Genomic DNA, 55,858 nt, shown 5'->3' with positions numbered 1-55,858 from the left:
TGGAAGCCCGCGTCGGCGGGGATGGCCAGGCCCAGGTGCATGCCGATGTCGATGATCACCCGGATGGTGCGCAGCATCTGCTCGTCGAGGAAGCCGAGGCGGTGGGCGGGGTCGGTGAGGAAGCCCAGGTCGTCCATGAGGCGTTCGGCGTACAGGGCCCAGCCTTCGATGTTGGCGCTGACCGTGCCCAGCGTGGTCTGGTAACGGCTCAGCTGGTCGGCGAGGGCGACCCACTGGGCGAGTTGCAGGTGGTGGCCGGGGACACCCTCGTGGTACCAAGTGGTGACGAGCTGCCAGGTCGGGAACGCGTCCCGGCCGAGAGCGGGCAGGTACGTGCGCCCGGGGCGACTGAAGTCCAGGCTGGGGCCGGAGTAGTACGGTGCCGCGGCGCTTCCGGCGGGGGCGATCCGGGACTCCACCTTTCGCACCGGTCCGGAGATGTCGAAGTGGGTGCCGTCGAGGGCCTCGATCGCCTCGTCCATGATCTGCTGCAGCCAGTCACGGATCCCCTCCTCGCCCTTGACCGCGTGACCGTGCCGCTCCAGGTGGTGCATGGCGCCCCGGACTCCCGCTCCGGGCAGCACGCGTTCGGCCTCCGTACGCATCTCGGCCGCCGTCCGGTGGAACTCGCTCCAGGCCCAGGTGTAGGCCTCGTCCAGGTCGAGGTCGGCGCCCGTGTGGTGGCGTACGGCGAGCCGGTAGCGCTCCCGGCCGACCGCGTCCGGGGTGTCGGCGGTGGCCGGGGCGTAGGTGTCGCGCAGCCAGTCGCGGAATTCGGCGACGGCGGCGGTGGCTTCGAGGGCGGCGGCGCCCAGTTCGCCGCGCAGCTGCTCGGGGCCGGGGGCGACGAAGTCGGCGAACCACCCCGTGCTGTCGGTGCCCTCGCCGGTCCAGGCGGTGAGCTGGTCGGTGACCGCGGCTGCCTGGCGGGGCGCTGCGAGCAGGCCCTGGGAGATTCCCTCGGTGAGCGTCGCGCGGTACCCGTCGAGCGCGGCGGGCAGGTTGCGCAGTCGCCCGGCCACCGCTGCCCAGTCGTCGTCGGTGGCGGTCGGCATGAGGGTGAAGATGTCCCGCACGTGGTGGACGTGTGCGCCGATGTTGCGGAGCTGACGGAAGTTCTCGCCGGTGTCGTGCATGGCGAGTTCGGTGGTGAGGCGCTCCCGGAGCAGCCGGGCGCAGGCCCGGTCGGTGGGGTCGTCCGCGGCGGGGGCGGCGTCGAGCGCGGTGAGGGTGTGTCGGGCGATGTCGGCGAGCGCCTCGAAACCTTCCGGGGAGAGGTCTGGCTGCCGGTCGTCGCCCGGGTGCAGACCCAGCCAGGCGGCCTCCAGCGGGTCGTGTGCAGCCACCTGGTCGAGGTGGCGGTCGGCGATGGTGCGTGGGGTGATCGTTTCATCGGCCATGCCGCCATCCTGGCGCACCCTCCGGATGACGTGACGAGCGGCCGACACCGGCCAGTGCTTCCACCGGCCCGTTGCCGATCTCGGAGGCGAGCCTGCCATCCTCGCCCCTCGACAGCCACAGCGCTCAGGCTTCGGTGAGACGAACCTACCGGTAACCAAGATCCGGTGAGAATGCGCAGCCTTCGCTGAGACGAGACAACGCGGAGTGTGACGGGTGGGGCGGAGGGTGTGGACTTGAATCTTTACGAACGAATGTTCGATCCTGGGGTTGTGCCCCTTTTCGAATCTGTTTTCGAATCCATCGCCGAGCGGCCGACGCTCCGGCCGGTGGCGTCGACGGCCGTGCCGGAAAGCGCCCCGGAGAAGGGGGCGGGGCCGGAGGCGGCCGGGCGGGGCGTGGTGCCGGTGGTGCCGGCGTTGCGGGAGGTGCTGCCGGACGGCGGGCTGCGGCGGGGGACGGCGGTGTCGGTGGCGGGCGGGGACACCGGGCTGCTGCTGGCGCTGGCGGCCGGGGTGAAGGAGACCGAAGGGGGCTGGGCGGCGGCCGTCGGGTTGCCGGATCTGGGGCTGGCCGCGGCCGAGGGGTACGGGCTGGACCTGCGGCGGCTGCTGGTCGCGGACGACCCGGGGCCGCACTGGGCCGAGGTGGTGTCGGTGCTGGCCGGCGCGGTCGAGCTGGTCATGCTGCGCCCGGACGGCCCGGTGCCGCCGAAGCTGGCCGCCCGGCTGGCGGCGGTGCTGCGGCGCAGCGGCTGTGTGCTGCTGGTGGCCGGACCGTGGCCGGGTGCGACCCTGCGGCTGGGGGTGCGGTCCGGGCGCTGGTTCGGACTGGGGGACGGCCACGGCCAGCTCGCCGGGCGGCAGGTGGAGGTGGTGGCCGAGGGGCGCGGCTCGGCGGTGCGCGGGCGGACCGCCCGGCTCTGGCTGCCGGACGAGCACGGCGCGGTACGGCCGGTCCTGGAGCGGCCGGTCCTGGAACGGGCCGCCCTGGAGAGGGCCGGGGCCGTCGAGCAGCCGCTCGAACAGGTAGCGGTGGTGTGAGCGATGGCGGACGACAGAACGCCGCGGGTGCTGGTGGTCTGGTGCCCGGACTGGCCGGTGGCGGCCGTCACCGGCGACGGCCCGGTGGCGGTGACCGAGGGCGGGCGGATCCTCGCCTGCTCGGCGGGTGCCCGGGCGGCCGGGGTGCGGCAGGGGCAGCGGCTCAAGCTGGCCCAGCGGCTCTGCCCGGCGCTGGAGCTGCGCGACCGCGACCCGGAGGCGGAGACCCGCCGCTTCGAGCCGGTGGTTGCGGCGGTGGAGGCGTTCACCCCGAGGGTGGAGGTGATCCGCCCGGGCCTGTGCGCGATTCCGGTGAAGGGGCCGGGGCGCTACTTCGGCGGTGAGGAGGCGCTGGCGGCCATGGTCCGGACGGCGGTGGTGGACGCGCTGGCGCGGGAGCCGGTGCCGGATGCCGTCCCCGGCGCGGCCCCTGTCCCCGGCACGGACACTGCGCTCGCCACCCCCGCCACTCCCGCCACGACGGAACGCCCCCCGCACGCCCAGGTCGGCGTCGCCGACGGCCTGTTCGCCGCCGTGCTCGCCGCCCGCGCCGGGGTGCTGGTGCCGGCCGGGCGGACGGCGGAGTTCCTCGCGCCGTACCCGGTGAGCGCGCTCGGCGACGAGGCGCTGGCGGAGCTGCTGGGGCGGCTCGGCCTGCCGACCGTCGGGGCGTTCGCCGCACTGCCGCCCGAGGCGGTCGCGGACCGCTTCGGCCCGGCCGGGACGGTGGCGCACCGGCTGGCCCGGGGATTGCAGCCGCGCCCGCTGGTGCCGCGCGACCAGGAGCCGGACCTCGCCGTCGAGCAGCGCTTCGACCCGCCCGAGCGGCTGGCGGAGCCGCTGGTGTTCGTCGCCCGCACGCTGGCCGAGCGGCTGCACCAGCGGCTGGCCGGGGCCGGGCTGACCTGCCGCCGGGTGGCCGTCGAGGTGGCCTGCGCGGACGGGCGGACGGCCTCGCGGCTGTGGCGGCACGAGGGCCGGCTGTCGGCGACGGCGTTGGCCGAGCGGGTCCGCTGGCAGCTCCAGGCCTGGCAGGGCGCGGGCACCTTCACCCCGCCCGCCGGAAGCACCGCCCCTGACGACCCGGACCGCCTCGCCGACCCGGACCGACCTGCCGGCCCCGCCGACCCGGACCGCCTCGCCGACCCGGACCGACCTGCCGGCCCCGCCGACCCCGACGCCGGCTTCACCCTGCTGCGCCTGGCCCCCGACGGCCTCTCCCCGGACCAGGGGCGCCAACTGGCGCTGTGGGGACAGGCGGTGGCGGACGACCGGGTGGAGCGTGCGGTAGCCCGAGTGCAGGCGGTGCTCGGACACGCCGGGCTGCGCCGGATCGAGCCGGCCGGCGGGCGCGGCCCGGGCGAGCAGGCGGTCAAGGTGCCGTGGGGCGAGCCGTACGAGGCGGCGGCGCCGGCCGACGCGCCCTGGCCCGGTCGGCTGCCGGACGTCTGGCCGGCGGTGGTGCTGCGGGAGCCGGCGCCGGTGCGGGTGCTGGACGGGGCCGGGCAGCCGGTCACGGTGGACGGCCGGGCGGGGGTGTCGGCCCGGCCGGCCCTGGTGGTGTTCCAGGGGCGGCGGGAGCGGGTGGACGGCTGGACCGGCCCCTGGCCGGCGGTCGAGTACTGGTGGGACCAGTCGCTGGCCCGCCGCCGGGCGCGGTTCCAGGTCGTGGTGGGCGGTGGCCGGGCGCTGCTGCTCACCGTGGAGGGGGGTGCGTGGTACCTGGAGGCCGGCTACGACTGACGGCCGCCGGCCACCACCCCAGGGGCAGCGGGAAACGGGAGACAGCAGGAAGCAGGAGACAGCGGGAAACCGGAGGCAGCAGGAACCAAGGGGGAGCAGTAAGCAGGGGGGCAGGAAGCGCGAGAACGAAGGCACCCCCGATGGGCTTCACCAGCCACCCCACCCTCCCCTGGAGCGAGCTGCACCGCCGCCTGACCGGCGCCGCGCCGGACCGTACGGTCGTCCCCCTGCGCCGCCCCGCCCGGGAGAGCCCCGCCCCCAGGGACGACGGCGGTGAGCCCTGGGCCGAGCTGCACGTCCACTCCGCCTTCAGCTTCCTGGACGGCGCCAGCGACCCGGAGGACCTGGTCGCCGAGGCCGCCCGGCTGGGCGTGGAGACGCTGGCGATCACCGATCACGACGGCCTGTACGGCGCGGTCCGGCTGGCCGAGGCGGCCCGGGGGACGGGCGTGGCCACCGTGTTCGGCGCCGAACTGACGATCCGTCACGAAGCGGCCGAGGCCGAGCACCTGCTGGTGCTGGCCCGCGACCCGGCCGGCTACCGCCGCCTGTCCACGGCGATAGCCGCCGCCCAACTGGCCGGTGGCGCGAAGGGCCGCCCGGTGTACGACCTCGCGGCGCTGGCGGAGGCGCACGGCGGCCACTGGGCGGTGCTCACCGGCTGCCGCCTCGGCCGGGTCCCCGCAGGCCTGAAGGACGGCAGCGCCGAGCACCGGCTCCGTACCCTGGTCGAGGCGTTCGGCCGCGACAACGTCCACGTCGAGCTGATCGACCAGTGGCTTCCCGGCGACGACCGGCGCAACGACGCGCTCGCCGCGCTCGCCGCCGCCCACGGACTGGCCGCCGTCGCCTCCACCAACGCCCACCACGCAGGCCCGGCCCAGGGCCGGCTGGCGCAGAGCCTGGCTGCGCTGCGCGAGCGCCGCACCCTGCAGGACGCGGTCGGCTGGACGCGGGCCGCCGGCACCGCGCACCTGCGCTCGGGCCGGGAGATGGCCGCCCGGCTGGCCCGCTTCCCGGGGGTGCGGCAGGCCACCGCCGAACTCGGCCGCTCCTGCGCCTTCGACTTCACCAGGCTGGATCCGGAGCTCCCGGGCTTTCCCGTCCCCGAGGGCGAGAGTGAGACCAGTCATCTGCGCGCCCTGGTCGCGGCCGGCGGCCCGGCCCGCTTCGGCCCCGGCAACGCGGCGGCCCGGCGCCAGCTCGCCAAGGAGCTGGACGTGATCGAGGACCTCGACCTGGCCGGCTACTTCCTGATCGTCCACGACATCGTGGACTTCTGCCGGGGCCAGGACATCTGGTGCCAGGGCCGCGGCTCGGCCGCCAACTCGGCGGTCTGCTACGCCCTCGGGATCACCGCCGTCGACCCGATCCACTACAAGCTGCTCTTCGAACGCTTCCTCTCCACCGCCCGGGACGGGCCGCCCGACATCGACCTGGACATCGAGAACCGCCGCCGCGAGGAGGTCATCCAGTACGTCTACCGTCGTTACGGTCGCGAGCACGCCGCGCAGGTCGCCAACGTGATCACCTACCGGCCCCGGCTGGCGATCCGCGACGCGGCCCGGGTGCTCGGCTACCCGCAGGGACAGGTGGACGCGTTCAGCCGGCAGACCGACTTCCGCTCCGCGCCCGGCGCGGACGCCGTCATCCCCGCCGACGTGCTCTCGCTCGCCGCCCAACTCCACGGCCTGCCGCGCCACTTGGGCATCCACTCGGGCGGCATGGTGCTCACCAGGGAGCCGATCGGCGAGATCTGCCCGACCGAGTGGGCCCGGATGCCCGGGCGCTCCGTCCTCCAGTGGGACAAGGAGTCCACCGCCGGCGCCGGGCTGGTGAAGATCGACCTGCTCGGCCTCGGCATGCTCGCCGCGCTGCACGACGCCTGCGACCTGGTCGCCGAGCACCACGGCCTGCGCTACGACCTGGCCACCATCCCGGACGCCGACGCGGGCGTGTACGCGATGCTGCGCCGGGCGGACACCGTCGGCGTGTTCCAGGTCGAGTCGCGGGCGCAGATGGCGACACTGCCCCGGCTCAAGCCGGACCACTTCTACGACCTGGTGGTCGAGGTCGCGCTGATCCGGCCCGGCCCGATCCAGGGCGGATCCGTCCACCCGTACCTGCGCCGCCGGGCGGGGGTCGAACCGGCCGACTGCCCGCACCCGCTGATGGAGAACGCGCTCGGCAAGACCCTCGGGGTGCCGTTGTTCCAGGAGCAGATGATGCAACTCGCCATCGACTGCGCCGGGTTCACGCCCGCCGAGGCGGACCGGCTGCGGCAGGCGATGGGGGCCAAGCGCTCGCACGAGCGGGTCGCCCGGTTGCGCGAGCGGCTGCTGGTCGGAATGGCCGAGCGCGGCATCCCCGAGGAGGTCGCCGAGGACGTCTACGGCAAGATCGAGGCGTTCTCCAACTACGGCTTCCCGGAGAGCCACGCGATCAGCTTCGCCTACCTGGTGTACGCCAGCGCCTGGCTCAAGTACCACTTCCCGGCGGCCTTCACCTGCGCGCTGCTGGCCAACCAGCCGATGGGCTTCTACTCGCCGCTGAGCCTGGTCGCGGACGCCCGGCGGCACGGGGTGCGGGTGCGCGGGGTGGACGTCAACGCCAGCGCGCCGCGCCCCACCCTGGAGCCGTACCGGGGGCCGACTCCGAAGCCGCCGCTGACCGCGGGCCGCCCGCAGCCGGCGATCCGGCTCGGCCTGGAGACGGTGCGCGGCATCGGCGCCCCGCAGGCCGCGGCGATCGCGGCCGGCCGACCGTACGCGGATCTGGAGGACTTCGCCCGGCGCACCGGCCTGCCCGCACCGGCGCTGGAGTCGCTGGCGACGGCGGGCGCCTTCGACTGCTTCGGCCTGACGAGACGTCAGGCGCTGTGGATGGCAGGGGCGTTCGCCGGAATGTCGGCCGAGCTGATCCCGGGCACCACGCCCGGGACGGAGGCGCCGCCACTGCCCGGCATGAGCCCGGTCGAGGAGACCATCGCCGACCTGTGGGCCACCGGGACCTCCGCCACCAGCCACCCGCTCCAGCATCTGCGCGCCCACCTGGAGCGCGGCGGCGCCCTGTCCGCCGTCCAGTTGCCGGACGTGGCACCGGGAACGGCGGTGGTGGTCGGCGGTCTGGTCACCCACCGGCAGCGGCCGCCGACGGCCGGCGGGGTGCTCTTCCTCAGCCTGGAGGACGAGACCGGCCTGATCAACGTGATCTGCAACCGCCCGGTCTGGGAGTCCCAGCGCCGCACCGCCCTCGACCGGGCCGGCCTGCTGGTCCACGGCACCATCGAGCGCGACCGCGGCGCCACCAACCTGATCGCCACCCGGCTCACCCCGCTGCGGATCGGCCTCTGAGCCCGATCCGCAGCGGCCTCGGGCCCGGCGTGCGGTCGTGCGATGATCGCCGGATGAACGCGACGCGGCCGCAGACGAACCACCGGACACGGGCGCTCCGCCGGGCGCTCCCGCTGCTCGCCGCGGGCGCCCTGCTGGTCGGCTGCGGCAGCACGCACGTGACCGCCGCCGGCGGCGGCCCGGGGCCCACAGGCGCAGGGAGCCCGGGGGTCATCGGCCCGGCGCCCACCACTCGGGCGCGCACCACCCCGGCCCCCACCGGCCCGGTGCCCACCCGCCCCATGTCCGACACCCTCACCGGCATCCCCCTTCCCGCCCCCACTCCGACGCCCACGCCGGTCTGCTCCCCGGAGGGCGTCATGATGGCCGCCGGGGAGGTGGAGGCCGCGATGGGCCTGCGGGCGATGACGGTCCGGCTCACCAACTGCGGCACCCGCCCCTACCGCCTGAACGGCCACCCGGGCGTGCGCGTCCTCGGCGCCGAGCGTGCCCCGCTCGACATCGGCGTGCGGCAGGGTGCGGCCGGCATCGCGACCGTCGAGGGCTTCGACGCCCCCGGGTCGCCGCTGACGCTCCAGCCGCAGGAGGCCGCCGAGTTCAAGCTGCTCTGGCGCAACACCGTGGCCGCGGGCGACCGCGCTCCGGACGACGGCCGCTACCTCGACATCGCCCCCCAGCCCGGCCGCCCCCGCCTCGCCGTCCCCGCCCACCTCGACCTCGGCACCACGGGCAGGCTCGGCATCAGCGCCTGGGCCAAGTCCGCCGCCCGGTAGGCCTGGCCGGAGCACGGCCACGGCCAGGCGGTGGCCACGGTCAGGCGGTGGCCGCGGGCAGAACGGTGGCAGCGGGCAGGGCGGTGCGCATGGTGTGCGTGCGAATCATGCGGGAATTCCACCACCCGCCGCCGACCCCGGATCATCGCCGGGAGGAGTGGTCCACCCTGCGCCTCACCGATATGACGACTGGTCAGCTCCGGTGGGAGTTCGCCCCTTGCCTGGAGCGCCGGCGAAGACCTGGGCGATCGGGAGCCAGGCGGTCGCGGTGGGGCCGGTGGCGGTGAGGGCGAGGTCGTCGCGGTGGCGGCGCTGCGTCACCAGGAGGCAGAAGTCCAGCGCCGGGCCGGTCACCCGGTCCGCCGCGTCGGTGGGGCCGAAGGTCCACACGGTGCCGTCGGGCGCGGTGAGTTCGAGGCGGACGGGGTGCTGCGGGGCGGGCAGCCCGTGCACGGTGAAGGCGAAGCCGAGGGTGCGCAGTCCCAGGTGGGCGATGTGCCGCAGCCGGGCGGTGGGCTCGCGGGTGGCACCGAGTGCGTCGGCGACGTCCTGGCCGTGTGCCCAGGTCTCCATCAGCCGGGCGGTCGCCATCGAGGCGGGCTTCATCGGCGGGCCGAACCACGGCAGCCGGGTGCCGGCCGGGGCGGCGGCCAGGGCGGCCGAGACCTCCTCCCGGCCGGCGCGCCAGCGGGCGAGCAGGTCCACGGGCTCGGCGGCGGCACCGGCGGTCGCGCCCTCCTCCACCGGGTCGGTGCCGGCGTTCAGCAGGGCGCCGAAGCGCTCGCCGAGTGCCGCGGTGAAGCCGTCCGCGTCGCGCGCGGCGAGGGCGGTCCAGTCGTCGGTCCAGGCCAGGTGGGCGATCTGGTGCGCGACCGTCCAGCCCTCGGCGGGCGTCGGGCGGGACCAGTCGGCCGGGGCCAGGTCGGCCACCAGGGCGTCCAGCACCGCGCTCTCGGCCCGCAGGTCGTCCAGCAGCGCGGTCAGGACGTCCGCCGCGGGCGTCGTCGGGGCGTTCGGGTCCGTCATCGGCTCCCCTCCTTCCGGTTCCGGCGTGCTACCCGCCGGTAATCCACGGCCGCACCCTACGCCCGGCCCGGCCGCCGCGCCCGCCACTCCGTGGAACGCGCAGGTCAGGACTCGCGCCAGAGGTGGTGCCGCGTGTGACGATCTCGCGATGACAAGGGCCGCGGACAGGCCCTAGTTCACCTGCCGCTCCCGCCCCGTCCAGTACGGTTCGCGTAGCCGGAACTTCTGCAGCTTTCCGGTGGCGGTCCGCGGCAGGGCCGTCCGGAACTCCACCGAGGTGGGCGACTTGTAGCCGGCCAGCCGCTGCTTGCAGTGCGCGATCAACTCGGTCTCGGTGACGGCCTCCTGGCCCTCCCGGAGCACCACCAGCGCCTTGACCGTCTCGCCCCACTTCGGATCCGGCACCCCGATCACCGCGGCCTCGGCGACCGCCGGGTGGTCGTACAGGCAGTCCTCCACCTCGATCGAGGAGACGTTCTCCCCGCCGCTGATGATGACGTCCTTCTTCCGGTCGGAGATGGCCAGTTGGCCGTCGGTGAGGGTGCCGCCGTCGCCGGTGTGGAACCAGCCGTCCCGCAGGGCGTCGGCGGTGGCCTCGGGCTGCTGCCAGTAGCCGTCCAGCACGGTGTTGGAGCGCACCAGCACCTCGCCCGACGCGTCGACCCGCAGCCGGGTGCCGAGCGCCGGGGCGCCCGCCTGTACCAGCCGCTCGGCCCGTTCGGCGGCGGGCAGGACGTCCCACTCGGCCCGCGAGCGGTTCACCGTGACGACCGGGGAGGTCTCGGTCAGGCCGTAGAGCTGCATGAACTCCCAGCCCAGCTCGGACTCGACCTGCTGGACCACCGAGGTCGGCGGCGGCGCGCCGGCCACGATCATCCGCACCCGGTCCCGGCCCGGCACCGGGCCGTCCCACTCGGCGGCCGCGTCCAGCACCATCTGGACCACGGCGGGCGCGCCGCTCAGGAAGGTGACCCCGTGCCGCTCGACCCGGCGCAGGATCTCGGGGCCGTCCACCTTGCGCAGCACGATCTGCCGGGCGCCGAGCCCGGTGAGCGCGAACGGCAGGCCCCAGCCGTTGGCGTGGAACATCGGCAGGGTGTGCAGGTAGACGTCCCGGTCGCCGGCGCCGTAGTGCAGGCCCATCAGTACCGCGTTCAGCCAGATGTTGCGGTGGGTGAGCTGAACGCCCTTGGGGCGTGCGGTGGTTCCGCTGGTGTAGTTGATCGTGGCGGTGTCGTTCTCGGAGACGGCGTACCGCCGCGGGGAGGTGTCGACGTCGTAGAGCAGCGCGTCGCTGTCCGCGCCGAGCACGAACGTGTGCTTGGCCGTCACCCCGTCCAGCGCGTCGGCGAGTTCGGGGTCGACCAGCAGGACGGACGCGCCGCTCTGCTCGACGATGTACGACACCTCCTCGGCCTTCAGTCGGAAGTTCACCGGGACCAGCACCCGCCCGTACCCGCTGACCCCGAACAGGGAGGTCAGCAGGCGGGCCGAGTTGTGCGACACGACCGCGACCCGCTCGCCCGGCCCGACACCCAGCCGGTCCAGCCCGGCCGCCTGCGCCCGGGCCAGTTCGGCGACCCGGCGGTAGCTCAGTTCGCCCCAGGATTGGGCGGGTTGCACCGGCTCGTCGACGATGCCGACCCGGTCGCCGTAGACCAGCTCGGCCCGGTCGAGGAAGTCCATCACGGAGAGTGGAATCTGCATGCGCCCACTGTCCTCCCCGGGCCGCCCGCCGCATACCCCCGATCGGAGGTGTCACCCGTCGGAGGCCACCGAAGCCGCGGACGCATCCACCGCACCCGCGGACGCACCCACCGCGGCCAGCGCCGCGACCAGCCGGTCCCGGGTCTCGGCCTGGGCGGCGATCCGGCGTTCCAGCACGGCCAGCCGCGCCCGGGCGATCCGCAGCGCCTCGCCGGACGGCGGCTGTGCCAGGACGTCGCCGTCCAGGCAGCCGAGGAACGACCGGACGTCCTCCAGGGTGAGTCCGGCGGCCACCAGCGCGCGGATGTTGCGTACCCGGACGGCTGCCGTCTCCCCGTACTCCCGGTACCCGTTGGGCGCCCGCTCGGCGGCGAGCAGCCCGGCCTGCTCGTAGTGCCGCAGCGCCCGGACCGTCGCGCCCGTCGCCCGCGCCAGCTCACCGATCCGCACCCGTACGGCCCCCGTCCACGCTGCCCGGCACGTCACTTCACGAGCGCGCCCCCGTCCACCGAGAACACTACTCCGGTGACGAAGGAGGCCTGCGGGGAGGCGAGTTGCACGACCGCCCAGGCGACCTCCTCGGCCCGGCCGATCCGGCCCAGCGGGGTGTGCCCGATCTGCCACTCCCGCAGCGCCGCCAGCTGTTCGGGGCCGTACCCGGAGTGCTCGCCGATGGGCGTCTCGATCGCCCCCGGCGCCACCGCCGCGACCCGGATGCCGCGCGGCGCCAGCTCCACCGCCCAGCAGCGGGTGACCGTCTCCAACGCGGCCTTGCTCGCCGCGTACACCGAGTCCCGCGGCCAGCCGCGCTGGCCGATGGCGGTGCTGATGTTGACGATCACGCCCCGGCTCTCGGCGAGCGCGGGCAGCGCGGCCTGGCCGAGCAGGACCGGGGCGACCAGGTTGGTGCCCAGCACGGACTCGACGCCGTCCCGGGTGAAGTCGCCGAGCCCGCCGCCGCGGACGATCCCCGCGTTGTTGACCAGCACGTCCAGTCGCCCGTACCGCTCCAGCGTCTCCCGGACGATCGCCTCCGGTGCGCCCGGCCCGGTGACGTCCGCGACCAGCGGCTCGATCCGCCCCGGGTACCCGGCCGCGGTCTCCGCCAGCGGTTCGGCCCGCCGCCCGACCGCCACCACCCGCACCTGCGGCCCCTGCGCCGCGAACGCCCGCGCGGTCTCCCGCCCGATCCCCGTCCCGGCCCCGGTGACCACCACGACCCGCTGCCGCGTCGCCTCTTCGCCGCTCGCGTTGTTCTCGCGGTTCTCGTTGCTCTCGTTGCTCTCGCCGTTCATGCCGTCACCCTCCGACCCTGCCGCCAACGTCAGGGTCAAGCGGCAGAATGCCCCGCGTAGGAAGATCACAGCGAACGTCACGCACCCACGGGGAGAACCACCATGAGCGACGAACGACCAGGTACCCTCCACGACGCCGTCAGCGGCCACCCGGCGACCCCGGTCGGCACCGACCCGGGCGAGCCGGGCCCCACCCCGCGTCGGGGCCGGGAGGGCCTGCAGTGACTGCCGCCATCACCGCGAACCCGATAGCCGACGGCCTGCTGCTGCGCCCCTTCGAGGACGCGGACGCACCGGCCCTGATCGAGGTGTACCGGGACGAGACGCTGCGCCACTTCACCCGGATCCCGGTGGGGAACGCCGAACAGGCCGCGCACTGGCTCGAATTGCAGTACCGGGGCCGGGCGGAGGGCCGCCGGTACAGCTTCGCCGTCCTGGAGCCCGGCACGGGCGAACTGGTCGGCAACGTCGCGCTCAAGCGCGGCACCCCGGGCGGGGAGGCCGCCGAGGTGGGCTACTGGACGGCGGCCGCCGCCCGCGGCCGGGGGGTGGCCCCGCGCGCGGTCGAGTCGCTGACCGCCTGGGCCTTCGAGGCCTTCGCCGACGACGGCCTGGTCCGGATCGACCTGCTGCACCAGGTGGACAACCTCGCCTCCTGCCGGGTCGCGGAGAAGAGCGGCTACGCCTTCCAGGAGGTGCTGACGGCCCTCCCGCCGGAGTTCCCGCTCGACGGCCACCGGCACTCCCGGAAAAGGCTGGACGGATCCGAACAGGCCAGGTGAGAGTATGCGCATGGCTTCTCTGGTACGACATGTGACGATCGACTGCGCCGACCCGTTCGGCCTCGCGGGGTTCTGGGCGCAGGCGCTGGACAGCATCGTGGGCGAGGACGACAACCCGGGCGACGAGGAGGCGCTGGTGGAGTCCGCCGGGGCCTCGCTGCTGTTCATCCGGGTGCCCGACGGCAAGTCGGTGAAGAACCGGGTCCACCTCGACCTCCAACCGCAGGACCGCAGCCGGGACGAGGAGGTGGAGCGCCTGGTCGCCCTGGGCGCGACGGTGCTCGCGGACCGCCGGACCCCGGACGGCAAGGGCTGGGTCACCATGGCCGACCCCGAGGGCAACGAGTTCTGCGTCGAGCGCAGCCAGGCCGAGCGGATCGCCACCGGCAACGCCTGATCCCTCGGCAACGCCTGAGTTCCCGACAGCACCCGTGTCGTCGGCAGCACCTGAGCGACCGGCAACTCCCGAGCACATCGGGCCCGATCAGGCCGGCCACTCACCCACGGCCGCCCGCCAGTTCCACGAGGACTTGCGCGGGCGGCCGTTCAGTTCCCCGCGCCCGGTGCACCAGAGCAGCACGTCCGCCGGCGCGGCGCCGGGCTCGTCGGGGGCGTGCGGGAAGAGGCGGTCGAGGACGAGGACGCAGAGGTCGACGGGGGGCTGCCAGGGCAGGCCGAGGCCGCGGGCGATGTCGTGGGTGTGCAGGAGGGTCTCGGCGACGCCCATCGCGGCGAAGCCGGGCGGGTCGCAGGGGCCGTGGTGGTAGGCGCGCAGCTCGGGCGGGGCGGCGTCGAGGGCGGTGGCGAGCAGCCGCCCGGCGGCGGTGACGACGGTCAGCACCTGGGCCGGGCCGGTGTCGGGGCGGACGGTGAGGTCGAGCGGCAGGTACCGGTCGGTGGGGCGGGCGGCGAGCTGGCCGGCGTAGGCGAGCAGGTCGTGCGCGAGGTGGGCGGCGGTGTCGCGGCAGCTCCACTCCAGCAGTCCGGCCGGGGCGCCCCAGTCGCGGTCCTCGGTGTGCGGGGTCAGGGCCCGGAGGGAGGCTTCCAGTGCGGTGCGTACCGCGTCGCCGTTGCGCACGATCACTCCTTCGGTGGATCGTCACACGATAGGCCGACGCCCCGAGCCCGCACAGCGCGTCCGTCCGATAATCGACCCTGTCTGACGCCATGTCGCGGCGACCTTCCCGCTACGGCGGCTCCCCGCCCCGGCGAACCCCCGCCGCGACGTCCCCGTCGCGACGCCCACAGAGACAGGCAGGTACCCCATGGCCAGAATCGCCGTGATCGGCGCCAACGGCACCATCGGCAGCGCCATCGTCGCGGAGGCGGCGGCACGCGGGCACGTGGTCACCGCCGTGGTCCGCGACCCGGACCGCTACCGGGGCGAGGCCGCCTTCGTCGAGCGCGCGGACGTCCTGGACCCGGCGGAGGTGGCCCGGATCGCGGCCGGCCAGGACGTCCTGGTGAGCGCCGTCGGCGGCGGCAACGGCCCGGGACACCTGGCGCTGATCGAGCCGGCCGCCCGCTCGCTGGTGGAGGGCCTGCGCTCGCTCGGCGAGCGGGCGCCCCGGCTGGTCGCGGTCGGCGGCGCGGGCAGCCTGGAGACCGCGCCGGGCGTGCGGGCCTGGGACGCGCCGGGGCTGCCGGAGCCGGTGCTGCAGACCATGCACGCGCACGGCGCGGCGCTGGACTACTACCGGACGGTCTCCGACGTCCGCTGGACGGTGCTCAGCCCGGCCGCCGAGATCGGCCCGGGGGAGCGGACCGGCCGCTACCGGACGGGCCTGGAACAGTTGCTCACGGACGCCGCCGGGCACAGCCGGATCTCGGTGCCGGACTACGCGGTGGCCCTGGTCGACGAGGTCGACCAGCCCGAGCACATCGGTGAGCGCTACACCTGCTGCTCCCTGTAGCGCCCGACCTGTGGTGCCCCACCGGTGGAGTCCAGACCTGTGGTGCCCCACCCGTGGTGCCCGGCCCGCGGAGCCCGGCCCGGAGCCCCCGGTCAGCCCAGCTGGATCGACCGCTTGGCGAGCCCCATCCAGAACCCGTCGATGACGCTGCGCTGGCTGCCGAGGTCGGCCTCGCCGGCACCGAGGGTGACGAACAGCGGGGCGAAGTGCTCGGTGCGCGGGTGCGCGAGCCGTCCGGCGGGGGCCTTGTGCTCGAAGTCGAGCAGCGCGTCCAGGTCGCGGGCGTCCAGGGCGCGCCGGCCCCAGTCGTCGAACTCGGCCATCACCGAGCTGATCCGGCCGTCGCTGCTGAGCGCCCGCAGGTTGTGGGTGAAGAAGCCGCTGCCGACGATCAGCACGCCCTCGTCGCGCAGCGGGGCGAGCCGGCGGCCGATCTCCAGCAGCCGCTGCGGGTCGAGCGTGGGCATGGAGATCTGGAGGACCGGGATGTCGGCCTCCGGGAACATCTCCACCAGCGGGACGTACGCGCCGTGGTCGAGCCCGCGGTCGGGGATGTCCTGGACGGGCGTGCCGGGCGCGCGCAGCAGCTTGCGGACGCGGTCGGCGAGCTCCGGTGCGCCGGGAGCGGCGTACTCGACCCGGTAGTAGTGCTCGGGGAAGCCCCAGAAGTCGTACACCAGCGGCACGGTGGTGACGGCGCCGAGGGCGAGCGGGGCCTCCTCCCAGTGGGCGGAGACCATCAGGATGGCCTTGGGCCGGGGCAGGTCGGCGGACCAGGCAGCCAGTTCACCGGGCCAGATCGGGTCGTCGGCGAGCGGCGGCGCGCCGTGCGAGAGGTACAGGGCGGGCATACGCTCGGGGGCCGCGGTGCTCATGGCGTCCTCCTCCGGGTCGGATGGAAAGAGAAGTAGTTCAAATTTGAACCTCTCTCCACTGACCGTACACCTTGGTTCGAATTTGAACAACGGGAGTAGGCTTCACCACATGTCCACACTGAACGAACCCCGCTGGCTGGACCAGGACGAGATGGCCGCCTGGCGGGGCTTCGTCGTCGCGAGCAACCTGCTCAACCGCCGGCTGGAGCGCCAGCTCAAGGACGACTCCGGCCTCTCGCACCAGCAGTACGAGATCCTGGTGCACCTGTCCGCCGCCCCGGCCGGCTCGCTGCGGATGACCGAACTCGCCGACAAGCTGGTCACCTCCAAGAGCGGCCTCACCTACCAGGTCACCCAACTGGAGCGGATGGGCCTGGTCGCCCGCCGCTCCTGCCCCAGCGACGTGCGCGGCGTCATCGCCGAACTCACCGACCAGGGGCGGGAGACGCTGCGGCAGGCCGCGCCCGGGCACGTCGCCCTGGTCCGCGAGCTGCTGATCGACGTGCTCACCCGCGAGCAGCTGGCCGTGCTCGCCGAGGGCCTCGGCCAGGTCAGCGCCCGGCTGCGCCTCGACGACACGCCCTGACCCCCACGCCCTGACCCAGGCCCGGTGACCCCACGTCCTGACCCAGGCCCTGATCCGCTCCCGGCCGAGCACCCTGGCCCGCGTGGCCAGGGTGCTCGGCTGAGCGCCCGTCCGCGCGCCCGGCTACGCCCGGCTAGGCGTCCGGCCGGGCGCCCCCGCCGAGCGCGGCCGCCCGCCCCCGCAGCAGCTCCCGCTCCCGCTCGTTGCGGGTCAGCTCCGCCGCGCGCTCGAACTCCGTCCGGGCCTCCGCCGCCCGCCCGAGCCGGGCCAGCAGATCGCCCCGCACGCTCGGCAGCAGGTGGTACCCGCGCAGCGCCGGCTCCGCCGCCAACTCGTCCACCAGCTCCAGCGCGGCCGCCGGGCCCTGCGCCATCGAGACGGCCACGGCCCGGTTCAGCGCCACCACGGGGGACGGCGTCAGCACCAGCAGCCGCCCGTACAGCGCGGCGATCGTCGCCCAGTCGGTGTCCTGGTAGCGCGCCGCCTTGGCGTGGCAGGCGGCGATCGCGGCCTGCACCGCGTACGGCCCGGTGCCGGCCCGCCCCAGCGCGTCGAAGCCCCGCCGGATGAGCAGCCCGTCCCAGCGGGTGCGGTTCTGCTCCGCCAGCAGGACGGGCCGTCCGTCGGGCCCCGTCCGGGCGGCCGTCCGCGAGGCCTGGAACTCCAGCAGCGCGGCCAGCCCGTGCACCTCCGGTTCGGCGGGCATCAGCCCGGCCAGCACCCGGGCCAGCCGCAGCGCGTCCTCGCACAGCTGCGGGCGCAGCAGGTCGTCCCCGGAGGTGGCCGAGTAGCCCTCGTTGAAGACCAGGTAGATGACCTCCAGCACCGAGGAGAGCCGCTCCGCGCGGTCCTCCCCGTACGGCACCTCGAACGGTATCCGGGCCGTGGCCAGCGCCCGCTTGGCCCGGACGATCCGCTGGGCCACGGTCGGTTCGGGCACCAGGAACGCCCGGGCGATCTCCGGTGTGGTCAGCCCGCCGAGCAGTCGCAGGGTGAGTGCGATCCGGGCCTCCGCGGACAGCACCGGGTGGCAGGCGGTGAAGATCAGCCGCAGCAGATCGTCGTCGATGTCGTCCGGCTCGACCGGCTCCGGGGGCGGGACGTCCTCCAACGACCGCCCCACCTCGGCGAGTTTGCGGGCGTACACGTCCCGGCGGCGGACCAGGTCGATCGCCCGGTGCTTGGCGGCGGCCGTCAGCCAGGCGCCCGGATTGTCCGGGACGCCCGACCGTGGCCACTGCTCCAGCGCGGCCACCAGGGCGTCCTGCGCCAACTCCTCGGCGATGCCCACGTCCCGCACGATCCGGGTGACCCCGGCGATGATCCGTGCGGACTCGATCCTGAACACCGTCTCGACGGCCGCCGCCGCATCCCTCTCCGTCACGGGCACCCATCAGAGCAGCCGGCGGAGAGGGAGGCAAACACCACCACGGTTACGGCTGCGGCATCTCCTCGATCTGCCGGACCTCCGCCTCGACCGTCCAGCTCGCCGGGTGGGTGCTCAGGAAGCGGCGGGTCCACTCCAGGGCCTCCGCCTTGTCCTTGCACTGCAGGATGGCGTAGCCGCCGACGACCTCCTTGGTCTCGGTGAACGGCCCGTCGGTGTAGCCGACCTTCCCGTTGCTCCAGGTGACCCGGGTGCCCTGGGCGGTCGGGGTCAGCCCGGAGGTCTCCAGCATCACCCCGGCCTTGGTGATCTCCTCGAACAGGGCCCCCATCCGCTTGTCGAAGTCCGGGTCGGGCTCGAACCCGGCAGCGGCCTGCTCGTCGATACGGATCAGCGTCATGAAGCGCGGCATGGTGACTCCTCGGTCGGACGGGCGGGGCCTCTCCCCACCTCTCACCCCTGCGTCGAACGGGCCGGCGCCGGATCGACACCGGCCCGGAAATATCTTTCTCCGCCCTCGCCGGCCTCGCCGCCCGGGGCTCCCGCCGGGGCCTACCGGGGCCTACCGGGCGGCCGGGGCCGGCTGCGGGGCGCAGAGCAGGGCCGCGCGCAGGTCGAGCCGGTCCCGCAGGCGGGCCAGGTTGCGGCCGGTCAGCTCCTCGATCCGGCGGATCCGATAATGAACGGTATTGACGTGGATGTGCAGCGACTCCGCCGTCCGTGCCCAGGAGCCGTCGTGGTCCAGGAAGACCGCCAGGGTGCCCAGCAGCGAGACGCTGTTCTCCCGGTCGTGGGCGGCCAGCGGGGCCAGCAGCCGGGCGTGGAAGGCGGCCGTCACCTCCGGCGGGATGCCGCGCAACAGCCCGTCCAGCGAGTCCAGTTCGGCGGCGCTGCCGACCGGCCCGGCCGAGCCCTCCAGCACGTACCGGGCCTGTACCAGCGCCGCCCGCAGTGCGGCGGGCTCGGGCGGGACGGCCGGCCCGACTCCCACCCGTAGGGTGCGTCGGCCGGTCAGCCGGGCCTGCAGCGCGGGGCGGGCCCGGCGCAGCCGTTCGGCGACCTGCTCGGCCGGCGCGGCCACCAGCGCGGCGGACCGCCCGGCGCGGTCCGTCCCGGTGGCGTACGGTACGCCGAGCGGGTGAAGCGCCTCGGCCAGCGCGTACGCGGCCCAGGCTGCGGGCACGCCCCCGTCCGCCGCGCCCTCGCCTCCCGCGCCCCCGTCCGCCGCGCCCTCGCCTCCCGCGCCCCCGTCCGCCGTGCCCTCGCCTCCCGTGCCCTCGCCTCCCGCGGTCCCGTCCGCCCGGCCGCCGTCGATCCGCGCGGTGACCGCCACCAGCGCCTCGGCCCCGCCCAGTCCGCAGGCGGCGAGCGGCCCGGCGAGCCCGCCCTCCCCGGCGAGCGCGTCCAGCAGCCGCCCGGCGGCCCGGCGCCGGGCGCCCGCGGCGGCGTGGGCACGGGCGGCGAGCGGGGCGAGCAGGTCGGCCAGGCCCTGCAGCATCGGTTCGGCCGCCGCCGTACGCAGGTGCGGGCGCAGCCGCCAGCCGTCGAACGGCGAGCCGTCCTGCGGTCCGACCGGCAGCCCGGTGTCGCCGCGCCCGGCGGCGGCCGGGGCGGGTGTGGCGGTGGCGGCGACGGCCCGGCCGCCGGTGGTGGTGATCGAGCAGTCCGGCACCCCGAGCCGGCCGACCGCGTGGGCCAGCACCTCACCGGCCTCGGCGTCCGCGCGCAGCAGGTCGAGCAGCTCGCGCCGGACGGTCTCCGGGATCGCCGCCGTGTCCTGGGCGCCGGCCCGCAGGTCGCCCCAGAGCCGCAGGTAGACCCGGTCGGTGACGGCGCGGAAGCTGACCCCGGCGGGCACCGCCAGCAGCGGGATGCCGTGGGTGCGGCAGGCGTCGGCGAGGCTGTCCGGGATGCTGCCGTGGGTGCCCTCGCCCGCCAGCAGCGCCGCCACGCCCGCGCTGCGCAGGGCGGTGGCGAAGCGCAGCGCGCCGGAGGCGTCGGCGGGCTGCCACCAGACCAGGCCGGTGAGGACGAGTTCGCCGGGCTGGAGGTAGCGGGCCGGGTCCTGGAGGTCGGTGGAGCTGACCCCGGTGATCGGGCGGTCGAGCAGGTCCGGTGTGCCCCAGGCCAGGCGGATGTCCAGGTCGTCGAGGTGCAGCAGGTCGCCGACGATCATCTCTCGCTCATCTCTCGCTCGCTCTCGCCCTTGTGCGCTGGACGGGACCACGTCTCGCACGTGCAAGGTTCAGGTGCGCACAGGCATCGTAAATGCAGGTGGGGCGGCGGCAATTCTTCTTGTCGGATCATCCAGCGAGGGGGCCCCGGAGTGGTGCGGGGAACCAGTCGTCCGCCCGATTGCCGGGTTGCTTCAATCGGTGCGGGGCGCGTCGAGCCGTCTCCTCCGGCGCGCCCCCTCCGAGTCCGCAGATGCTGGCTGAAAGTGTTTCGGCCCATCGCAGATGCCGCTGAAATAATCCTTTCAGCGCCGCAGCTGCGAATGTCCTGGACTCCCCTCGGGTAACCCTCTCCCGGGCCGCGGCGCCGCGGCCCGGGAGGAGGGAGCACCATGACCCCGTCGAGACCCACCGTCCGGCTGCACGGTCACCTCGACCGGCCCGCCGAACTGACGGTCGAGCAGCTGCGCACCCTCCCCGCGCACCGCGTCGAGGTCGGCTTCGACTGCCTGTCCGAGGGCGAGCAGCGGCACGGTTACGAGGGGCCCGCGCTCTGGGACGTGCTGCGCGCCGCCCGGCCCCGGATCGACTTCTCCGGCCGCAAGCAGCGGCTGCGCTTCCTGGTGTCGGTCAGCGGCGCGGACGGCCACCGGGCCGTGGTGTCGTGGGCCGAGATCGATCCCGACTTCGGTGGCCAGCGGATCCTGCTGGCCACCAGCATGGACGGCGCCCCGCTGGACGCCGCCGGCCCGCAGCTCGTCGTCCCCGACGACCACTGCGGCGCCCGCTACGTCAGCGGGGTCACTGCCGTCTGGCTCGGCCCCCTGGGCGAACCGGCGGCCTGAGCCCGGCCCCGGCCCGAGCCCTGGCCCTGACCTGAGCCCCGACCCGAGCCCCGGCCGGAGCCCGGAAGTCGGCCGCCGCCCGCCCGCCGCGGCCCCCTGGTGGCGGGGTCGCGGGCGGTGCGGTAAAGCCGCTCGCCGGGCGGTGATTTCCGTGCCAACATGCCCCATATGGGGACGATTCTGCACGGTGCTCTCGTCACACTCCGCCCGGCCACGTCCGACGACGTCCCGGCCCTGGTGGTCATCCGCGGCACGCCCGAGGTGTTCGCCCGCTGGAGGGGCGGCGACGACCTGGCCGCCGCGGTCGCCACCGATCTGGAGGAGCCCGACACCGAGACCTTGGCCGTCGAGCTGGGTGGCCGGGTGGTCGGCGCCATCCAGTGGTACGCCAACAACGACGACGAGTACCGGCACGCCGGCATCGACCTCTACCTGGACCCGGAGGTGCACGGCCTGGGCCTGGGCACCGACGCCGTCCGCACCCTGGCCCGCCACCTGGTGCACGTCCACCACTACCACCGGCTGATCATCGACCCGGCCGCGGACAACATCGCCGCGATCCGCTGCTACAGCAAGGTCGGCTTCCGTCCGGTCGGCACCATGCGCCAGTACGAGCGCGGCCCGGACGGCACCTGGCACGACAACCTGCTGATGGATCTGCTCGCGGACGAACTGGTCGAGGGCTGACGGCGCACCTCGGCACCCCCGACGACGGGTGCAAGGGTGTACAGACATCTTGTCTCTCACCCACCCAGACCTGTACAGACATCTCATGGCCACAGTTGCGATCGCAACTGATCTCCTGGCGTTCTTCCCGACGTACCGGGCAGTAGCTACCGTTCCGCTGCCATCCCCGACGGCCGCCACCCCCGGCGCCGTCGGGCCCGCAGGGTAGACGAATCCCCAGGAGAACGCCCATGCTCTCGCGCCGTACGGCCACCGCCCTCACCTCGGCGGCCGCCGCCGCACTGCTGTTCGGCGGTACCGCCCCGACCGCCTCCGCCGGCACCCAGGCAGGCGCGACCACGCTGTCCGTCCTCGCCTTCAACGTCGATCTCGGCACCGCCGTCGTCGACAGCACCCAGAACGAGCAGGCCGCCCGCCGCACCCCGGTGATCGAGCAGATCGTCCGTCAGCACAACGCCGATGTGGTCGTCCTGGACGAGCAGTTCAACAACAGCTCGACCGCCGACATCAACAGCAAGCTCGCCGACCTCTACCCGTACCGCACCCCGGTGGTCGGCCAGACCTGCTCCGGCGGCGGCTGGACCGGCGTCAGCGGCAACTGCTCCAGCTCGTGGTTCGTCATCAACGGCGGCACGATGATCCTCTCCAAGTACCCGATCACCGCCCAGTACGCGCACGTCTTCGCCAACTCGACCTACGGCACCTGGGACTACCACGCCGACAAGGGCGCGGCGCTGGTCCGGGTGAACAAGAACGGCAGCTCCGCCTGGGTCGTCGGCACCCACCTGCAGGCCGACGAGTCGGACGTCTCCACCGACACCACCCAGTCCACCCGGCTCGGCCAGCTCGCCGAGATCCGCGCCTGGGTCGACGGGATCGTCGGCAGCAGCGCACCGGTCCTGATCGGTGGCGACCTCAACGTCGAGTACTTCCACGGCCAGAGCCGCGGCGACTACGCCAACGCCCAGTCCGCCGTGGGCGGCGTCCTCGGCACCCCGGCCACCGATCCGAGCCAGCCGCGGACCACCATGGACTGCCCGGTCTCCGCGTGGTGCCAGTACATGGCGGACGTCGAGACCTTCCCCAAGGACTACCGGGACGACCTCGACTACCTCGGCTACCTCAACGCCCCGGGCCGCCCGGTGCCGGCCGCGATGTCCACCGTGAAAATCGACTTCGACCCGCAGGCGGGCTGGACCCCGGGCGGGCAGGACACCCTGGCCCCGAGCGACCACTACCCGGTCGAGGCCACCTTCCAGCTGAACTGACCCAGGCCCGATCCGGTCTGACGGAACGTCAGACCAGGGCTGTGGCGGTGACTCCGGCCGTGACTGCGGTCGCCCGGTCCGGCGCCGGGCAGCCGCAGGAGCGCCGCAGCACCAACCGCGCGGGGAAGGTCCGCGCACCGGTGGAGCACCGCTCGGCCCCGCCGAGCACCAGGTCCACCGCGGCGCGGGCCATCTCGTCCTGCGCGGTCGCGACGGTGGTCAGCGCCGGGCCGGCGATCACCGCCTCGGCGATGTCGTCGAAGCCGGCCACCGCCAGCTGCTCCGGCACCCGGATGCCCAGGTCGTCGGCGGCCCGCAGCAGGCCGATCGCCTGGTCGTCCGTCGTGCAGAACACGGCGGACGGCCGGTCGGGCCGCGCCAGCAGGGTGAGCGCCTCGGCGTGCGCCCGGACGCGGTCGAACGGCGCCGGGACGAGCCGGCCCTCGGTCGCCAGCCCGGCCTCGGCCAGGGCGGCGGCCCAGCCGGCCGTCCGCCCGGTGACCGGGTCGTGCGGGCTGAGCGCGAGGGTGCCGCCGAAGCAGTGCACCTCGGCGTGGCCGTGCCCGAGCAGGTGCCGGACCACCTCGCGGGCGCCGCCCTCGTCGTCCGCCACCACCGCGACGCCGTCGGCGCTCTCCGCCCGGTGGTGCAGCAGCACGACCGGCGTGCCGTCGCCCACGTCGAAGCCGGTGAGTCCGGGCGTGGCCGGGTCCTGGGTGACCAGGATCAGCCCGTCCACCTGCATGCCGAGGAACGCGCGGATGTAGTGCGCCTCGCGCTCGTCCACGTAGTCGGAGTTGCCGATCAGCAGCAGCCGGCCGTGCTCGGCGGCGGCCTGTTCGACCGCGTGCGCGAGCCCGGCGAAGAACGGCTGGCGGGCGTCCGGTACGACCATGCCGAGCAGGTCGGTCCGCCGTCGCGCCATCGCCTGGGCGACCCGGTTGGGGCGGTAGCCCAGTTCCTCGACCGCCGCGAGCACCCGCGCCCGGGTCGCCGGCGCCACCGGCCGCGGCCCGTCGTTGATCACATAACTCACGACCGCCGTGGACGTCCCCGCCACCCGCGCCACATCGTCCCGTGTCACCCTCGCCATGCCCGCGAGCCTACACAGCACCCCCGACCGGCCCGGGTTCCCACCGCCGCCGCCCCGATCGGGCCCTGATCGGCCGCCTGCGGCTGCGGCGCCCGCAGCCCGGCACCGAGGGTGGCGGGACAGCCGCCAACGTGGTGCTGCAGTTCATGGCGGCGGCGATGTGGGCGCGGGAGCTGTCCGTGCCGGCGCCGCCGGCCCCGGACGGGTGAATCCCGCTCAGGACGTGCGGTCCGCTCAGTACGTATGGTCCGCGGTGACGTCCGCCGAGAGGGTGTCGGCGAGGGCCCGGGCGGCGGGGTCGCGGTCGTCGGCGGGGGCCGGGGTGGCGGCGGGGGAGTGCCGGGCGGCGGCGATCTTCAGCTCCTGGTAGCCGCGGAAGCCGAGCCGCTGGCAGGCCCGGACCACGGAGGAGGGCGCGGTGCCGGCCAGCGCGGCCACGTCGCTGACGCTCAGGTGCACCAGGTCGGCGCCCCGGTCGAGCACCACCTGGGCGACCCGCGGTCTCGCTGACCGCCTACGGCCTGGTGGTGTGGGCGCAGTCCCGGGGAGACCTGGCGACGATCGCGGCGCTGCGTGAGACCAGCATCGTGATCGCCGCCCTGATCGCCACCGTGGTCTTCCGGGAGCGCCTCGGACGGCTGCGGCTGACCGCCAGCATCACCGTGCTGGCGGGGATCGCCGTCCTGGAACTGGCCCGGCCCTAGGGGGTGTTGGACCGTGCCGGGGCCTACTCCTGCTCCGGCACGATCACGGTCAGCGCGGTGGTCAGCAGTTCGAAGCCCAGCGATGCGTAGAGCCGGCGGGCCGGGTTGCCCTCGGTGACGGCCAACTGGACCTCGGCGAGCCCGCGTTCGGCGGCGTCGGCGACCGTCAGGCGCAGCAGGTCCGCGCCGAGGCCCCGGTAGCCGAGGTCCGGGTGGCGGAAGACCTCGCCGACCCACGGCACGCCGTCGCGGTGGGTGAGGATGAGCCCGGCCACCACCCGGTCGTCCGCGTCCACGGCGAGCAGACTGGACGGCAGCACCGGCCCGATGACCTCCCCGGCGAGCAGCGGGGTGAGCCGCTCCGCCAGCGCCTGCCGGTCGTCGCCCGCGAAGTGGTCCGGGTGCCCGGGGGCGAACGCGGCCCGCCAGGCCGCGAACAGTTCCTCGGGCGCGCGGTCGCAGGGCACGGCCCGCAGGCCGTCCCGCAGCGGCGCCCCGGCCCAGTCGGCGGGCGGGGCGTCGGCGACCAGGTCGCGCCGCATGACGTGGGCGTGCCGGAGCACGGTCGCGCCGTGGTCCAGCAGGGCCTGGCCGAGCTCGGCGGTGCCGGACACCACCCACCCGGCCATCTCGGTACGGATGAACTCCACCGGGTCGGTGCCGCCGCTCCCGTCCACCACCTCCAGCAGGTCGGCCCAGGGCCGACCCGCCCGCTCGCCCGGGAGGTAGCGCACCACCGCCGCGCCCTCGCCGTTCCGTCCGATCACCCGGTCAGCCTCGGTCACACCCAGCCCCATTCGCACGATCATTCGTCCGCCGTCATGCTCGGTTAGACCGCGCCCCCGGGCAACCGAATTGCCGGTCCGCCCCCGTTCGTCGGCCCGCCCTCACTCGTCAACCCACCACCGCGGCCCGGACGCAGAGCACGTCCGGCAGGTGGGAGAGCAGCGGCGCCCAGCTCTCGCCCTCGTCGTGGCTGCCGTAGACGTCGCCGGTCCGGTTGCCGAAGTAGATCCCGGCCGGGTCGGCGTCGTCGGTGCGCAGCGCGTCGCGCAGCACGATGCCGTAGTGGTCCTCGCCGGGCAGGCCGTTGGCGAGCGGCTGCCAGCTGGTGCCGCCGTCGGTGGTGCGGAAGATCCGGCAGCGGCGGCCGGGCGGGATGCGGTCGTCCGAACCGCCGAGCGGGAACAGGTAGGCCGTGTCGCCCCGGCGGGGGTGGGCGGCGACGGCGAAGCCGAACTCGGCGGGCAGCCCGTCGACGATGGAGTGCCAGTTCGCGCCCCAGTCGTCGCTGCGGTAGACGCCGCCGTGGTTCTGCAGGTACAGGCGGTCGGGGTGGACCGGATCGGCGGCGATCTTGTGCACGCACTGGCCGAACTCGGGGTACTGGCTCTCCTCCGGGAAGAACTCGGCGCGCAGGCCGGTGTTGGAGGGCTCCCAGCTGTCACCGCCGTCCTTGCTGCGGTAGACGCCGCCGCTGGAGACGGCGACCAGCAGCCGCTGCGGGTCGCGCGGGTCGGTGACGATGGTGTGCAGGCCCTGGCCGCCGTACCCGGCGCCCCATGCGGGCCGCTGCGGGTGGTTCCAGAGCGACTCGACCAGGCTGAAGGTCTCGCCGCCGTCCTCGGAGCGGAACAGCGCGGCCGGCTCGGTGCCGGCGTAGACGACGCCGGGGGCCTCCGGGCCGGCCGGTTGGAGCTGCCAGACCCGGGTGAGCGAGGCGCCGGTGGACTCGGGGAAGCGGATCGCCGGCTGCGGCGGCTCGTACCAGGTGGTGCCCAGGTCGTCGGAGCGCCAGACCGACGGCCCCCAGTGGCTGCTGTCGGCGCCGACCAACAGCCGGGTGCGGCCGTCGCGGCGGTCGACGGAGACGGAGTAGATCGCGTTCATCCGGAAGTGCGGCCCGCTGAACTCCCAGTCCAGCCGGTCGCGGCTGCGGCCGAGAAAGAGGCCCTTCCCGGTTCCGACGGCCAACAGCACCTCGGTCATCCCTCACACCACCTGGTCACGAGCACGGCCCCCCCGGGACGGCCCCCGACCGCCAGTGTCCCGCCGTTCACCGGTGGTCACGTCGCGCCGCGCCCGGGGTCCGTGTACTCACCCCCGGTTCACCCCCGGCAGCCCTCCAGCAGCCGCAGCCACACCTCGCTGATCGTCGGGTACGAGGGGACGGCGTGCCAGAGCCGGTCGATCGGCACCTCGCCGACCACCGCGACGGTCGCCGAGTGCAGCAGTTCGGCGACCCCGGGGCCGACCAGGCAGGCGCCGACCAGCACCTCCCGGTCCAGGTCGAAGACCACCCGGGCCCGGCCGCGGTAGCCGTCGGCGTACAGCGAGGCCCCGGCGACGGCGCCGAAGTCGTGGTCGACGTTCTTGACCCGCAGCCCGGCCCGTTCGGCGGCCGCCAGGGTCAGGCCGACGGCGGCGACCTCCGGGTGCGTGAACACGACCTGCGGCGCGCCCGCACTGTCGGCCGACGCGGCGTGCGCGCCCCAGCGGGAGGTGTCCAGCGCCCGCCCCTGGGTGCGGGCCACGATCGCGGCGCCGGCGATCCGGGCCTGGTACTTGCCCTGATGGGTGAGCAGCGCCCGGTGGTTGACGTCCCCGGCGGCGTACAGCCACTCGCCGTCGACGCCGAGCACGGTGCAGCTGTCGTCCACGTCCATCCAGTCGCCCGGCTTCAGCCCGACCTGCTCCAGCCCGACGTCGGCGGTGCGCGGGGCCCGCCCGGTCGCGTACAGCACCTCGTCGGCGGTCAGTCGCTCCCCGCCGTCGAGCGTCAGGACGACCGGTCCGGCGCCGTCCGCCCGCTCCAGCGCGGTGACCTCGGTCCCGAAGCGGAGGTCGACCCCGGCCTCCCGCAGGCCCTCCGCGACGAGCTCGCCCGCGAACGGTTCCATCCGCGGCAGCAGCCTGTCGCCGCGCACCAGCAGGACCACCTCGGAGCCGAGCGCCCGCCAGGCGGTCGCGAGCTCCACCCCGACCACGCCGCCGCCGACCACCGCCAGGCGGCCGGGCACGGCCGGGGCGGCGGTCGCCTCCCGGTTGGTCCACGGGTGGGCCTCGGCCAACCCCGGCACGCCGGTGGGGAGCACCGGCCGGCTGCCGGTGCACACGGCGACGGCGTGTCGGGCGGTGAGCGTCCGCTCGGTGCCGTCCTCGGCCTCCACGGTGACGGTCCGCACGCCCGCCAGCCGGCCGTGGCCGCGCACCAGCTCGATGCCGGTGTCCCGCAGCCACTGCACCTGGCCGTCGTCGTTCCAGTGCGAGGTGAAGGAGTCCCGCCGGGCCAGCACCGCGGCCGGGTCCAGCGTCCGGTCGCCGACCGCCTCCCGGGAGCCGGCCACGGCGCGGGCGTCGGCCAGCGCGGCCACCGGACGCAGCAGCGCCTTGCTCGGCATGCAGGCCCAGTACGAGCACTCGCCGCCGACCAGTTCGGCCTCCACGACCACCGTGCGAAGCCCGGCGGCGGCCGTCCGGTCGGCGACGTTCTCGCCGGTCGGGCCGGCCCCCAGGACGATGACGTCGTACTCCTCGGGTGTGGTGGTCATGCCCGGTCCTCCGTGGTGTCGATGGCCACCCCGGCCCGCAGGGCGAGGGTGACGGGCGTGCGCTCGCAGACGTCGATCAGCCGGGCGCGCTGGGCGTCGTCCAGCGCGCCGGTGAGGGCGACCCGCCGGGAGATCCGCCCGTGGAGGCCGTTCGTCTCGTACCCGAGCCTGACCTGGACGGCCTCCAGCGGCCACTTCTTGCGCTCCGCGTACATCCGCAGGGTGATCGCGGTGCAGGAGCCGAGCGAGGCGAGCAGCAGGGCGAACGGCTCCGGCCCGCTGTCCGAGCCGCCGCGCCGCACCGGCTCGTCGGCGGTCAGCGGGTGGGTGCCGGCCTTGACGTCCACGTGGAACGGCGCGTCGGTGGTGCTGCCGGTCACGACGGCGGTGGTGACCCGCTTGAACTCCGGGTCGGCGGTGGACGGTTCGGCCGCGCGGCCGGTGTGTTGCTTGCTCATCGAGGGCTCGCTTTCCGTTCGGATCCGGCCTCCCCGCCGGACCGGCGCCGTGCCGCGTGCCCGGCGCCGTGCCCATCCTGCGACGTCAGCCCGGGTTCGCGCAGACGAACACGCAGACGAACCCGCAGCCGAACACGCAGACGAACGCGTAGGCGGGCACGCAGCCGAACGCGTCGCGACGTTCCGGGCCCCGACGGCGGGTCAGAGCGCCGCGAGCTCTGCCAGCACCGCCGCCGTGTCGGCCGGGCGGGAGAACATCGGCCAGTGCCCGGTGGGCAGTTCGCGCAGCTCCCAGTTCGGCCCGTCGAGCCCGACGAACCACGGGTGGCCGGCCGCGACCATCGCGTGCACCCGGGCGAGCGGGAACGAGCAGGACACCAGCGCCTGTGGGAGCCCGGCCGCGGCGCCGGTCAGCCGCAGCCGATCCCGGTACGCCCCGGCCGGGTGGGGGGTGGCCCGCTCGCGGATCCGGGCCAGCGCGGCCTCGTCCAGGCCCTCCTGGTCGGCGCCGTTGGCGGCGAGGTCGGCCCAGGACGGCATCGGGAGCCGACCGCCGACCACCGAGGCGTCGGCCAGCGCGCGGTAGTCGGGCCGCCAGATGTCGTACAGCGAACCGCCGTCGACCACCGGGCCGCTGTCCAGGTAGACCACCCGGCGGATCCGCTCCGGCATCCGGTCCGCGACGCCGCCCACCGGGGCGCAGGCGCCGCTGTGCGCGACCAGCACCACCTCCCACAGGTCCTCGCGGACGAGCAGGTCGGCCAGCGCGGCGACGTGTTCCGCCAGCCCGATCGGCCCGGCGTCGCCCGCGCGCTCCGCCACCCCCGGCAGGGTCACCGCATGGACGGTGTGCCCGGCGGCGCGCAGCGGCGCGGCGACCTCGTCCCAGGCCCAGGCGCCGAGCCAGAAACCGGGGACCAGTACGAACGTGCTCATGGTGGATCGCTCCTCGTCGTCGGGCAGGACCTCCGTCGCCGACGACTCTAGGATCGAATCCGGACGGATTCTGTCCGGATTGCCGGGCGGGCCCGGAAGAAGGGTGCGGAAGAAGGGCGCGGCTCCGGGCGCCGGCGGCGCGGCTCACCGCCTGGAGCTGAACGCGCGAGGCCCGGGTAGTCGCACTCCCCGGGCCCCGGATCCGGCGGGCCCTGGAGCCGGCTGGCTCAGGCCTGGCCCTCGGCCGCCTGCTCCTGCGCCACCCTGCGCTTCACCTCGACCATGTCCAGCTCCCTGGCCTGGCCGATCAGGTCCTCGAACACCGCCTCCGGCAGTGCGCCGGCCTGCGAGAAGACGAGCACGCCCTCACGGACGATCGCCAGCGTCGGGATCGACTGGATCCCGAACGCGGAGGCCAGCTCCTGCTGCGCCTCGGTGTCCACCTTGGTGAAGACGAGGTCCGAGTGGCGCTCGGCCGCCTTCTCGTAGACCGGGGCGAACTGGCGGCACGGCCCGCACCACCCGGCCCAGAAGTCGATGAAGACGAAGTCCTTGCCCTCCGGGCCGGGGACGATGTCGTCGAAGTTCTCCTTGGTCAGCTCGACCGTGCTGCTCATCTCGCGATTCCTTCCCTTCCGGAGGTGACGCCACAGATCATGTGCCCGCGACAACCGCGCGCCTCGACGGGGTATTCCGACGCCACGCCGGCGGGGCCGGCGCCGCCGGCACGGCCGCGGTGCTCACCACCGGGGGCACGCCCTCCGTCGTGGCCGCCGCTGAGCAGTTCGGCGTCACGGCCCGGGCGCCGGCGCCCGGGCCGCCATCGGCGTGGACGGCGAACCCCGGGGCAGCCGGACGGCCATTCAACTCGCGGTCGTCCAGGGCTGGTTGACCGGCCGGCCGGTCGCCGTCCCGGCGCGCCGCCATGCCTGTGTCACACCGCCGGATCGAGGTCCGGGTGAACCTCGTACGCCTCCAGTCGCTCGATCCGGGCCGGCCCCTGCACGCCGGGCCAGCGCGGGTTCGGCGTGCCCTCGCCGGTCAGGTGCTCCCGCTGCCAGATCCCGCGCCAGCCGACCCGCATGGCCGGCTCGAAGCTGTGCCACCGCCCGCACGGGCACGGCCGCAGCACCCGCGCGCAGGTCCGGCAGAGCTCGGCCCGGCCGTGTCCGGTCGGGCGCGACACCGCCGGCCCCTCGTCCCCGCAGGCCGGGCAGCCGGGCAACTCGGCGCCGTCCAGCAGCGCGTTCTGCCGCCGGACGTAGTCGGGCAGCCGCAGCGGCGGGTGCACGAAGGGGTCGAGCCGCCAGGTCGAGTCCGCCGAGCCCCACCAGGGGCGGTCCCACCACACCGGCTCCGGTGGCCTCCGCCGCCCGGCCCGCTTCTCCGCCCGCCGCTGCGCCGCGTACTCCGCCGCCCGGGCCAGCCACAGCACCCGCGCCTCGTGCAGCTCCTCCACCGCCCGCACCAGCGAGTCCGGGTCCGCCTCCAGCAGCCGGGGCATCCGGGCACTGAGCGTGAGGTGGTGGTAGGTGGCCCGGAAGCCGTAGGGCGCGAAGCAGGTCAGACAGGTCCGCAGGGCGTGGAGCCGCCGCTGCGGGGCGAGCCGCCCGTCGTGCACGAGCGCCCGGTGTGTCAGAAAGCTGGTCACCGCTGCTCCCCGGCCCAATGTGCGGTCGGCGGCCGGAAGTCCCGAAGGCCCTTCACGCCGTTGCTGTCCGCGATCCGCCGTACCGCCGTGTCCACCGTCACCGGAGGATCATGCCGGACCGGGCGGGCGTACGGCCATGCGGTTTCGCCGGACGCGGTGACTCTGTGCAGCCGGGGGCAGCTGCGGTTTCCTCAGGCGGCTGCGCCTGCTCTGGTGTTCACGGTGGGTGCGGCGCACTCTGGAGGAGTAACCGATGGAGGTGATCCGCCATGCAGACGCTGGTCGGTTGGCACATCGAGATGGAGTTTCGGGAGGACGGCCCGCGGACGACCGCCGCGGCCATGCTCAGGCTCCGGGACGGCAGCGAACTCCGGGCCCACGGCTACAGCAGCCGCCACCCGTCGGACCCGGAACAGCTGCGGGTGGGCGAGGAGATCGCGGGGGCCCGGGCGCTCAACGACCTGGCCTCGCAGCTGCTCACCAAGGCCCACGGCGAGATCCAGGAGGTCAGCCCGGTCCCGACCCACCCACTGACGTGACCGCCCCGCACTCGGACGGCCCCGCCGGACGGGAGTCGTACCGCCCGCGCATCCCGCTGATCTGCCCGCGCTGCGGGCACGAGCAGCGGGTCGTGCCCGGCGGCCCCGACCGGACGATCAAGGTCGTGCACCTGGCGACCGGACGGGAGGCGTGCGAACCCGACGACCTGGCGAAGGCACCGGACGACGGGCTCTGAGCCGGACGACGGGCTCGGACCGAAACCGCTGCGACGCCGAGTGCCGGGGCCGGCCGCATCCGGCTCCCGGCACTCGACGGGCTCAGTTGACCTCAGTTGACGCAGTACGTCGTCGGCAGCCGCCACTCCGGCCCGACCAGCCGCTGCTCCAGCTCGTTGAGCGTGATCCGGATGCCGACCGTCCCGGCCAGCCCGACCCGGAACCGGCTGCGGGCCAGCGCGATCAGCGCCGTCAGGCCGTACTTGTTGATCAGCGAGGTGCGGTAGCGGGCCGTCGCGTCCGGGTCGCAGAGCCGTGCGTGGGCCGGCACGCTGCGCCCGGTCGGGCGTCCGTGGGCGTCGCAGGGGCCGACCAGCACCCGGGGGCGGCGCCGGATCCGTTCGGCCTCGCCGGAGTGGGCGGGCGTCCAGATGCCGAGCGCGGTGCCGTCGGGCACCACCCAGATCTGTGAGTCCTGCCGCCTGCCGTCCTCGTCGAAGGTGGTGAGCAGGAGGTATCTGCTGTCGGCGAGCTGGTCGGTTCGGTCGTGCACGATGTCCTCCCTCTGGCGTGGGGGGCCGGGACCGCAGGTCAGTGCCCGTGGCCCTCGGTGATCTCGCGGTACTCCTCGGCGGTGGGCTTGGCGATCCGGGCGTGCTCGCCGTGGAATCCGCGGGACAGCCTCGCACGCGTGCGGGTGAGCACACCTGCGGGGTGGGCGACTCCATTCTCGTCGACCGGGGCCCGCAGTTCGAGGGGGCGGGGCTGCTCGTGTGCCGTGAGCCGGTGCAGTTCGGCGGGCGCGAGCCCGGCGTGCACCTCGGCGAACTCGCCGTGCGGCAGGCGTTTGATGACGCCGGTCTCGCGCCCGTGCAGCACCTGGTCACGGTCGCGACGCTGGAGGCCCAGGCACCAGCGCTTGGCGATGACGAAGACGGCCACCGGGACGACGAAGAAGCCGATCCGCACCGCGTAGGTGATCGCGTTGAGCGACAGGTGCAGATGGGTGGCGATGAGGTCGTTGCCGCCGCCGGCCAGCATCACCAGGTAGAGGCTGATCCAGGCGGCGCCGAGCGCGGTGCGGACGGGCGCGTTGCGCGGCCGGTCCAGCAGGTGGTGTTCACGTTGGTCGTTGGTCACCCAGCCCTCGATGAACGGGTAGACCGCGATCGCGCCCAGGATCACCGGGAACAGCGTGAACGGGATCAGCACGCCGAGGTTGAGGGTGTGCCCCCAGAGCCCGACCTCCCAGCCGGGCATCACCCGGATCAGGCCCTCGGCGAAGCCCATGTACCAGTCGGGCTGCGCGTCCGTGGAGACCTGGTCGGGGCGGTAGGGGCCGTACGCCCAGATCGGGTTGATGGTGGCGACGGCCGCCATCAGCGCGACGATGCCGAAGACCAGGAAGAAGAACCCGCCGGCCTTGGCCATATAGACCGGCATCAGGGGCATGCCGACGACGTTCTTCTCGGTCCTCCCGGGCCCGGCCCACTGGGTGTGCTTGTGGTAGAAGACCAGGATCAGGTGCGCGACCAGCAGCCCGAGCATGATGCCGGGGACGAGCAGCACGTGGATGGTGAAGAACCTCGGGACGATGTCGTGCCCGGGGAACTCCCCGCCGAACAGGAACATCTGGACGTAGGTGCCGACCAGCGGCAGCGCCAGCACCACGCCCTCGACGAACCGGATGCCGGTGCCCGACAGCAGGTCGTCCGGGAGCGAGTAGCCGAAGAAGCCGTCCAACAGGCCCAGGAACAGCAGCAGGAAGCCGAAGACCCAGTTGACCTCGCGCGGCTTGCGGAACGCGCCGGTGAAGAACACCCGCATCATGTGCACGAACATCGCGGCGACGAAGACCAGCGCCGCCCAGTGGTGGATCTGCCGGATCAGCAGACCGCCGCGGACCTCGAAGCTGATGTCCACGGTCGAGGCGTAGGCCTGCGACATGGGCACGCCCTTGAGCGGGACGTACGAGCCGGCGTAGATCACCTCGCCCATGGAGGGCTTGAAGAACAGGGTCAGCCAGACGCCGGTCAGGATGATGATCAGGAAGGTGTACAGGCAGATCTCGCCCAACATGAAGGACCAGTGGTCCGGGAAGATCTTGCGCAGGTTGGCCCTGGCCAGGGTGTGGATCCCCAGTCGGCCGTCCGCCCAGTCGGCGGCCCGCCGCCCCCGCCCTGGGCTCTGATTCCCGGTCATGTGCACGCACCTCGGTCTAAAGGAAGCGGGGATCATTCCCCGTTTTCACTGAGGCCACCATAATCGGGGGGTGATCCCCGCTTCTACCCCGGGGTGGCTGTGATCCCGACGGCGATGTGCCCGGACCCGGACCCGGCCCCGTCCCGGAACGGCGAGTGCCCCGGAACGGCGAACGGCCCGTCCGGTGTCCCAGGACACCGGACGGGCCGCGTACGCACCCGAGTAACCCGCAGGCGTCAGTGCACCAGCACCGGCACCTCGTCGCTCTTCGCCGCCCCGGCACCCGAGCCCGCCGTCGCGTCGGGGCGACCGGCGTTGATGAGGGTGAAGGCGATCGCGGAGGCCGCCACTAGGATCCCGAAGGACACCCAGATCGCGGTCGTGAAGCCGTGCACCATGCCCTGGAACTGCAGCGCCTGGGCGGCCTGCGGCGATGCGGCGGCCGCGGCGGTCGCGTGCGAGGCCAGCCAGCTCGTGGTGGCGCTGGCCGCGATGGTGTTCAGCAGCGCGGTGCCGATGGCGCCGCCGACCTGCTGCGAGGTGTTGACCATCGCGGAGGCCACCCCCGCGTCGCGCGGCTGGACGCCGTGCGTGGCCAGGCTCATGGCCGGCATGAACGCGGTGCCCATGCCGAGGCCCATCAGGACCAGGCCGGGCAGGATCAGCATCGGGTAGGAGGTGTCCAGGCCGATGTTGCTCAGCAGCAGCATGCCGATCGAGGCGACCAGGAAGCCGGGGGCCATCAGGAAGCGCGCCGGGACGCGGGTCATCAGCCGGGCGCCGATCTGGGTCGAGCCGGTGATCATGCCCGCCACCATCGGCAGGAACGCCACACCGGTCAGCACCGGGCTGTAGCCGCGCACGATCTGCAGGTAGTAGGTCAGGAACAGGAACAGGCCGAACATGCCGATCACGGCCAGGCCGAGCGACAGGTACACCCCGCCGCGGTTGCGGTCCAGCACCACGCGCAGCGGCAGCAGCGGGGCCTTGACCCTGAGCTCCACCAGGACGAAGGCGGTCAGCAGCACGGCGGCCGCGACGAACAGCGCCAGCGTGCTCCCGGCCGTCCAGCCGTTGGACTCGGCGCGGGTGAAGCCGTACACCAGGGAGACCAGGCCGGTGGTCACCAGCAGCACGCCGGGGACGTCCAGCCGGTTGCGGTTGCGGCCCGCGGCGGGCTCGCGGATCACCAGGACGGCGCCCGCGGCGGCGACGATGGCGAACGGAACGTTGACGAAGAAGGTCCAGCGCCAGTTCATGTACTCGGTCAGCAGGCCGCCGAGGATCAGACCGATCGCGCCACCGCCACCGGCGATCGCGCCGTAGATGCCGAAGGCCTTGGCGCGCTCCCTGGCCTCGGTGAAGGTCACGGCGAGCAGCGACAGCGCGGCCGGCGCGAGCAGCGCGCCGAACACGCCCTGCAGGGCACGGGCGCCGAGCAGCATCGCGGTGTTGGCCGCGGCGCCGCCGAGCGCGGAGGCGAGCGCGAAGCCGGTCAGGCCGACCACGAAGGTCCGCTTGCGGCCCCAGAGGTCCGCGATCCGGCCGCCGAACAGCAGCAGGCCGCCGAATGCCAGCGCGTAGGCCGTGATCACCCACTGGCGGTTGCCGTCGGAGATGCCCAGGTCCTTCTGGGCGGACGGCAGGGCGATGTTCACGATGGTGGCGTCCAGGACGACCATCAGCTGGGCGAGGCCGATGAATATCAGCGCCTTCCAGCGCCGGGGATCGGGCAGTGTCGCCGGTCGGGCGTCGGTTTCAGGCATGGAGGTGCTCACTTCGGGGTGCGTGGTGTGCGAGATCGGTCAATCGCCGTACGGGGACGGCTGGTCGCCGTACGGGGCGTCGGTGCGTGGGCGTGCGGGATCGGCTCCTGGCGGGCCGGCGCTGCGTCCGGCGTGCTGGCCGGTGCGTCCGAGTCGGTGCTCGGGGTCGGTGCTCCGGGCGGTCAGGAGGGCGGGTCGGTCAGTGGTGGTGCCGGTGGTCGGTCAGTGGTGGGGTCGGAGGTCCTCGAAGGTCGCGGCCCGGCCGGGCAGGACCGAACGGGCCGGCGCGCGCAGGCCGTCCAGGAGCAACTGCAGGTGCCGGTGGACGAAGTCGTCGAGCAGCTGGCAGGAGGTCCCCGGCAGCGGCCGGGCCAGCTGGCTGATCGCGATGAACAGGTCACCGTGGTCGACGTCCGACCGTAGCTCACCCGCCGCCCGGGCGCGTTCCATCAGGCCGCTCACGGCGGTCGTCAGGCGTTCGCGGGTTTCGGCGAGGTCCGCGTCGAAGGGGTCGACGTGGTTGGTGAACAGCGGGCAGAGCGCGCCGACCTTCTCCGCGACGGTCGCGTGCGCGAACCGCTGCAGAGCGTCGAACGGACCGCTGCCGTCAGGAGTGTCCGCCTCCGCCGTCGCCGTCTCGGCGAGGGCGAGGATGCGGTTCTTGACGAGCAGTGCCACCTCGTGGATCAGCGCCGCGCGGTCCGGGAAGTTCCGGTACAGCGTGGCGTTGCCGACCCCGGCCCGCTTCGCGATCTCGTCCAGCGGCACGTCCGGGCCGTGTTCGACGAAGGCGTCGCGGGCCGCCAGGACGATCCGTTCCCGGTTGCGGGTCGCGTCGGCGCGCAGCTTGGGCGCGCGGACGGTCTCCACGGGACGGACCGGCTCGGTGGCGGCGGTGGTCACGGCGACTGCTCCTTCAGGATACCGGGGAAGTTCTCCCCGCTTGTGCCTACGAAAGAGCAAACGGGGATTCCGTCCCCGGAAATTTCGGCTTCCGCTGTGACGTGGGTCACATGTCGGTTTCGCCGGTGCCGGCCGGGTCGAGGTTGCCCTCCAGCCCGACGGCGTGCGCTACCGGAGCGCCCGGATCCTCCCGTTCGGCAGGACGGTCCACCGGCCCGAGCCGGTGGGGATCTCGTTGGACACCGAGCCGCCGAAGAACTGGGTGCGCTGGTCCCGGCCATGCCTCCCGGTGGGCGCTACGCCTGTCGGCCTAGGCTGAGGGCGTCCCGGGCGGCCGGTGGGCCGTGGGAGTCGGGAGGGGCCCGGCGGCCGGGTGGCGAGGAGGTCCGCGATGGGCAGCGGTGAGACCGCCAAGGTGCGCTGCGTGGCGGCCGTTCCGTGCTGGGTGAGCCTGACGGCCCGGGATCTGGAGGGGGCGAAGGCGTTCTACGGGCCGCTGCTCGGTTGGGAGTTCGAGCCGGGGGCGGACCGCTTCGGTCCGTACGTGCACGCGGTGACCGGCGGGGAGGCGGTGGCCGGGCTGGGGCTCGCGGGCAATGACTGGGCGATGCCGGTGGCGTGGACCAGCTACTTCGGGACGGAGAGCGCGGACGCCGCCGCCGACGCGGTGCGCGAGCGCGGCGGGACCCTGGCGGTGGGCCCGCTGACCTTCGACGCCGACCGGGTCGCCTTCGCGGCGGACCCGGCCGGGGCGGTGTTCGGTATCTGGGAGGGCCCGCTGGGCCGGGCCCGGCGGCTGGACCTGCCGGGCGCGCCGGTGTGGATCGAGCTGCGCACGCCGGACCCGTTCGCGGCGGCGCTGTTCTACGGCCAGGTGTTCCGTTGGGACGGCCGGGACCCGGAGCGGTTCGACGTCCGCTGGGAGCACGACCGGGTGGTGCTGCGGGCGGAGGGGCACAGCGTCGCGGCGCTGGCGCGGGAGCAGGCGGGCGGTGCGGCGGGGCTGTCGCCGCACTGGGAGGTGTCCTTCGCCGTCCCGGACGCCGACCGGGCGCTCGCCCGGGCCGTGGAGCTGGGCGGTTCGGTGCTGGGTCCCGCCTTCGACTCCCCGTACGGGCGGGTGGCCCGGTTGCGGGACCGGGAGGGTGGCCGGTTCGCGCTGATCAGCCCGAAGAACTGACGCTCACGGCCCCGCCTCGGCACTCTCGGCACTCCCGGCACTCTCCGCACTCTCGGCGGCTTTCGGAGCTTCGCCGGACTCCCCGACCGTCCCGGCTTCCCCGGCATCCGCGGTTTCCGCGCGTTCGGCCCGCAGCCGGTCGCCGAGCGCCGCTCGGGCGGCGGCGGGCACGGCCTTGCGGGCGGCCGGGAAGAGCCGCTTCTCCTCGTCGGCGAGGTGCCGCCGGAGGGTGTCGGCGAGGCCGCGCAGCAGGGTGTCGAAGGCCGGGTCGGCCGGGGCGAGTCCCTGCAGGTCGGAGAGGTACTGCCCGATCGCCAGGTGCTCGTGGATGCTGCCGAACACCAGCGCCCCGCCGTCCGGCGCGTCGTGCTGCACGAGCGGGAAGAGGTGCTCCTCCTCGGCCGCGCAGTGGGTGAACAGCAGGTCGGTCAGCCGGGTCAGCAGGTCGGCGCGCTCGGCGCTGCCGGCGGGCGCCCGCTCGACCTGGTCGAGCAGCTCGGTGACCGCCCGGTGGTCGGCGGTGAACTCGCCGAGGATGTCCGGCCTGCGGTTCATGGCGGGCCCGCCTCTCGCACGGAATACGGCCCCCGCTCCTTCCAGTATCCGGCGTCGGCCGGCGTACCCGGTGGGTGGTGGGGCGGCCCCGCCGTGCCAGGCGGGGCGGCCCGTGAGGGGAAGCCGCAGGTCAGGGCCGGTCGTGCCGCCCGGTGAGGGCGAGCATGCGGGTCTGCGGATCGGCGTCGTCGGCGACCGGCAGGGGCGGGTCGAACAGGCCGCTGCCGGAGAGGTCCCCGTAGCCGGCGAACTCGCCCAGGGCGAAGTCGACGAGCCGTGCCGGGAGCCGGGTGCGGCGCCCGATGCCCTTGGCCAGGTCCCAGGCGTGGATGACGAGGTCGGTGGTGAGCTGGTCCAGGTAGTACTGGCCGGAGACGCTCCCGAAGGAGAGGTGGACGGTGAGCGCGGTGGCGCCGGGGACGGCGAAGGCCTCCCGGGCGGCGTCGGCGGCGCCGGTCCAGGCGGCGACCGGGTCGTCGCCGAGGACGTCGCCGTCGAAGCGGCTGCCGACCTCGGAGATGGTGGCGCCCGTCAGCAGCTCGGGGATCCACAGCTGTTCGCCGGTGAGGTGGTTGACGAGGTCGCGGACGGACCAGTCGGCGCACGGCGTGGGGGCGTCCCACTGGTCGGGGGCGATCAGCCGGACGCGTTCGCCGAAGGCGGCGAGGGCTTCGGGGTAGGGCGTGCCGGGTTCCGCGGCCCGCTGGTGTTGCCTGCGTTGAGCCATGTCTCCACCCTGCCCCGGGCGGGGCCCGGCCCGCGAGTCGCCTACGACCCGTCAGTTGTTCACATTCGAACTCCGAGGTACGGTCGAGGAGCGGCCGGTTCAAATTTGAACAACAGCTGCGGGCGACCCCGCCCGGCCGCGCCACCACACCCCTACGACCGATTCCGATCGATGGAGACGCGCATGCCGAGCAGCAGCCCGAGCACGACCGCCCCCACCACCACCGTCCTCCCGGGCCGGGCGACCCCCGGGTCCGCGACGACCTCCCCGCACGCCTACGACGCCGGACTCCTGCTCCTGCGCCTGGCCCTCGGCCTGACCATGGCCGCGCACGGCAGCCAGAAGCTGTTCGGCTGGTTCGGCGGCGGCGGGATCGACGGCACCGGTCAGTTCTTCACCATGAGCGGCTACCCGGCGGGCAACATCATGGCCGTGGTCGCCGGCCTCACCGAGGCGCTCGGCGGACTCGCCCTCGCCGTCGGCCTGTTGACCCCGCTGGCGGGCGCCGCGATCGTCGGCACGATGGTCAACGCGATCGCCGTCACCTGGGGCGGCGGCTTCTTCGCCCCGAAGGGCAGTGAGTACGAGCTGCTGCTCACGGCGGCCGCCGCCGCGCTCGCCCTGACCGGCCCGGGCCGCTACGCCATGGACCGCTTCCTGCCGGTGCTGCGCGCGCACCGGCTGGCGTACGGCGCGGCGGCGGTGCTGGTCGGCCTGGTGACGGCCGGCGTCATCCTGCTGCTCCGGAAGTAGTCGAGCGGGGCGTCAACTCCCGAGCGCAGGGGCCGTGGTGGCGATTCGCCAGCACGGCCCCTGCGCCGTTCCCCCGCGAATCGCTCACAGGAGCGGGGCTATCCAACGTCATGTGATGTGTGCCATGGTACATGTCACACCCCCCACCGTGCGTACGACGGAACCGCCCCACGCGGCGCCGTCGCCAACGGTCCTCACCACCCCACCGGCCGCACCCCCAATGCGGCCGACGACGGCCCGGAGGCCCCCACGTGAGTTCCGCGCGTCTGCTGCGACTCCCGCAGCTGGCAAGGCTGTTAATACTCGCCCTGACCATGTTCCTGACGATCGGCCTGTTCGCCCCGCAGAGCAAGGCCGCCCCCGCCGCCGCCCCCGGCGGCGCGTCCGCCCCCACCACCCCCGCCGGACCGGCGCCGCAGCCCGCCGTCGGCGCCCCCGAGCGCGGCCACACCGACCGGCAGTTCGCCTCTGCCGACCAGCGCGCCCCGCTCCCGCTCGACACCCGGCCGGCCGAGGCCCGGCCGACCGCCAAGGCCTTCTCCCTCGGCGCGGCGGCCGCACAGCCCTGCAACATCGGCGACTTCACCGGCCGGACGGGCGGCGACCTGGTCCAGCACATCAAGGCCGCCGACATCCAGTGCATCAACGGGCTCTTCCAGCTCACCGGCGCGGACGCGCGGGGCGCGTTCCGCGAGGAGCAGATGACCACCGTGGCGTATGCGCTGCGCGACGCGGCGGGTGCCTACCCGGGCGACGACAGCACGTCCGTCCACCAGCTGGTGCTCTACCTGCGCGCCGGGTACTTCGCGCAGTGGTACCACAAGGACGACGTCGGCACCTACGGCACCGCCCTCCAGACGGCGATCCGTTCCGGGCTGGACGCCTTCTTCGGCAGCGCGCACGTGCGGGACGTCGCCGCGGGCAACGCACCCATCCTGGGCGAGGCCGTCACCCTGATCGACAGCGCGCAGGAGAACATCCGCTACCTCTCGGTGGTCAAGCAGCTGCTGAACGACTACAGCAGCGCCACCTGGAACCCGGCCGGCATGGCCTGGGCAGTGAACCCGGTCTTCACGGTGCTGTTCCGCGGCCACCAGGTGACCGGCTTCGACGCGGCCGTCGAGGCCGACCCGAGTGTGCTGGACGCGCTGTCCGGCTTCGTGACCCGCAACAACGACCAGCTCGGCGGCGACTTCGGCGTGCTGGTCTACAACGGCGCCAAGGAGCTGACCCGCTTCCTGAAGGACACGGCGCTCCAGGCCAAGGTCCGTCCGCTCGCCAAGGCGCTGGTCGCGCAGTCCGCGCCGAACGGGCGCACCGTCTACCAGTGGGCCGCGGTCGCGGACGCGGTCGGCTACTACGACGCCGCCAACTGCGCCTACTACGGCACCTGCAACGCCGCCGACCAGCTCAAGGCGGGCGTGCTGACGGTCAACTACACCTGCAGCCCGAGCATCAAGCTGATCGCCCAGACGCTGGACAACACCCAGCTGGGCACCGCCTGCACCAGCCTGACCGGCCAGGACGCGTACTTCCACTCGGTGGTCCGCGACAACGGCCCGGTCAAGGACGACAACAACACCACGATCGAGGTCGTGGTCTTCCACTCCTCCCTGGACTACCAGGTGCTGGCCGCGGCCATCTACGGCATCGACACCAACAACGGCGGCATGTACCTGGAGGGCGACCCGGCCAAGGCCGGCAACCAGCCGCGCTTCCTCTGCTACGAGGCCGAGTGGGCCCGCCCGTCGTTCGAGATCTGGAACCTCAACCACGAGTACACCCACTACCTCGACGGCCGGTTCGACATGTACGGCGACTTCAACGCCGGCATGACCACCCCGACCGTCTGGTGGGTCGAGGGCTTCGCCGAGTACATCTCCTACTCGTACCGCAAGGTGACCAACGACGGCGCCATCGCGGCGGCCGCCCGGCACACCTACAAGCTGAGCGACCTCTTCGACACCGCCTACGGTGACCAGGACCGGGTCTACCGCTGGGGCTACCTCGCCGTCCGCTACATGCTGGAGCAGCACCGCGGCGACATGGACGCCATCCTCGCCAAGTACCGCGCGGGTGACTGGAACGGCGCCCGCACCCTGCTCAAGACCACCATCGGCACCCGCTACGACGCCGACTTCGACAGCTGGCTGACCAAGTGCGCCAGCGGTGCCTGCGCCGACGGGGGCGGCACGCCCACCCAGCCGCAGCTGCCGGAGTGCGCCGGCACCGACATCCGCAAGCTGGACGCCAACTGCGCCCGCAGCAACCTCGCGGCGACCACCGGCAACTACGCGCACTTCTACCTCCTGGTGCCGGCCGGCACCAAGCAGGTGAAGATCACCAGCAGCGGCGGCACCGGCAACGGCGACCTCTACTACAACCCGGCCGGCTGGGCGTACACCAACGCCAACACGGCGCACTCGACGGGTCCGGACAACTCCGAGACCCTGACGATCACCAACCCGCCGGCCGGCTACGTCTACTTCAGCCTCTACGCCCAGCAGGGCTTCAGCGGGGTGAGCGTCACGAGCGAACTCTGACCGGCCGCCTTTCGAGCGACCGAACACGGACAGGTGACCGCCCCGGCGGAGCGCTTCGGCGCCCCGCCGGGGCGGGTCCGCGCCCGGGGTCGAGGAGAGGTGGGCCCGGGGCCGTGCCCTTGGCCGATGAGGTGGATCCAGGGCCGTGCCCGGGGCCGATGAGGTGGGTCCGGGGCCGTGCTCAAGGCCACCGGGCAGGGCCGGACCCGGGTGCGCCGGGCGGCTACTCGTCGATCCGGACCAGCGCCAGGGTGATGTTGTCCGGCCCGCCCGCCTCGATCGCCGCCTTCCACAGCTCGAACGCGGCCTTCCCGTCGGCGCGGTCGGTGCCGTCGTGCGGGCGGGCGAGCAGCTGGGCCAGCTCCTCCTCCGGCACCGGGTCGGTCAGGCCGTCGCTGCACACCAGGTAGCGGTCGCCGGCGGCCAGCGGCACGGTGCGCACGTGCGGCTCGACGAAGGTCGGCCCGAGCGAGCCGCCCAGGGTCTGGGTGACCACCGAGGTGGTGTGCCGTCCGGGCGGCAGCGGCGGGCTGTCGTCCACGCTCACCCGGCGCAGCCCGTCCGGGGCGACCTGGTAGACCCGGCTGTCGCCCACGTTGAAGACCACCGCCTGGCCGGGCATCAGCACCAGGCCGGCCACCGTGGTGCCCATCGCGGCCAGCTCGGGCTCACCGGCCGCGGCCGCGAACACCGCCCGGTTGCAGTCCTGCAGCTCCTCCCGGACGGCTTCCTCGCCGTCCAGGCCGGCGCCGTCGGCGGCCAGCCGGCGGGCCACCAGCGCGCTGGCGACCTCGCCGCCGGGGTGGCCGCCCAGGCCGTCCGCCACGGCGACCACGCAGGGCGGGCCGAGCGGGAAGAGCAGGGTCTGCGGGTTGCCGGTCACGGTGGCGCAGAGTGTCCACGGTCCGACCGTGAGGCTGTCCTCGTTGTGCTCCCGCACCAGGCCCTCGTGGCTCAGCGCGCTCACCGCGATGTACGCCGCCATCGGTTCGCCGCCCTTTCGGAGCTCCTCCCTCAAGTGTCGGCGGGAATAACGATTCGCACCCGGGTGCTAAGGTGGTTGAAAGTTTGACGATCTGCCCCGGGGGCCACGAGAGCCCCGAAACCCGGGGCCGACCTGGAGTGTGGTGAGCAGCATGCAGTTCGGAATCTTCACCGTCGGTGACGTCACCCCCGACCCGACCACCGGCCGCACCCCGAGCGAGCACGAGCGGATCAAGGCCATGGTGGCCATCGCGCGCAAGGCGGAGGAGGTCGGCCTGGACGTCTTCGCGACCGGTGAGCACCACAATCCGCCGTTCGTGCCGTCCTCGCCGACGACCATGCTCGGCTACATCGCGGCGCAGACCGAGCGCATCATCCTCTCCACCTCCACCACGCTGATCACCACCAACGACCCGGTGAAGATCGCCGAGGACTTCGCGATGCTCCAGCACCTCGCCGACGGCCGGGTGGACCTGATGATGGGCCGCGGCAACACCGGCCCGGTCTACCCGTGGTTCGGCAAGGACATCCGCCAGGGCATCCCGCTCGCGGTCGAGAACTACGCGCTGCTGCACCAGTTGTGGCGCGAGGAGGTCGTGGACTGGCAGGGCCGCTTCCGCACCCCGCTGCAGTCCTTCACCTCCACCCCGCGCCCGCTGGACGGCGTCGCGCCGTTCGTCTGGCACGGCTCGATCCGCTCGCCCGAGATCGCCGAGCAGGCCGCCTACTACGGGGACGGCTTCTTCGCGAACAACATCTTCTGGCCCAAGGAGCACTTCCAGAAGCTGGTCGACCTCTACCGCGAGCGCTACGCCCACTACGGCCACGGCACGCCCGAGCAGGCGTACGTCGGCCTCGGCGGGCAGGTGTTCATGCGGAAGAACTCGCAGGACGCGGTGCGGGAGTTCCGTCCGTACTTCGACAACGCCCCGGTGTACGGGCACGGGCCCTCGCTGGAGGAGTTCACCGAGCAGACCCCGCTGACGGTGGGCAGCCCGCAGGAGGTGATCGAGAAGACGCTGACCTTCCGCGAGTCCTTCGGCGACTACCAGCGCCAGCTGTTCCTGATGGACCACGCCGGCCTGCCGCTGAAGACCGTGCTGGAGCAGCTGGACCTGCTCGGCGAGCAGGTCGTGCCGGTGCTGCGCGAGGAGTTCGCCAGGAACCGCCCGGCCGGGGTGCCGGACGGGCCGACGCACGCCGCGCGGGTCGCGGCCCGTACCGAGGAGTCCGTGGAGGTGGCCAAGTGACCGTGTTCCGACTGGTGGTGGTGAGCGCCGGGCTGAGCAAGCCGTCCTCGACCCGGCTGCTGGCCGACCGCCTCACCGAGTCGACCGTCCGGCAACTGTCCGACGGCGGGCGGCAGATCGACGTCACGGTGGTCGAACTGCGAGACCTGGCAACGGAGATCGCCAACAACTTCGTCACCGGTTTCCCCGGCGCCGCGCTGCGCGCGGCGATCGAGGCGGTGACCGGGGCGGACGCGGTGATCGCGGTGACGCCGATCTTCACCGCCTCCTACAGCGGCCTGTTCAAGTCCTTCTTCGACCTGGTCGACCACGACGCGCTCACCGGCAAGCCGGTGCTGATCGCCGCCACCGGTGGCACGCCCCGGCACTCCCTCGCCCTGGAGCACGCCGTCCGGCCGCTGTTCAGCTACCTGCGCGCGGTGGTGGTGCCGACCGCCGTCTACGCGGCCACCGACGACTGGGGCGCGGCGGGGGACGGGCTCACCGGCGGCCTCCCGGGCCGGATCGACCGTGCGGCGGGCGAGCTGGCGGCCCTGCTGGCCGGCCGCGGCCCGGCGGCGCCGGCGCTGCCCGAGCAGGTGGTGCCGTTCGCCGAGCAGCTGGCGGCCCTGCGGGCCTGAGCCGCGCGGACGGAAGGGGTGGGTGCGTGACGGCGCGCCCGCCCCTTCGGCGTTCCCCGGGGCGCACGGCTCGCGGTCCCTCGAACGGTGCCCTCGGGAGCTGCGGCCGAGGGGGCCGTTCGGGTGAGTGTTGCCCGTGCCGAATTGTCCGCTATGCGATGTAATCGTACGCATGATCAGATGTCCGCTGGTCCATCACTCCTTCGGCGCACCCCCGCCCCGGCGGGGGCGCCCGTCGTGAACCTGCTGCGGCAGAACCCCGTCCTCGCGCCGTTCGGCTGCCCGGCACTCGGCTACCCGGTCGGCAGGCTGCGCGTCGGACCGGTCCAACTCGACGGAATCTGCGGCACGTTGATCGTCGCCCTGCTGATCGACGGCCGACACGTCAGCGTCGACGCGGACGGCGAGGACGGCGCCCGCGCCCGGTTCATCCGCTCGCCCGCCAACCTCGACGACCTCGACGACCTCGACTTCCCGAAGATCGGCCACCACCTCAGGCAGATCTTCGCCGAACACCGCACCGAGTGGGAAGCCTCCCGGGCGTCCTGAGGAGGACCGGAACCATGCAGGCCGAACCGCAAGCCGTACTCTCCCCGCTGACCAGCGCGGCCGTCTTCCTGGTCCTCACCGTCGAGCCCGGCGGCGAGGACGCCGTCCGCGACCTGCTGCCCGACCTCGCCGGGCTGCGCCGCGCGGTCGGCTTCCGGGCCCCCGAAGGAGGCCTCACCTGCGTCACCGGCATCGGCTCGGACGTGTGGGACCGCCTCTTCGACGGGCCCAGGCCGGCCGGCCTGCACCCCTTCCAGGAGGTGGCCGGCGCCCGCCACCGGGCCCCGGCCACCCCCGGCGACCTGCTGCTGCACCTGCGCGCCGCCCGGATGGATCTGTGCTTCGAACTCGCCACCCGGATCACCGACCGGCTCGCCGGGGCGGCCACCGTGGTCGACTCCGTCCAGGGCTTCCAGTACTTCGACGACCGGGACCTGCTCGGCTTCGTCGACGGCACCGAGAACCCCGAGGGCCGGGCCGCCGTGGCCGCCGCCGTGGTGGGGGAGGAGGACCCGGCCTTCGCCGGCGGCAGCTACGTCATCGTCCAGAAGTACCTGCACGAGCTGGACAAGTGGAACGCACTGAGCGTCGAGGACCAGGAACGGGCGGTCGGTCGCACCAAGCTCACCGACATCGAGTTCGCCGACGCCGTCAAGCCCGCCGACTCGCACGTCGCGCTCAACACCCTGACCGGGCCGGACGGCGAGGAGCGGAAGATCGTCCGCTTCAACATGCCGTTCGGCTCCTTCGAGCGCGGCGGCGAGTACGGCACCTACTTCATCGGCTACGCACGCGACCCGGAGGTGACCGAGGAGATGCTGCGCAACATGTTCGTCGGCCGCCCGCCCGGCACCACCGACCGGCTGCTCGACTTCTCCACCGCCGTCACCGGGTCGCTGTTCTTCGTCCCGACCGCCGACTTCCTCGACGCCCCGCCGACCGCGCCGGGCGACCCGCCCGGGCCGCCGAGTGCTCCACCCGCGCCGCCGACCGTCTCACCCGCGACCGGCTCCCTCGGCATCGGCAGTCTCCGCCGCACCACCTGAGCAGGACCTCCCGACAAGGACCCACGCCATGGACAACCTGCACCGCGACCTCGCCCCCATCTCCGCCGCCGCCTGGGCGGAGATCGAGGAGGAGGCCCGCCAGACCTTCAAGCTCCACATCGCCGGCCGCCGCGTGGTCGACCTGCACGGCCCCGAGGACGCCACCCTCGCCGCGGTCGGCACTGGCCACCTGACCGGCATCGAACCGCCCGCCGACGGCGTCCGGGCCCGCGCCCGCGCCGCGCAGCCGGTGGTCGAGCTGCGCGTCCCCTTCACCGTCCGCCGTGACGCCGTCGACGACGTCGAGCGGGGCTCCCGCGACTCCGACTGGCAGCCCGTGAAGGACGCCGCCCGCACCATCGCCCTCGCCGAGGACCGAGCCGTCTTCGAGGGCTACCGCGCCGCCGCCATCGAGGGCATCCGGGCCGGCTCCACCAACCCGCCGGTCCAACTCCCCGAGGACGTCCGCGAGTACCCCGAGGCCGTCAGCCGCGCCCTCACCGCCCTCCGGCTGGCCGGCGTCGGGGGACCCTACTCCCTCCTCCTCGGCGCGGACGCCTTCACCGCCGTCAACGAGACCAGTGACCACGGCTACCCCGTCCACAACCACCTCGCCCGCCTCCTCGACGGCGACATCATCTGGGCCCCCGCCATCGAGGGCGCCTTCCTGCTGTCCGCCAGGGGCGGAGACTTCGAACTCGTCCTCGGCCGGGACCTGGCCATCGGATACCTCTCCCACGACGCCGAAACCGTGCAGCTCTACCTGCAGGAGTCGCTGACTTTCCGGGTTTACACGGGAGAGGCGGCCGTCGTGCTACAGGCCTAGCAGGCACCAAATCGGAATCTCGCCGATGATGATGCCTCGAGCTATCGACATGCACATTTCCATATTGGTGGTTGCTCTTCCGGTACGGGGTTGTCTGCCGGCGATCCTGCCGACGCTGGGAAATATGTACCAGAGAGTGAGCCAAGATCCAAACTGGAGTTTGAGAATCGATAGTCCATTCGATCCACGCCCGTCGGAGAGTCTCGCGAACGGGCTTCCGGAGCTTCAGGTGGAACGGGCCTGAAGCTCGGCAAGTACGGTGCGGGCCCGGGATGCCTCGTCGGCGATGTGGACCTGTTCGGCCAGCTCGATCGCCGCCGCCAGATGCTCGATGGCGGCGTCTGTGTGGCCGAGTGCCTCCTCGCACTGGCCCAAGCCGCGCAGGGCTGCTGCCTCTTCTCGGGCAGTACCGATGGACCGTGCCAGCTCGCGGGCGACGGCGTACTGGTCGCGCGCGTCCTGGTGCCGGCCGGCGGCCAGGAAGGTGGTGCCGAGGCCGTTGAGGGCGTCCGCCTCGTAGCGGACGCTGCCGACCGATCGGAAGGTTTCCAGCGCCGATCGGTAGAGTGTGAGGGCGTAGTCGAGTTCTTCTGGAATTCTCAGGGTGGCGGCCAGGTTGACGTGCACGACGGACAGATCGAATTGGGAGATGGAACCTCGTCCGATGTGCAGGATGCGTTCGAACGTGTCGCGCGCGGCTGCGCTGTTTCCAGAGGTGAGGTGAAGGTCTCCGATATTGTTGAGGATGCGCAGCTCGAAAATTCTGTCATTGAACTTCCGGGCCAGCGGAAGAGCATTTTCGTAAGCCGTCAGAGCGAGTTCTATATCTCCCATGGAGCGGTGCACGATGCCGATATTGGCAAGGCATCGTGCGGCGTTCCACTGGTCGCCTGTCTCTCGCCGGATGCTCAGCACCTCCTCCTGGAGTGCCAGAGACTCGTAGAGCTGGCTCTGGTTCCACAACAGTCGCCCGAGAAAGCCGAGGGCGTCCGCAGTCGCGTCTGCGTCGCCCTCGCTGCGGGCGAGGGCGAGTCCTCGTTCGAGGGCCTCGACGGCAGGCGGGTAGTGGGAGGCGTTGGCGAGCGTCGCGCCCAAGTCGATCAGCGCTCGTGCCTCATGCCGGTCGTTCGCCCGCGACCGCCAGAACGCCGCGGCGGCCTGATGCATATCGCGGGCCTCGCTCCAGTACGCCTCGGCGTCCAGGTGGCCCGCCAGGACATGGGAGAGCCAGGCGCCGATCTCGGGCAGTCCGGTGCGGTGGGCGCACGTGACCATGGCGACCAGGCTCGCGTGCTCATCCTCAAACCAACTCCTGGCCAAATCCAGAGAGTTCAATTCAAGATCGACCAACAGGTCGGCCGGGTGATCGAGTTGATCGTTCTCCGGGAGGGGGATCCTTGACCGGTGTGGATAGAGCACGCGGTCCGCGAGATCGGCGGCCTGCAGGGTGTAGTGGAGCATTCGACGGATCGCCGCTACTCGTTGCTCCTCTTCCGATCCCAGTGCGACGGCGAACTCCCTGAGTAGATCATGGAGTTGATATCGCTCTGGGGCGATCTCCTGAAGCAGGTTTCCATTCAGCAAGGCCTCAAGGACCTGGTCCGTTTCGTCGAGGGGTCGTCCGAGTAGTGCCGCTGCCGCGTGCAAGCCGAAGTCCGGCCCCGGGTACAGCCCGAGCAGCCGGAAGGCCGATCGTTGACTCGCCGAAAGGTACTGGTAGGAGACCTCGAAGGCTCTCGCGATGCTGTCCGTGCCGTTGTGGATTTCGGCGAGGCGACCGGTCCTGCGAGCGAGGCGTCGAGCCAGATGGTCGAGGGTCCAGGACGGGCGGGCCTTGAAGCGACTGGCGGCGAGCTCGATGGCGAGCGGTAGCAGGCCGCAGCGGTTCACGATCTCGACGATGTTGCCGCGGTCGTTCGCGCGCTCCGGACCTACCACGCTCGTGAACAGGGCCACGGCGTCGTCCACGGGCAGGACGTCGAGGAACACCGGTCGTGCGCCCGGGAGTTCGGCGAGCCTTTGCCGACTGGTGACGATGATCAGCGCGGCCGGGGCGGGCGGCAGCAGCGGTCGTATCTGAGCCGCGCTCGACGCGTCGTCGAGGATGACGACGGCCCGGCGGGAGGACAGCGCCTCGGTGCAGAGTGTGAAGATCTCGTCGGCGTCGAGCGGGATAGTGGTGGCGGGTACGCCGAGGCGGCGCAGCAGTACCGTGCCGGCGCCCTCGGGGGAGAACGGCAGCTGGCTGCCGACATGTGCGCGCAGGTTCAGGTAGACGTATCCGTCGGGAAAGTGCCCGCGCATCAGATCGGCGGCGTGCAGGGCCAGTGTGGTCTTACCGACCCCCGGCATGCCGAGGATGGCGGAGACGGTCACGACACCGCCGCTGGAGGGTCCGTTGTCGGAGTAGGGGAGGACGCGGCGGAGGTCCTCTCTTCGGCCGATCAGCTGGTGGCGTCCGGGCAGGTGGGCGGGTGCGACCCGTGAGGCGGCGGGTTCCGGTGGTGGGGCGGCCTCCGTGCGACCCGCCGAGTCGGGCAGTGGCTCGCCGCGCAGCATGAGGTGGTGCAGCCGGGTGAGTGGTTCGCCGGGCTCGGTGGCGAGCCGGGCGCGGAGCCGCCGGACGACGGCGGGGTAGACGGCCAGCGCGTCGGCCTGGCGGCCCACGGCGTAGAGCGCGGTCATGAGGTGGCTGGCGATGCGCTCGTCGGTGGGGCGCTCCTCGTGGAGGGCGGTGAGCTCGGGGACCAGCGCCGGGTGGCGGCCGAGCCGGAGGTCGACCTCGATCCGCAGCAACCTGGTGGTGAGGTGTTGGTCCGCCATGAGAGTGCGGGTGTTCCGGGCCCACTGGCCGGGCAGGCCGGCGAGGGGCTCGCCACGCCAGAGCTCCATGGCGCGGCTCAGCACGGTTCTGGCCTGGTGGTCCTGGCGGTTCTCGGTGAGGAGTCTGGCCTGCCGGGAGAGGTCGAGATATTGGTGCCAGTCAATCAGGTGGGGGTCGGCCCGGAGGGTGTACGTGTGCGATCTGGTGCTGATCGCGGGTGCGTCTCCGGCGGTGTGCGCCCCCGGGGTCCGGGCGGCCCGTCTCAAGAGTGCACGCAGGTGGGAGACGTGGCTGTACAAGCTCGTCAGCGCGCTCGGCGGCGGTTCCTCGTCCCACAGGCGGTACACGAGCGATGCGTGGGACAGCGGTCTTCCGACCTCGAGTGCGAGGGCGGCCAGCAACTGTCGTCGTTTGTCGGAGTGGATCGCCAATGGCTCACCGTTTACCGAAAGTTCAACTGAGCCCAGGAGATGGAACTGCATTTCGACGCCCCCCGCCGGTTGGCTACCAGCTTGCCGTGTCGCGGGTGAGCATGGCATGCCTTCGAGGGTATGGGCCATACCACGGTGGTCTTTCGCAATGAAGGCTTCAGGAATAGTCTCTGCTTGACTGAACGTCATATGGTAAGGCCGCGCTGATGCGCCGTCCGAGGCCAGGGGGAGCCAGTGACAGCATCGACCGTGATCGGTGGTCGCCGGTGAGCGACGACTTCAACCTGCCACAAGGCGTGGTGCGGAACTCGCTGGGCGGGGCCGGAGGCGTGGCGGGCTCCGTCGTGCAGGCCGGAACGATTCACGGAGGACTGCATCTGCACGCGCCCGGCCTGCCGACCCCTCGACAACTCCCGCGCTGTCCGAAGCGGTTGATCGGACGGGCAGACGACCTCGCGGCGCTGGACCGGTCGCTGGCCGCAGAGGAGGGGGCCACGATGGACGTCACCGTCGTGGTGACCGGGCCGGCGGGGGTGGGGAAGACCGCGCTGGCCGCGCAGTGGCTTCGAGGCCTCGCCGGACGCTTTCCGGACGGCCAGCTGTACGCGGACCTCCGTGGCTATGCGCCGGGTGGGCCGGCGGATCCGGCCGAGGCGCTCGGAGCGTTCCTCCGGGCCTTCGGGATCACACCGGTACCCGGCAGCCTGGAGGAGGCTACGGCGCTCTGGCGCTCGCTGGCGGCGGATCGCCGTATCGCGGTGCTGCTGGACAACGCGTCGACGGCCGCTCAGGTCCGGCCGCTCCTGCCGGGGTCGGACCACGCGGTGGTCGTGGTGACCAGCCGGCGCCGCCTCACCGGGCTGGGGATAGACGGGGCGGTGTTCCGCCCGCTGGGGCTGCTCGCCCGGGAGGCGTCGACCGAGATCCTCGCCGAGCGGGTCGGCGAGCGCCGCGTGGCTGACGAGAGCGCCGCCGCAGCCGAGGTGGTGGACGCCTGTGCCGGGTTGCCGCTCGCGATCTGTCTGGCGGCTGCGCGCATCGCGGCCCGTCCGGTGCAGTCGCTCGCGGTGACCGCCGAGGTGCTGGGGCGTGGCACGGAGCGACTCGCGACACTGAACGTTGAGGGTGAGACCGTGCAGGATCTGTTGGACGCCTCCTGCGAGGTGCTGGATGCGGATGCGGCCCGGCTCTACGGGCTGCTGGGTCTGCTGCCCTTCGCCGAGTTCACCTTGGAGGTGGCAGCCGTGGTGGCGGACGTGGATCTGATCGCCGCGGATCATCTGCTCGACGGGTTGATCGACGTGCACCTGTTGGAGGAGGTGGGGCCCGGCCGGTTCCACTTCCACGACCTGGTGCGGCTGCACGCCCGGGCGTGCGGCGCCCGGCTGCGGGACGCGTCGACGGGGTGTGCCGCGGCGGACCGGATCGTGGACTGGTATCTGGCCTCGGCCACGGCCGCCGAGGCGATCGTCTCCCCGAGTCACCGCACGCTCGCCCGCGACTACTGCGGCCGATCGGTCCATCCCGCCAGGGAGTTCGAGGACGATGCGCAAGCACTGGGCTGGCTCGACCAGGAACGCGACCGTCTCGCGGACGTCCTGCGATGGTCGGCGGAGCGCGGCCGGAATGCCGCTGCCTGGCAACTGGCCGACGCCATGTGGCCGTTGTTCCTCCGGCTGCGCCCGGCGCGACTGTGGGTCGAGGCCCATCGGGTCGGCCTTCGGGCGGCACGGGCGGACGGCGATCGGCTCGGCGAGCTGCGCATGCTCACCTCTGGTGGGAACGGTTTGCGGAACGCGGGCGAGTCGGCGGAGGCAGCGCAGTGGTTCACCGAAGCACTCGATCTGGCGAGGGAGTTGGCTCACCCTCTGGCCCAGGCCGATGCGCTGTACGGGCTCAGTCAGACTCATCGGGTGGCCGGTCGGCTGGACGAGGCCGCCGACTGCCTGCGGCAGGTGGTCCACCTTCGGGAATCCGAGGACTACGTGCGGGGTTCCGCGCTGGCGCGGCTGGCGTACGGCGAAGTGCTGCTGACCGCCGACAGGGCGGTGGAGGCGGTCGGCCCGATCGAGCGGGCGCACCACGAGCTGTCCTCGATCAGGGACGACTACGAGGCGGCCCGGGCGATGGCCTTCCTGGGGTTGGCACACGGGCGGCTGGGCGCGTTCGGCCGGGCCGAGGCCTGCATCGGGGAGGCCCTCACGGGCTTCCGGGCCCGGCTGTCGGTGCACTGGGAGGCCCGGACGCTGGAGTTCGCGGGTGAGGTCGAGGAGTGGCGTGGCCGTCCGGCCGCCGCGCGTACCCGGTTCGAGCAGTCGCTGGCCCGCTACCAGGAGGTCGGTGCCGCGGCCGAGGCGGCCAGACTGGCCGGCCGCCTCGCCGCGTACGGTGTCGACTCCGCCGTCACCCCCCGACCCGGCGACGCGGGAGGCTGAGCCAGGGCTGCGCCGACTCGGGGGAGTGGCGCCCGGCGGCGTTGATCCCGGTGACGTCGGCCAGGGTCCGGCCGGCGGCCAGCCAGGCGTGGGCCAGAGAGCCGAGGGTCAGCGACGGAGCGGGCGTGCTGGGGTTCTGGGTACCGCGGGCCGGTCGCACGATGAGCCGCGAGCCGGTCCGCGCGAGGATCAGCACCGTCCCCGCCCGGTGTTCGGCGGTGGTCACCGCACAGCCGGGGTGCGCGGACAGCACCTCCGCGAGCCGCGCGATGAGGTCCGCCGCCGGGAGGAGCCCGACATGGAGCACATCGGCGTGACGGCGCCAGCGGAAGCCCTCGGGCTCGGTCAGGTCGAGTGCGAGGTGCTCGTCCACGAAGCCGGGGCAGGGACGGCCGGGGTGGGCCCCGGACGGCCGGCGGGCGGTCAGCGACCCGTGGCGGACACCGGCGTGTGAACTCACCTGGGCTTCGAACCGGGTGGCGGCCCGGTCGGCCGTCGGCGGCGAGCCGCCGACCGGCACGAACCGCACGGTGTGCAGAGTGGCGGTCATCCGGCCCGCCGGGAGTCGGGTGCCGTGGCCGCGTCGAGGGGGTCGGGCAGCGGGAGCACTGCGGGTTCCGGACTGTGCGCGGGCTGGCCGAGACCGAGCAAGCGGTACAACATGCGACGGGCGTTGCGGTCGAAACGGCCGGGTTCGGAGCTGATCCGGGCGGCGATGGCGGCATAGTCCTCCGGCCGGTACTGCTCGGCGGTGTAGGCGAGTTGCTCGGAGAGCGGGTGCCCGGGGACGAGGGCGGGTGCGGTGCGGGCGAGCTGGGCGGCCGGCGAACGCGGGTTGACGTGGCGGTGCGGGTACTCCGCGAGCAGGACGGGGGCGCCGGTCATCGCACCGTACAGGGTGACCGAGCCGTGATCGCCGATGACGAAGTCCGCAGCGATCAGCAGCGGTCGCCAGTCCGTCTCCGGTGGGATCACCGTGACGGCCCCGCGGGCAGTGGCCGTCGCCCAGGACCGGACCTGCCACGGGCTGTGCATGGCCGAGACATTCGGGTGGACGAGCAGGGCGGCCCGGTACCGGTGCCGGGGAAGTTCCGCCGTCAACCTGGGCAGGACGGTGTCGAGCCGGGTGAAGAGCGAGCCCTCCCCCCAGGTGGAGGAGACCAGTACCAGCTTCTCGTCGGGGCTCAGTCCCAGCGCGGCGCGGTAGCGGTCGCGGTGCGGCAGCGCCGCGGCGATCCGGTCGTAGCACGGGTCGCCGATCACCTCGGCGATCGGTACGGCCTCCGGGCAGCCGCGGCTGAGTTCGAGCAGTTCCTCCTCATGGGCCAACGCGTACGCGGTCGGGATGAGTCGGCCCTCCCAGTACAGGTAGTCGGGGCCGAGTCCGATGGCCGTCCGCTCTCCGTCCGGGCCATGCCGCCGGGACAGCTTGATGTTGCCCGCACCGTGCGGGAGGCGGACGACCGGGCCGTGCAGCTGCTCCAGCCCCTGCGAGCCGGCGGCCAGCACGAGATCGAACTCGCGCCGGGTCGCCTGCTCCCAGGACAGTACGGTGCCGCCCAGCGCCGTGATCCGTTCCGCCGCACCCCCGTTGAACATGTGCGGCGCCACCGTGAACTGCACGTGGACCCTCAGGTCCGGAGCGAGCAGCGAGTAGATGTCGTGGAGCCTCTTCGCGTAGACCACTGTGTGGACGACCACCAGCACCTCCTTGCAGGCCGGCAGGGTCGCCCAGGGGCCGTTGTTGCTCAAGGTCGTGGTGTCGTGCCTCCCGTTCGTCGCCGTGGTGTCCTGTTCCCCGTGCACCAAGGTCATTCCGATCCCCCTCCTTGATCCCGGTCGGGGCCGTCGGTGAGCCCCGCTGCCGATGTTCCCCGTGCGGCCTGGCGGATTCCATGACGGGATCTGGCGGGTGCTTGCGGAAACCTTGTGTCCGTTTGCCGGGCCGGCCGGACCGGTGTGTCGAGCGCAGGAGGAGGGGAAGGGTACTGAGTTCCTTTACCAGGGGTACTGAGTGCCGTATTCTCTCGGTGGAGCCTCTGACACCAGTCGAAGAGCGCCGACACGGTATGCCGGTCCAGGTGGCGCTTGCGGCGCTCGGGGCGCGGCCGGGCCGGACTTGGCACTCAGTACCCTCGGCATGACGTGAGGCCATCGACCAGTGCGACCGTGACAGGAGAACCACTCATGAGCTTGAGGATCGTCGTCTGTGTGAAGTACGTGCCGGATGCGACGGGTGACCGTCGGTTCGCGGACGACCACACCACCGACCGGGAGGGTGTGGACGGCCTTCTGTCGGA

Annotated in this window: 53 protein-coding genes and 1 pseudogene (1 of these 54 cut by a window edge); 25 read left to right on the top strand and 29 right to left on the bottom strand. The window is 73.3% G+C overall.

From position 1 onward, the window contains the following. Window positions 1–1,400, bottom strand: partial view of a DUF885 domain-containing protein gene (locus P3T27_RS03220; RefSeq protein ID WP_280674172.1) — the 5' portion only. Its footprint begins 277 nt before the window's first position; 1,400 of the gene's 1,677 nt are visible here — the first part of the coding sequence; the start codon lies at window positions 1,398–1,400; its stop codon lies beyond the left edge, outside the window. A 327-nt stretch (window positions 1,401–1,727) separates the two neighbouring features. Between P3T27_RS03220 and P3T27_RS03215 the strand changes: the two genes are divergently transcribed. The 4 genes from P3T27_RS03215 to P3T27_RS03200 all read left to right on the top strand — a co-directional run bounded on the left by P3T27_RS03215 (window position 1,728) and on the right by P3T27_RS03200 (window position 8,310). Then, window positions 1,728–2,441 (top strand): hypothetical protein, encoded by a 714-nt coding sequence (locus P3T27_RS03215; protein ID WP_280674171.1) that lies wholly within the window; start codon window positions 1,728–1,730, stop codon window positions 2,439–2,441. A gap of 3 nt (window positions 2,442–2,444) precedes the next feature. Beyond that, a complete protein-coding gene (locus P3T27_RS03210) occupies window positions 2,445–4,184 on the top strand; it encodes a DNA polymerase Y family protein (RefSeq protein ID WP_280674170.1) in 1,740 nt (579 codons plus the stop codon). Window positions 4,185–4,324: 140 nt separating this feature from the next. Next, window positions 4,325–7,537 (top strand): error-prone DNA polymerase, encoded by a 3,213-nt coding sequence (locus P3T27_RS03205; RefSeq protein WP_280674169.1) that lies wholly within the window; start codon window positions 4,325–4,327, stop codon window positions 7,535–7,537. A 53-nt stretch (window positions 7,538–7,590) separates the two neighbouring features. Continuing rightward, a complete protein-coding gene (locus P3T27_RS03200) occupies window positions 7,591–8,310 on the top strand; it encodes a DUF4232 domain-containing protein (RefSeq protein ID WP_280674168.1) in 720 nt (239 codons plus the stop codon). 174 nt (window positions 8,311–8,484) lie between these two features. On the opposite strand, the gene P3T27_RS03195 is transcribed toward P3T27_RS03200, so the two are convergent. From P3T27_RS03195 to P3T27_RS03180, 4 genes are all read right to left on the bottom strand, one after another. Continuing rightward, complete coding sequence (locus P3T27_RS03195; protein ID WP_280674167.1) at window positions 8,485–9,336, bottom strand: TIGR03084 family metal-binding protein; 852 nt, start codon at window positions 9,334–9,336, stop codon at window positions 8,485–8,487. A gap of 171 nt (window positions 9,337–9,507) precedes the next feature. Continuing rightward, window positions 9,508–11,043, bottom strand: coding sequence for an AMP-binding protein (locus P3T27_RS03190; RefSeq protein ID WP_280674166.1), 1,536 nt, complete (start codon window positions 11,041–11,043; stop codon window positions 9,508–9,510). A 51-nt stretch (window positions 11,044–11,094) separates the two neighbouring features. Continuing rightward, entirely contained in the window at window positions 11,095–11,493 is a 399-nt protein-coding gene (locus tag P3T27_RS03185; RefSeq protein ID WP_280674165.1) for a MerR family transcriptional regulator, read from the bottom strand. A 32-nt stretch (window positions 11,494–11,525) separates the two neighbouring features. Beyond that, window positions 11,526–12,338, bottom strand: coding sequence for an SDR family oxidoreductase (locus P3T27_RS03180; protein ID WP_280674164.1), 813 nt, complete (start codon window positions 12,336–12,338; stop codon window positions 11,526–11,528). Between the two features lie 102 nt (window positions 12,339–12,440). On the opposite strand from P3T27_RS03180, the gene P3T27_RS03175 reads away from it, so the two are divergent. Genes P3T27_RS03175 through P3T27_RS03165 form a run of 3 tightly spaced genes read left to right on the top strand, consistent with a single transcriptional unit; the run spans window position 12,441 to window position 13,517 of the window. Then, window positions 12,441–12,563, top strand: coding sequence for a hypothetical protein (locus P3T27_RS03175; RefSeq protein WP_280674163.1), 123 nt, complete (start codon window positions 12,441–12,443; stop codon window positions 12,561–12,563). Further along, a complete protein-coding gene (locus P3T27_RS03170; protein ID WP_280674162.1) occupies window positions 12,560–13,120 on the top strand; it encodes a GNAT family N-acetyltransferase in 561 nt (186 codons plus the stop codon). Before P3T27_RS03175 ends, P3T27_RS03170 begins: the two co-directional genes overlap by 4 nt. A 10-nt stretch (window positions 13,121–13,130) precedes the next feature. Beyond that, window positions 13,131–13,517, top strand: coding sequence for a VOC family protein (locus tag P3T27_RS03165; protein WP_280674161.1), 387 nt, complete (start codon window positions 13,131–13,133; stop codon window positions 13,515–13,517). A gap of 87 nt (window positions 13,518–13,604) precedes the next feature. Here the strand turns inward: P3T27_RS03165 and P3T27_RS03160 are convergent, their stop codons facing one another. Then, entirely contained in the window at window positions 13,605–14,198 is a 594-nt protein-coding gene (locus tag P3T27_RS03160) for a maleylpyruvate isomerase N-terminal domain-containing protein (RefSeq protein WP_280674160.1), read from the bottom strand. Between the two features lie 187 nt (window positions 14,199–14,385). Between P3T27_RS03160 and P3T27_RS03155 the strand changes: the two genes are divergently transcribed. Continuing rightward, on the top strand, window positions 14,386–15,033 hold the full coding sequence (locus tag P3T27_RS03155) for an NAD(P)H-binding protein (protein WP_280674159.1): 648 nt from the start codon (window positions 14,386–14,388) through the stop codon (window positions 15,031–15,033). A gap of 92 nt (window positions 15,034–15,125) precedes the next feature. Here P3T27_RS03155 and P3T27_RS03150 read toward each other — a convergent pair whose 3' ends face one another. Then, window positions 15,126–15,908, bottom strand: coding sequence for a class III extradiol ring-cleavage dioxygenase (locus P3T27_RS03150; protein WP_280674158.1), 783 nt, complete (start codon window positions 15,906–15,908; stop codon window positions 15,126–15,128). Window positions 15,909–16,026: 118 nt separating this feature from the next. Between P3T27_RS03150 and P3T27_RS03145 the strand changes: the two genes are divergently transcribed. After that, complete coding sequence (locus P3T27_RS03145; protein WP_280674778.1) at window positions 16,027–16,494, top strand: MarR family transcriptional regulator; 468 nt, start codon at window positions 16,027–16,029, stop codon at window positions 16,492–16,494. A gap of 133 nt (window positions 16,495–16,627) precedes the next feature. Here P3T27_RS03145 and P3T27_RS03140 read toward each other — a convergent pair whose 3' ends face one another. The 3 genes from P3T27_RS03140 to P3T27_RS03130 all read right to left on the bottom strand — a co-directional run bounded on the left by P3T27_RS03140 (window position 16,628) and on the right by P3T27_RS03130 (window position 20,057). Next, window positions 16,628–17,878, bottom strand: coding sequence for a DUF6596 domain-containing protein (locus P3T27_RS03140; protein WP_280674157.1), 1,251 nt, complete (start codon window positions 17,876–17,878; stop codon window positions 16,628–16,630). Window positions 17,879–17,927: 49 nt separating this feature from the next. After that, entirely contained in the window at window positions 17,928–18,293 is a 366-nt protein-coding gene (locus tag P3T27_RS03135) for a YciI family protein (protein ID WP_280674156.1), read from the bottom strand. Between the two features lie 150 nt (window positions 18,294–18,443). Then, the gene (locus tag P3T27_RS03130; protein ID WP_280674155.1) at window positions 18,444–20,057 is read right to left on the bottom strand and encodes a PucR family transcriptional regulator; all 1,614 of its coding nucleotides are present in this window, start codon (window positions 20,055–20,057) and stop codon (window positions 18,444–18,446) included. 390 nt (window positions 20,058–20,447) lie between these two features. Between P3T27_RS03130 and P3T27_RS03125 the strand changes: the two genes are divergently transcribed. The 3 genes from P3T27_RS03125 (at window position 20,448) to P3T27_RS03115 (ending at window position 22,855) form a co-directional block, all read left to right on the top strand. Further along, complete coding sequence (locus P3T27_RS03125) at window positions 20,448–20,900, top strand: molybdopterin-dependent oxidoreductase (RefSeq protein WP_280674154.1); 453 nt, start codon at window positions 20,448–20,450, stop codon at window positions 20,898–20,900. A gap of 168 nt (window positions 20,901–21,068) precedes the next feature. Beyond that, window positions 21,069–21,587: a GNAT family protein gene (locus P3T27_RS03120; RefSeq protein WP_280674153.1), complete on the top strand. Its 519-nt coding sequence runs from the start codon at window positions 21,069–21,071 to the stop codon at window positions 21,585–21,587. A gap of 230 nt (window positions 21,588–21,817) precedes the next feature. Then, the gene (locus P3T27_RS03115) at window positions 21,818–22,855 is read left to right on the top strand and encodes a sphingomyelin phosphodiesterase (protein ID WP_280674152.1); all 1,038 of its coding nucleotides are present in this window, start codon (window positions 21,818–21,820) and stop codon (window positions 22,853–22,855) included. A 28-nt stretch (window positions 22,856–22,883) separates the two neighbouring features. Here the strand turns inward: P3T27_RS03115 and P3T27_RS03110 are convergent, their stop codons facing one another. Further along, window positions 22,884–23,948, bottom strand: a complete 1,065-nt coding sequence (locus P3T27_RS03110) for a LacI family DNA-binding transcriptional regulator (RefSeq protein ID WP_280674151.1) — start codon at window positions 23,946–23,948, stop codon at window positions 22,884–22,886. 234 nt (window positions 23,949–24,182) lie between these two features. After that, window positions 24,183–24,434, bottom strand: a complete 252-nt coding sequence (locus P3T27_RS03105) for a hypothetical protein (protein WP_280674150.1) — start codon at window positions 24,432–24,434, stop codon at window positions 24,183–24,185. A gap of 20 nt (window positions 24,435–24,454) precedes the next feature. On the opposite strand from P3T27_RS03105, the gene P3T27_RS03100 reads away from it, so the two are divergent. Next, on the top strand, window positions 24,455–24,652 hold the full coding sequence (locus tag P3T27_RS03100; protein ID WP_280674776.1) for an EamA family transporter: 198 nt from the start codon (window positions 24,455–24,457) through the stop codon (window positions 24,650–24,652). A gap of 23 nt (window positions 24,653–24,675) precedes the next feature. Here P3T27_RS03100 and P3T27_RS03095 read toward each other — a convergent pair whose 3' ends face one another. From P3T27_RS03095 to P3T27_RS03065, 7 genes are all read right to left on the bottom strand, one after another. Then, a complete protein-coding gene (locus P3T27_RS03095; RefSeq protein ID WP_280674149.1) occupies window positions 24,676–25,437 on the bottom strand; it encodes a GNAT family N-acetyltransferase in 762 nt (253 codons plus the stop codon). Between the two features lie 109 nt (window positions 25,438–25,546). Further along, the gene (locus P3T27_RS03090) at window positions 25,547–26,641 is read right to left on the bottom strand and encodes an exo-alpha-sialidase (protein ID WP_280674148.1); all 1,095 of its coding nucleotides are present in this window, start codon (window positions 26,639–26,641) and stop codon (window positions 25,547–25,549) included. A 119-nt stretch (window positions 26,642–26,760) separates the two neighbouring features. Continuing rightward, window positions 26,761–28,203 carry an NAD(P)/FAD-dependent oxidoreductase gene (locus P3T27_RS03085; protein WP_280674147.1) on the bottom strand — a complete coding sequence of 481 codons (1,443 nt, stop codon included), beginning with the start codon at window positions 28,201–28,203 and terminating at the stop codon, window positions 26,761–26,763. Further along, complete coding sequence (locus tag P3T27_RS03080; protein ID WP_280674146.1) at window positions 28,200–28,661, bottom strand: OsmC family protein; 462 nt, start codon at window positions 28,659–28,661, stop codon at window positions 28,200–28,202. Before P3T27_RS03080 ends, P3T27_RS03085 begins: the two co-directional genes overlap by 4 nt. A 201-nt stretch (window positions 28,662–28,862) precedes the next feature. Beyond that, window positions 28,863–29,597: an alpha/beta fold hydrolase gene (locus P3T27_RS03075; RefSeq protein WP_280674145.1), complete on the bottom strand. Its 735-nt coding sequence runs from the start codon at window positions 29,595–29,597 to the stop codon at window positions 28,863–28,865. 227 nt (window positions 29,598–29,824) lie between these two features. Continuing rightward, window positions 29,825–30,250, bottom strand: coding sequence for a thioredoxin domain-containing protein (locus tag P3T27_RS03070; RefSeq protein WP_348534059.1), 426 nt, complete (start codon window positions 30,248–30,250; stop codon window positions 29,825–29,827). Between the two features lie 281 nt (window positions 30,251–30,531). Then, window positions 30,532–31,248: a hypothetical protein gene (locus P3T27_RS03065; RefSeq protein WP_280674143.1), complete on the bottom strand. Its 717-nt coding sequence runs from the start codon at window positions 31,246–31,248 to the stop codon at window positions 30,532–30,534. A gap of 269 nt (window positions 31,249–31,517) precedes the next feature. On the opposite strand from P3T27_RS03065, the gene P3T27_RS03060 reads away from it, so the two are divergent. Together P3T27_RS03060 and P3T27_RS03055 are read left to right on the top strand one after the other, a co-directional pair. Then, complete coding sequence (locus P3T27_RS03060) at window positions 31,518–31,787, top strand: DUF1876 domain-containing protein (protein ID WP_280674142.1); 270 nt, start codon at window positions 31,518–31,520, stop codon at window positions 31,785–31,787. Further along, complete coding sequence (locus P3T27_RS03055) at window positions 31,784–31,984, top strand: hypothetical protein (protein WP_280674141.1); 201 nt, start codon at window positions 31,784–31,786, stop codon at window positions 31,982–31,984. The genes P3T27_RS03060 and P3T27_RS03055 overlap by 4 nt, the downstream gene beginning before the upstream one ends. 92 nt (window positions 31,985–32,076) lie before the next feature. Here P3T27_RS03055 and P3T27_RS03050 read toward each other — a convergent pair whose 3' ends face one another. The 4 genes from P3T27_RS03050 to P3T27_RS03035 all read right to left on the bottom strand — a co-directional run bounded on the left by P3T27_RS03050 (window position 32,077) and on the right by P3T27_RS03035 (window position 36,835). Beyond that, window positions 32,077–32,517 carry a PPOX class F420-dependent oxidoreductase gene (locus P3T27_RS03050; RefSeq protein WP_348534049.1) on the bottom strand — a complete coding sequence of 147 codons (441 nt, stop codon included), beginning with the start codon at window positions 32,515–32,517 and terminating at the stop codon, window positions 32,077–32,079. A 38-nt stretch (window positions 32,518–32,555) separates the two neighbouring features. Beyond that, a complete protein-coding gene (locus P3T27_RS03045; protein ID WP_280674140.1) occupies window positions 32,556–34,166 on the bottom strand; it encodes a cytochrome bc complex cytochrome b subunit in 1,611 nt (536 codons plus the stop codon). Between the two features lie 236 nt (window positions 34,167–34,402). Then, window positions 34,403–35,932 carry an MFS transporter gene (locus P3T27_RS03040; protein ID WP_280674139.1) on the bottom strand — a complete coding sequence of 510 codons (1,530 nt, stop codon included), beginning with the start codon at window positions 35,930–35,932 and terminating at the stop codon, window positions 34,403–34,405. A gap of 222 nt (window positions 35,933–36,154) precedes the next feature. Further along, a complete protein-coding gene (locus P3T27_RS03035) occupies window positions 36,155–36,835 on the bottom strand; it encodes a TetR/AcrR family transcriptional regulator (RefSeq protein WP_280674138.1) in 681 nt (226 codons plus the stop codon). Between the two features lie 391 nt (window positions 36,836–37,226). Here P3T27_RS03035 and P3T27_RS03030 point away from each other — a divergent pair, with 391 nt between their 5' ends. Continuing rightward, window positions 37,227–38,015, top strand: a complete 789-nt coding sequence (locus tag P3T27_RS03030; protein WP_280674137.1) for a VOC family protein — start codon at window positions 37,227–37,229, stop codon at window positions 38,013–38,015. 3 nt (window positions 38,016–38,018) lie between these two features. On the opposite strand, the gene P3T27_RS03025 is transcribed toward P3T27_RS03030, so the two are convergent. Together P3T27_RS03025 and P3T27_RS03020 are read right to left on the bottom strand one after the other, a co-directional pair. Continuing rightward, window positions 38,019–38,570 (bottom strand): hemerythrin domain-containing protein, encoded by a 552-nt coding sequence (locus tag P3T27_RS03025; RefSeq protein WP_280674136.1) that lies wholly within the window; start codon window positions 38,568–38,570, stop codon window positions 38,019–38,021. A gap of 130 nt (window positions 38,571–38,700) precedes the next feature. Then, the gene (locus P3T27_RS03020; protein ID WP_280674135.1) at window positions 38,701–39,297 is read right to left on the bottom strand and encodes a TIGR03086 family metal-binding protein; all 597 of its coding nucleotides are present in this window, start codon (window positions 39,295–39,297) and stop codon (window positions 38,701–38,703) included. 183 nt (window positions 39,298–39,480) lie between these two features. Here P3T27_RS03020 and P3T27_RS03015 point away from each other — a divergent pair, with 183 nt between their 5' ends. After that, complete coding sequence (locus P3T27_RS03015) at window positions 39,481–40,050, top strand: DoxX family protein (protein WP_280674134.1); 570 nt, start codon at window positions 39,481–39,483, stop codon at window positions 40,048–40,050. 314 nt (window positions 40,051–40,364) lie between these two features. Then, on the top strand, window positions 40,365–42,593 hold the full coding sequence (locus tag P3T27_RS03010) for a M9 family metallopeptidase (RefSeq protein ID WP_280674133.1): 2,229 nt from the start codon (window positions 40,365–40,367) through the stop codon (window positions 42,591–42,593). A gap of 223 nt (window positions 42,594–42,816) precedes the next feature. Here P3T27_RS03010 and P3T27_RS03005 read toward each other — a convergent pair whose 3' ends face one another. After that, on the bottom strand, window positions 42,817–43,578 hold the full coding sequence (locus P3T27_RS03005; protein WP_280674132.1) for a protein phosphatase 2C domain-containing protein: 762 nt from the start codon (window positions 43,576–43,578) through the stop codon (window positions 42,817–42,819). Window positions 43,579–43,729: 151 nt separating this feature from the next. Between P3T27_RS03005 and P3T27_RS03000 the strand changes: the two genes are divergently transcribed. The 5 genes from P3T27_RS03000 (at window position 43,730) to P3T27_RS02980 (ending at window position 47,868) form a co-directional block, all read left to right on the top strand. After that, complete coding sequence (locus P3T27_RS03000; protein ID WP_280674131.1) at window positions 43,730–44,827, top strand: LLM class flavin-dependent oxidoreductase; 1,098 nt, start codon at window positions 43,730–43,732, stop codon at window positions 44,825–44,827. Continuing rightward, window positions 44,824–45,447: an FMN reductase gene (locus tag P3T27_RS02995; protein ID WP_280674130.1), complete on the top strand. Its 624-nt coding sequence runs from the start codon at window positions 44,824–44,826 to the stop codon at window positions 45,445–45,447. The genes P3T27_RS03000 and P3T27_RS02995 overlap by 4 nt, the downstream gene beginning before the upstream one ends. A gap of 237 nt (window positions 45,448–45,684) precedes the next feature. After that, window positions 45,685–45,996 carry a hypothetical protein gene (locus P3T27_RS02990; protein WP_280674772.1) on the top strand — a complete coding sequence of 104 codons (312 nt, stop codon included), beginning with the start codon at window positions 45,685–45,687 and terminating at the stop codon, window positions 45,994–45,996. Window positions 45,997–46,010: 14 nt separating this feature from the next. Beyond that, window positions 46,011–47,042 carry a Dyp-type peroxidase gene (locus P3T27_RS02985; protein WP_280674129.1) on the top strand — a complete coding sequence of 344 codons (1,032 nt, stop codon included), beginning with the start codon at window positions 46,011–46,013 and terminating at the stop codon, window positions 47,040–47,042. 28 nt (window positions 47,043–47,070) lie between these two features. Further along, on the top strand, window positions 47,071–47,868 hold the full coding sequence (locus P3T27_RS02980; RefSeq protein ID WP_280674128.1) for a family 1 encapsulin nanocompartment shell protein: 798 nt from the start codon (window positions 47,071–47,073) through the stop codon (window positions 47,866–47,868). A 225-nt stretch (window positions 47,869–48,093) separates the two neighbouring features. On the opposite strand, the gene P3T27_RS02975 is transcribed toward P3T27_RS02980, so the two are convergent. Further along, window positions 48,094–51,174 carry a tetratricopeptide repeat protein gene (locus tag P3T27_RS02975; protein WP_280674127.1) on the bottom strand — a complete coding sequence of 1,027 codons (3,081 nt, stop codon included), beginning with the start codon at window positions 51,172–51,174 and terminating at the stop codon, window positions 48,094–48,096. A 446-nt stretch (window positions 51,175–51,620) separates the two neighbouring features. On the opposite strand from P3T27_RS02975, the gene P3T27_RS02970 reads away from it, so the two are divergent. Continuing rightward, on the top strand, window positions 51,621–53,558 hold the full coding sequence (locus P3T27_RS02970; protein ID WP_280674126.1) for an ATP-binding protein: 1,938 nt from the start codon (window positions 51,621–51,623) through the stop codon (window positions 53,556–53,558). Here the strand turns inward: P3T27_RS02970 and P3T27_RS02965 are convergent. Both P3T27_RS02965 and P3T27_RS02960 read right to left on the bottom strand, forming a co-directional pair. After that, a complete protein-coding gene (locus P3T27_RS02965) occupies window positions 53,527–54,108 on the bottom strand; it encodes a hypothetical protein (protein ID WP_280674125.1) in 582 nt (193 codons plus the stop codon). The two genes, P3T27_RS02970 and P3T27_RS02965, sit on opposite strands and share 32 nt — an antisense overlap. Then, complete coding sequence (locus P3T27_RS02960; protein WP_280674124.1) at window positions 54,105–55,373, bottom strand: hypothetical protein; 1,269 nt, start codon at window positions 55,371–55,373, stop codon at window positions 54,105–54,107. The genes P3T27_RS02965 and P3T27_RS02960 overlap by 4 nt, the downstream gene beginning before the upstream one ends. A gap of 372 nt (window positions 55,374–55,745) precedes the next feature. Between P3T27_RS02960 and P3T27_RS02955 the strand changes: the two are divergent. Further along, a pseudogene (locus P3T27_RS02955) lies at window positions 55,746–55,858 on the top strand (electron transfer flavoprotein subunit beta); the annotation flags it as partial.

It is taken from the genome of Kitasatospora sp. MAA19 (genome assembly GCF_029894125.1).
In the GTDB taxonomy this organism is placed as follows: Bacteria; Actinomycetota; Actinomycetes; order Streptomycetales; family Streptomycetaceae; genus Kitasatospora.
Note: the sequence above shows the minus strand (reverse complement) of the source record. Positions and strands in the feature narration are given on the sequence as shown.

Coding starts and splice junctions, on each gene's coding strand:
- P3T27_RS03210 (WP_280674170.1), top strand. CDS start 2,445: ATGGCGGACGACAGAACGCCGCGGGTGCTGGTGGTCTGGTGCCCGGAC.
- P3T27_RS03205 (WP_280674169.1), top strand. CDS start 4,325: ATGGGCTTCACCAGCCACCCCACCCTCCCCTGGAGCGAGCTGCACCGC.
- P3T27_RS03200 (WP_280674168.1), top strand. CDS start 7,591: ATGAACGCGACGCGGCCGCAGACGAACCACCGGACACGGGCGCTCCGC.
- P3T27_RS03195 (WP_280674167.1), bottom strand. CDS start 9,336: ATGACGGACCCGAACGCCCCGACGACGCCCGCGGCGGACGTCCTGACC.
- P3T27_RS03190 (WP_280674166.1), bottom strand. CDS start 11,043: ATGCAGATTCCACTCTCCGTGATGGACTTCCTCGACCGGGCCGAGCTG.
- P3T27_RS03180 (WP_280674164.1), bottom strand. CDS start 12,338: ATGAACGGCGAGAGCAACGAGAGCAACGAGAACCGCGAGAACAACGCG.
- P3T27_RS03175 (WP_280674163.1), top strand. CDS start 12,441: ATGAGCGACGAACGACCAGGTACCCTCCACGACGCCGTCAGCGGCCAC.
- P3T27_RS03165 (WP_280674161.1), top strand. CDS start 13,131: ATGGCTTCTCTGGTACGACATGTGACGATCGACTGCGCCGACCCGTTC.
- P3T27_RS03155 (WP_280674159.1), top strand. CDS start 14,386: ATGGCCAGAATCGCCGTGATCGGCGCCAACGGCACCATCGGCAGCGCC.
- P3T27_RS03150 (WP_280674158.1), bottom strand. CDS start 15,908: ATGAGCACCGCGGCCCCCGAGCGTATGCCCGCCCTGTACCTCTCGCAC.
- P3T27_RS03135 (WP_280674156.1), bottom strand. CDS start 18,293: ATGCCGCGCTTCATGACGCTGATCCGTATCGACGAGCAGGCCGCTGCC.
- P3T27_RS03130 (WP_280674155.1), bottom strand. CDS start 20,057: ATGATCGTCGGCGACCTGCTGCACCTCGACGACCTGGACATCCGCCTG.
- P3T27_RS03125 (WP_280674154.1), top strand. CDS start 20,448: ATGACCCCGTCGAGACCCACCGTCCGGCTGCACGGTCACCTCGACCGG.
- P3T27_RS03120 (WP_280674153.1), top strand. CDS start 21,069: ATGGGGACGATTCTGCACGGTGCTCTCGTCACACTCCGCCCGGCCACG.
- P3T27_RS03115 (WP_280674152.1), top strand. CDS start 21,818: ATGCTCTCGCGCCGTACGGCCACCGCCCTCACCTCGGCGGCCGCCGCC.
- P3T27_RS03110 (WP_280674151.1), bottom strand. CDS start 23,948: ATGGCGAGGGTGACACGGGACGATGTGGCGCGGGTGGCGGGGACGTCC.
- P3T27_RS03090 (WP_280674148.1), bottom strand. CDS start 26,641: ATGACCGAGGTGCTGTTGGCCGTCGGAACCGGGAAGGGCCTCTTTCTC.
- P3T27_RS03085 (WP_280674147.1), bottom strand. CDS start 28,203: ATGACCACCACACCCGAGGAGTACGACGTCATCGTCCTGGGGGCCGGC.
- P3T27_RS03080 (WP_280674146.1), bottom strand. CDS start 28,661: ATGAGCAAGCAACACACCGGCCGCGCGGCCGAACCGTCCACCGCCGAC.
- P3T27_RS03075 (WP_280674145.1), bottom strand. CDS start 29,597: ATGAGCACGTTCGTACTGGTCCCCGGTTTCTGGCTCGGCGCCTGGGCC.
- P3T27_RS03060 (WP_280674142.1), top strand. CDS start 31,518: ATGCAGACGCTGGTCGGTTGGCACATCGAGATGGAGTTTCGGGAGGAC.
- P3T27_RS03045 (WP_280674140.1), bottom strand. CDS start 34,166: ATGACCGGGAATCAGAGCCCAGGGCGGGGGCGGCGGGCCGCCGACTGG.
- P3T27_RS03040 (WP_280674139.1), bottom strand. CDS start 35,932: ATGCCTGAAACCGACGCCCGACCGGCGACACTGCCCGATCCCCGGCGC.
- P3T27_RS03030 (WP_280674137.1), top strand. CDS start 37,227: ATGGGCAGCGGTGAGACCGCCAAGGTGCGCTGCGTGGCGGCCGTTCCG.
- P3T27_RS03025 (WP_280674136.1), bottom strand. CDS start 38,570: ATGAACCGCAGGCCGGACATCCTCGGCGAGTTCACCGCCGACCACCGG.
- P3T27_RS03020 (WP_280674135.1), bottom strand. CDS start 39,297: ATGGCTCAACGCAGGCAACACCAGCGGGCCGCGGAACCCGGCACGCCC.
- P3T27_RS03015 (WP_280674134.1), top strand. CDS start 39,481: ATGCCGAGCAGCAGCCCGAGCACGACCGCCCCCACCACCACCGTCCTC.
- P3T27_RS03010 (WP_280674133.1), top strand. CDS start 40,365: ATGTTCCTGACGATCGGCCTGTTCGCCCCGCAGAGCAAGGCCGCCCCC.
- P3T27_RS03005 (WP_280674132.1), bottom strand. CDS start 43,578: ATGGCGGCGTACATCGCGGTGAGCGCGCTGAGCCACGAGGGCCTGGTG.
- P3T27_RS03000 (WP_280674131.1), top strand. CDS start 43,730: ATGCAGTTCGGAATCTTCACCGTCGGTGACGTCACCCCCGACCCGACC.
- P3T27_RS02985 (WP_280674129.1), top strand. CDS start 46,011: ATGCAGGCCGAACCGCAAGCCGTACTCTCCCCGCTGACCAGCGCGGCC.
- P3T27_RS02980 (WP_280674128.1), top strand. CDS start 47,071: ATGGACAACCTGCACCGCGACCTCGCCCCCATCTCCGCCGCCGCCTGG.
- P3T27_RS02975 (WP_280674127.1), bottom strand. CDS start 51,174: ATGCAGTTCCATCTCCTGGGCTCAGTTGAACTTTCGGTAAACGGTGAG.
- P3T27_RS02970 (WP_280674126.1), top strand. CDS start 51,621: ATGGACGTCACCGTCGTGGTGACCGGGCCGGCGGGGGTGGGGAAGACC.
- P3T27_RS02965 (WP_280674125.1), bottom strand. CDS start 54,108: ATGACCGCCACTCTGCACACCGTGCGGTTCGTGCCGGTCGGCGGCTCG.
- P3T27_RS02960 (WP_280674124.1), bottom strand. CDS start 55,373: ATGACCTTGGTGCACGGGGAACAGGACACCACGGCGACGAACGGGAGG.